Here is a 57,671-nt window from a genome sequence, read left to right as displayed (position 1 = left end):
GATATTCAATATAATAGTTAAAGGTATAAGCGAAATAGGTTCGATAATACCAATAAGGGGCAAGACAAAGTTAGCAAATAAGCCTGTGGCATAAATAAAGGCAATACTCAATGCAACCGCATAAATTAGGCTTTCTACTATGCTTATACTATGAATTTTCATAATCCGCAGAATAAGGATACCTGGGACAAAAGTGAGGAAAATAAAGCCGATAATTTGTCTAAGAATGGAAATATTAAAACCTAACGCCCATAATTCAACGAGTCCTATCATACTAAGCACGACAGCAAATACCAACCGCAATAGCTTTTTAATTTCCCAATCATTAGGAGAAGTTATCAATTTATAAATTACTCCTTTTGAAGTAAATTAAATAACCAATTAAATCTAAATATATACTCAAATTTCTTTAAATTATGTTGAAAAAACCAATCCACATTATCAATCAAAACTACACGCTGCCAACGTTTTCTTCTCTTTCCTTAACGTATCCAAAGACACCATCCTTGTATCCTTGAAATAGTTTTTTTAATGATTCAACATTTTTACTTTGCAACGCCAATATAAAGAAATAAATAAACCTGAAAGAAAAATGACCTAAAAGAAACTGCCACTTTTTAAATCGAGTAAGGTTTTTTTTGCAAAAAAGAAAACCGTTTCGCGCATTAAAGTAAGCTTGAAATGGTGATAATGTATCTTTACCAATAAAACCTCCTGTTGCTGAAACTTTATGGTAAATAATCGACTCAGCTACATATTTGCATTTAAAATTATTATTTATGGCACGATAACAAAAATCTAAATCTTCGTAATAGGCTACATACTCCGGATCTAACATGCCAATTTTGATGAAAACGTCTTTACGGACCATCATAGCGCAACCGGTTACAAATGTAGTTTTCCTACTATAAGTGGATTTATTAAAAATACCTAATATTTTTCGTTGTATTGGACTTGCAGCAAACCATATTATAGAGCCACTACCCGCCCATAGTTCCTTATTCCAATAATTAAGGATTTTCGGTCCAGCGATGTCATATTTCTCGTTTTTAAGTGTATTAACTAACGGCTCCAAAAAACCGGGCTCAACAGTCGTATCATTATTTAAAATTAAAATATATTCAGCATTACTTTCAATCGCTTTCCTAATTCCAATATTATTTCCACCCGCGTAACCCAGGTTGGCGTCGTTAACGATTGTTTTTATATCTGGGTACCTCTCACAAAAGACAGCTACGGAACCATCGTTTGAGCCATTGTCTACAATTATAATTTGTGATTTGACACATCCTGCATTTAATAGAGAATCAACACATTCGCAGGTATCATTTTTACCATTCCAATTCAAGATTATAATTTTAACATTTGGCTTATCATAGTTTTTCATAGTTGCCCCTTCGCTTTCAATCAATACTACCCTAACTTATAACCTACCAGGCAGCCTGCTTGTCTATATAAAGCTGATTTTTATCTTTTTTTCTAGGCCTTTCAGTCATAAATTGCCCTTTAGCAGCTTACACGCTGACGCTTGTCCATTTCTCCGATGATGTGTTCATATTTTTTTACGATAGCTTCCCAGGTAACGCCTGTAAACTGATAGGTCTGAACTCCGTTAACCACCCAACTGTGATAAGCATCCAGAAGGCTGTCACGCAGAGCGTCAACGTCTCCTACCGGAAAGAACCTGACCCCGCCGTACCCATTGAGGCATTCAGTCATCGTATCAAGATCCGCCGTAATAACCGATTTACCCTGGGCCGCCGCAATATTGATGACCCCGCTGCCACAGGTTCTCAGGTAAGGCAATACAACCACATCGGAAGCGGTAAAGTATTTCGGAACATTCTCATCAGGTATAAACTCTGACTTAAAAATGATCCTGTCCCGGTAGGGTGAATTATCCAAAACCGGCATCAGTTCCGTATCGTCCCCCCAGTCTTCTCCGGCAATGACTAAATGCATATTGCTTGCAAGTTCGGGGGGAAGTTTATTAAAAGCCCTGACTAATAAAGATACCCCTTTGTATTGGCGAATCATTCCAAAGTAAAGTATGGTAAAGCCATTCAAGTTCAGATCCTTCCTGGCAATCCCCCGGTCCAATGTTCCATACATATTGTAAGGTCCGTGGGGAACAACATCGATCCTGTCCTCAGTTAACTTATAAGTATTAATAATGGCTTGCCTGGCCTCCTCGGAGTGGGCCGTGTAAGAGTCGCACAGGTTTAGTATTGCTTTTCCCCCTAACCTGGAATAAATCCTAATGGGGAATATCTTTTCCTCAAGGGTATCTACCACTTCATGCATCTCAAGAATTAAGCGAAACTTATTTCCGTTTACCTGCTTACTAATGGCTAAAAGAAACTGCATATGCGCAACAGAAGAAGTCCACCAGTGCATTATCACCACTTCTGGTTTTTGTTTCTGTAGAAAACGGTATGCCCCATACCATGATCCAGGAGAATTCCAATCCATACCGTTATATACTTCTATATCAGGATGAAAATCTATCTGACATTCCTCTTTGCCTACACGTGCTCTCCCGGGGTAAAGGAACAACGGCACCAAGTTACGCAATAAAATAACTGATACTTTATACCCCTGTTCGGCAAATGCATTGGCCATAACAATTGTATAAGCAGAGATTCCACTAAAAAATTTTTTCGAAGATCCGATTATACAAATCCTCATATTTTTATCCTTGCTTTTTTAATATTTGGCGTATCTATTCAAACTTGGCTTTTCTAGTCTCTGAAATAAAAGTGGGAAGTGTCTTAATATAGTTACACAAATCCTATATCCATCTCGAAGGCCGTTTAGTTTAGCTTCGCCCAGCCTATCTCTATATAGGATGTGAATATCCATGATCCGCAGCCCCATCCTGGCAGCTTTTATACAAATCTCCGATTCAATACCAAAACCTTTGGACTCCAGATTCATGACCTCTAGAAAGCTTTTTTTCAAGCCATAGAGACCTGTTAATGGATCATATCCTTTAAACCCATAGATGTATCTGATGCTGTTTCTAAAAATGGCATTGCCAATGCGGTTAAAAGCTGGAATATTCTTTTGGCCCATTTTTCGAGACGCTAAGGCCATATCAAACCACTCCAAAGCATTGGCTATTTCAATGATCCCTTCCGCTGGATAGGTGTTATCTGCATCAATAAAAATCACATTTTCCCCCCTGGCTTCTCTGATGCCGGTTTTCATTGCTTCTCCCTTACCTGAATTCTGAACATGAGAAACCAATCTGCAGGGGAATTTCTCTGCAACTTCTCTCGTCCCATCTGTTGAACCATCATCTACAACGATAACTTCAAAGCTATTGTCAATTAATTTAAAAACATCTTTTAGCACTACTGGAAGTCCTGCTTCTTCGTTATAAGCAGGTATAATGATACTGTGCTTTATTTCTTCCGAGTGACAGCGACTCACAAAACCACTCCTTTAAGGTTAGGGGCATACCTTCCATTGTCTTTCCGATTAAGGAAAGGGAACAATACACCACTTCGGGGACTTGGGACATTCATCCTTAGGAGGTGTGTCCCAAGTCCTTAAAACCGTCTTTATAGTTCCGCTAACCTTTCTAAATTACGCTATAGTACTAGCAGTAGCTCAGTATCTTTTTGAATCCGACCATAAAAAATTTCTCTGCCCAGGGTCCGGCAAAGGCCAGCCTGCCTGCCAGCCAGGACGGGTAGTCTATATCGCCGTATCTGGATATGATACTCCGCCATAAGGGGCGGCTGAAAAAACGGATCAGTATGTCCATTTCCTTATCGGACATAGTCAGGAAAATATTCCTGTGCCCGAGAGCTGTCTGTATCTCGTCAGCCATCTCCCTCTCCCATAACCACTGGTACTCTGAAAGGAACTCCATGGATAGGTTACCTTTGGCGAGCGCTTTAGCTGCCACTTTGGCACAGAGTTTTGCGCCCAACAGACCAAGATACAGTCCCCCCCCTGATATGGGTTTGGTCTGGCAGGCAGCATCCCCCACCAGCAAGGTTCTCTCGCCATAAATTCTGGGAAACTTACCGATAGGAACAACGCCACCCGTGCCGCGGAGAATATTCATACCTTTAAAAATTTCGGGATAGGACTCTACCATTCTATTAAAGTAATATCTGGGATGCTTGTTCCTCCCGCTTACACCGATCCCCACCCTGGCGTGCTTTTCGTCCACCGGTATAACCCAGCCGAACCAGCCCGGTGCGATTTCCCTGCCCAGGAATATGTGCACCATGTCTATTTCCGGGCACTGCAGTTCTACTTCGGCCGCGCACATACGGATCACGTCCTCCGCTGCAGGAGTATTAATCCTGCGGGCAACACGGGAGTTAACCCCGTCAGCCCCGATTAGCAAACAGGTCCTGGCTGTTGACTGTCCACCGCTAGATTTTAGCTTTACGCTGGCCTCATCGGGAAAATATTCACCCACACTGGCTTTAACCCCGGTCAGGATTTCCGCACCGGCACACAGAGCTCTTTCCGACAGCTTACGGTCAAATTCCGCGCGGTCGATCACCATGGCGTACGCCCTTTGGTCTCTGATATAAAGCACTTTCCCACCAGGCGAGTGAACAAAAGCGCCGTGGATTTGGTTGAGAATTAAGGCATCCGGCATGGCTGCGGTTACCAAGGTTCTGGGACTAACAAGGCCTGCACACTGCATGGGCTCGCCAATTTTCCGGTGTTCCTCGGCTACCAGCACCTTATAGCCTTTTTCCGCAATAATTCGGGCTGTCTCACAGCCCGCCGGGCCTCCACCAATCACTATGACGTCATAATTCATACAGACCAGTTCCCTTTCTGCGCCGGTTTTTCCATCGGCTTTTTAAAGGACATTTGAGATTTTAACAAACACAATGGACACAAAAACCATCGACAGCGGGATGATACCGACATTTAAGACCCGGTCCAGTGCGCCAGACAAGGTAAACTCAGGCGCGGATGAATTTTCCGAGGCTGCTCCCGCCAGTTCTTTTACGATAAGGAACGCGATTAAGGTTAGCGTGGCAATCAGTCCGAATCCAGCCAATAAGGACGTGGCAGCCGTGCTCGCGGCAGTCGTGGTTACTGCGGTTACTGTTGAAATCATGTTTTTCCCCCCTTAATTTATAGTGCATCGCTCACCAGGATTCATTTACCACTGAAACATGTAAACCCTGATGGCAACAATTATTACTTGACTAGCAAGTTAACGCTTGTTAATTTAGTGTAAAATGGGTGTTTTTTATGCTTGATTGCTGTTGATACATCATACTTACGTTACAGTTATTAATTTAATTAATTGGAGTTATTGAAGTCCTTCTTTTTTGGTGAAATCCTGTCTGAGAAAATCGGCTATTCCATGCTGGGTCCATGGGCGCTGCCACCGGTTACATGCACTGTTTCCTGGTAAACCCAATCGGTGTCAGGGTTATTTAAATATGCCCGGAGCGTTGTTTTACCCTTGGTCACCCCGGTCAAAGTTTTTGTTGAATCATCAACTGTTGCCACACCGGTATCATCTATTTGCCAGTGTAAAACATATCCGGCCTGGGAAAAGCCCAGAACCGATAGTTTTAATGGCATCGTGTCGCCGGCTTTTAGATTAATGTTGTGGTCCCACTCTTTCCCTTCTTTAAGGAAGTAAGTTTCCGACCGGACGCCTGCTTTCATCAAAGCAATCTCACCGGCATAGCCCGGATCCACTTCGCTGCTGATAAGGTCTTTGGCCTCAATCAGCTTATCGATACTCCATCCCAGAGCGCTGAGTTTGTCCACGAAAATGCCGTATTGGCCGCCGGCAGCTCTCGTCAAAGCATCCCGGGTCCATCCTTCCGCAGCATTACGTATCTGCCCATAGTCTCCGGAAGCAAGGGCAATTAAATTGGCAACGTCATTTGTAATTACATTGGGAATCTCCCCTTTGGCCGCCAGTAAATAATCATACAGGTCGTCGATGGTAAAATCGTTTCCAAACAACGCCGTGACCGTAGACGCATGCTGCTCTCTGAAATTTTCCACATTTTTCCTTAAATCGCCTGGTTTGGTGGAATACTGGACATTTGCAAGATCACAAACAAAATCAATTATTTTATTCTTGGCCTCAGCCTCTCCACCCAACTTGGCTATTACCTGATTAGTCAATAATATGTCAAAAACATCCGGCCATGGGTCGCTGTTAGGGTCCCTGCTCAGCTTGGCAAGCTTTGCCTTAGCCGAAGCCACATCGCTCTCTCCGTCCGGATCAAGGGCCACCTGATCGTAAACCTGTGCCAACTGTTTTGCTGCATCGTTAACGGTATCGGCCCGGGCCTGAGGCAGTGCCAGACTAAAAGTCGCACTGAAAACCATAAGCGTACATAGCATTAACGCAGTTATCCTGCTTCTCAGCAACATTTTTATCTTTTACCTCCTTTTAGCTCCATCTACCAACTCTTGTTATAATTATTTTTTGTTCACCCCCAAAAACTTTTTGTTAACTAATCAATCTTAAGTTAGCAATATTGGAACTAATTGTCTATATTTGTTGTCTAGATGTAGCATTATCGCGTCTAGTTCTTGCAAAATGCCGTCTGGATTCGCAGCGGCAAAAAGAAAAGAAGGGTTCATTTAGAACCCTTCAACTACTCTTTAAAACTTTGCTGTTCGTCAATTCTTCAAGCTCCTTAAATTTTTCAACTGTTATTAAAGGTCTATTTTTTGTATTTTCCATAACTAGTTCATAACTGCTTCTGCCCATCGGAACAAGCTCTTTGACCATCTTTAAATTTACAATGAACCCGCTATGACTTCTAAAGAATGGGTATCCTTCCAATTGTTCTTCAAGAACAGATAGTTTATCATTTGTTTTAATTTTACCGCCGATAAAATAGATCGTGGTTTTGCGACCTTCCTTAGTGATGTAAATGATGTCATCAAGATTCAAATAAACAAATTTACTATTATTTTTAAACAATTGTTTTCTGCCGACATCTTTATCGAGTTTTTTCGAGTAAGTATTTGGCCTGCCAGCAACTTTTCCGGACAAAACCAATCTGATCCTATCCATTGTCTGACGGACCCTGTTCATTTTAAAGGGTTTGACCAGGTAATCAAAAGCATAAACGTCAAAGGCTTCACCTCTGAATTCGCTAAAAGCCGTGGCAAATACAATAATGGTCCAGGGGTTGATATCGAATATTTCCCGGGCCAGTTCAACCCCGTTTTTTCCCGGAAGGTCGATATCCAAAAAAGTCACTTGTGGCAGCAATTCTTTAATTAGCTTTATTGCCTCCAGCCCGTCCCCGGCTTCACCAATGACGTTAACGCCTTCAACTTCTTCAACCACTTTTCTGATCACAAAACGCATGTCCGGATCATCTTCGGCAATCAAGACAGTTATTTCCATACGCAATTTCCCCCCTCCTTTATTCGGATTTCACGGGGGGGGCGGGTTGGTAAAACCAAAAGAAGCAGGCTGGCTTGACACCGATGGTGGCGACAAAAAGAGCCAGCATAACGATGGGTGAAAACATTATTCTTTTAATGCTCAGTTTCATTGACGGGACACCTCCTTTCCTTAAATAATCCTGCTAAAAGGTTGTCTAATAGGAATATTATTTTGTAACCCGGGGGGGAGTAACTAATTGTCTGGATAATGACAGCAACAAGACCCGCAAGGGCAAGGGATGGGTTGACATAATGCATAACAATTATACTGACCCCCAACCATAAGCTAAGATAGATCAGCGAAAGAATTTTAAACATGCTTCTTTCGGATATGCTTGTAAATTTTTTATAAGGCACCTCCCCCGGCACCCAGATCAGAACACAAACAAAAAATAGTAAATATCCGGTCAACAGTGCATATACCAGTAAATCGGTTGATAAATAAGGCCCCAGATATATTCCCAGTTCTCCGGCTCCAAGATAAGTTAAAACCCCCAGGGTAAGGCATCTCCAGTACCCATCGCAGTGGGCTCCGCCGCTTAGAAGGCGGTAGATGGCACCGCAAACCATGGCAAACACTACCTCGGGAAGTATTCCTAAGAAGTGGGCCAGACTGATAAGGATAATCCCTTTAATGAGAGCGGCAAAAATAATTTCCAGGCCAAAGCGTATAGTATCAATCTTAGTAGTATCCAGCGCCAGCTCCCTGGACAGGTAGTTGGCAATTCCTGTGGCCAGTTGGTTTATATTCATTTAATTCCACCTCATTTTTTCAAAGGTATGATAACGGTTAAGGTTGTTATCTCAGCGTCGCTGCTAATCTCAATGTTGCCACGACATTTGGTTACGATATCTTTGACAATTGCCAGACCCAGTCCGGAATGCTCTTTTTTAGTAGTAAAATCTGCTTTGAACATATTTGCTCTGATTTCGGAAGCGATAGGCTTCCCGGTATTGCTTATTATGATTACGAATACTCCTTGTGCACGGGTTATGTTTACTTTAACCCGCCTGCATGCACCGGTGTTATCTTCCACAGCTTCCAGGGCATTATCAATCAGGTTCCCAAGCAAGGAGCTTGCTTCATGAGGAGTTAAAGGCAATTCTTTAAGACTGCATTCCACGGCTATTTCCATTTCTATGTTTCTGGTTTCAGCCAGTCCTATTTTAGTATAGAGAATGGCGCTGATACTAAAATTGTCAGTTTTGATCAATTCACCGGTTTTAGATATATCACCGAACAACCTGCTGATATAATCCCGCGCTCTCTCATATGCGCCGCCTTCAATCAGTCCGTAAATGGTCTGTAGTTGATGGTGAAAATCATGTCTCTGCTTTCTGGATGAGTCAATCAATTGTTTGATTTGTTTTAAGTTTTCCTCCGCTCTTTTGGCCTCATAATCTTTTTCCACGTACTGTCCGATTTTTTTAACGGCGACGGTGGACAGTACCGTTAAAACAATGATGAATACGCCAAAGACCCCGTTAAAGATATTAAAATGCTCTCCCGGAAAAATATTCAACCTGGCAGCCTCAAAAACCATGTTTAAGAGCGCCAGTAAAAGTACGGGCAGGAGAACAACTACAAAGATAACAAGATTATGCCTGTTAACAATGTCGGCCTTCAAATTATTTTTAATTTCTTGTCTTGATAAGCGTCCCAAACGGCTATAATCTTGCGTATAACCAATTAGAGAGATATTAAAAATTTTACAGGCTGCGATAAATATCAGCATGACCAGGGCCTGAGGGAGGAAATATAAAAATCTTACAAATGAATAATTCCAAACCTCGGTCAGTGAAAAACCTTTGATATGCAACATAAACTGTATCGCTACTGTTTCTACCGAGCCGTAAAAGATCAGGCCAAGTAAAGATGCAAGTATTACTATCCTGTATGGCAGGCGGGTAACCAGGCGAATATTTAGAGTGAATAAAATTATGCCAAGGATTGAGTGAAACCCGAAAGGCACCGGCAAGAACCGGATAATATAAGCAAAACCCGCCTGTAAGAACCCAATTATAAGTAAGTCGCGCCACCAGGGCTTAAGTCCCACCAGCAGAAATCCCAGGGTGGCTACCATAATCGCTTCAGGAAACGAAACCATTAGCAGAGATAAGAGAGTCATTGTATCCAAAAAGGTTACCTTCCTTATTTCCTAAACTTTAATTTACTTGAAAAGCAGCCGATTCCTGCCAGCCATGTCCAAATAGTGCATTTTCTTGTTTAAAAGTTACATTTTCTTGTCTATATTTGCATTAAATAAATAAAGCACAAAAAATCCGCTTGCAGCTCGTCGGCAGCGGAATTTTGCTATTATAAAAAAAGCTATCATAGATTTTTTTAGAGACCGCCTGACAGTTCGGTTTGATTATTCCAGGGCTGGAAAACCACAATAGGCTTTTCCGTGATTTGGATCAATAATACTCACTAGTTAAATACGCTAATGTTATTTAGTTTTAAGGGTCGCAGGGAAAAAATTTTTGGAAGGAATATCTTCAACTTATATTTTTATCTCAAAAGATACGGCCAGATAATATATAAACCAATATTCGTTAATCCGTGAGCCAGTGAGACCCCCAAAAGAGATCTAAAAAAGCCAACGATTATGGAAAAAAGCAGCGCAACGGCAAAAACGAAAACAAGGTCCAACGGTGAACGGTGGGTGATGTGCAGCACCCCAAATATAAGGCTGACATAGATAATACTGTACCACTTGCCGAATGTTTCCACAGCCGCACGGTACATAACCCCGCGAAAAATAAATTCTTCCAAAAATCCTGTGCTTACAAGTAAGATCAGAGCTGGAAGCCAGACGTGCTGGAAGGTAAGCTGCGTGACCAGGGGATCGGGTTTTAAAATCAGGTACTCCAGCAAACCCAACGGCACCCCCAAAAAGGCCACCAGCAACTGAAGGGGCAGGTTACCCACTGTCAGCCCAATTTCCCGGGGCTTAAAGCCGGCAAATCTCATCACCGTAGCGGCGGCGGCAAAGAGTGGTAAACTGATGATCAGGTACCAGTACATGAGCGGAATACCGGTCAGGGGCATGGAAAGACTCATGATGCGGATCATTGGAGCCAGGGATAATGACAGATATATCAGGTTTATTGTTTGCTTATAAGCCAGGGATGCATGTGCAAGCAAGGCCACCAGCAAAACCACATGACAGGAGATCCCGTACAGCGGGTCGTAATAGGCTGTAACAATCTCCGCGGCAGTGACGGCGGCCGCATACAACCAGATAAAAAAATGATCTTTACTGGAAGCAGCGCTTTTGATAACGGGATCCCATTTTTTAACAAGCATCTGTATTCTACTCACGGACATCCACCCACAAGTGCAGAGAGCGATAAGGATCGCTCTCTCCATTTTTAAATAGTAAAAACTCGACCTTCATATTTTCATGGGGCTCGTTTGCGCTAAAGCTAACGGTTTCTTCCCTTTTTCCTTCATGGTTTAATTCAAAAGGGCCCAATCGTTTCTTCACATAACCGTTCACCCGCACTTCGGCGGTATAGGAGACCGGGCGGTGTTCGTGATTAACAGTTCCCAGGATAACTTCCTTTTCTTCACCCGTTTTCATATCCCGAGGGTAACCCTCCGCCTTCCCGCCAGGGCCCAAAATGTAGAACTCCGTGAACTTCTCACCAACTTTTGGCGTAGTTGCGACATAATAAAGGCTGCCTACCGCAAATATAATGGTTCCCACCAGCGCCACCGAGAGAATTTTATCCAACCTGGAAAAGCTGCCCCATTTGATCGTTTTTAAGTTTAAAGTAACCATAAAACGTTCTTCAAAGGAAAGTTTATTTCTTCGGTAAACTGTGATAACGGACAGCAGGATGGTTAAAATCAAAAGCGTCAACAGTACGGGGTAAAGCCTTATTCCCCATGGGGTGTAATTCAGCATGAGACCCAAAAGCGGTACCACGGCAATACTTAGGCCAAAGCTCAAAGCAACCCGCTCAATGTCGTCAATATCGCCCCTGGCTGGAAACAGAGCCGCTATTAAGGCATAACCGGGGAAAAACAGAACAAAAGGCAATCCCAAAGCAACCCGCGCAGTTCCGTTTATATCAAAAACAATTAATATCGCTAAAGTAACAGAAAGAAATAGTATGAAAGAAAACTCGTTTTTGATTTCTATCCTCAAAAATTCAACCCCTTTTAAGAAAAGGGGACACATCCCTTTTGGGGATGTCCCCAACACATGAATGTCCCCAACTAAAAATTGAAGCAAAAAGACGGGACAGACATTAAATTAACAATATTAAAGCTAATTGTCCATATTTATTGTGTAAAAACGGTAAATTCGTGTTCAATTAGTACATGATCTTGTCTGGATTTACATTGGTTAAAAATAGAAAACGCCCTCAGTCTAAAACATGAAGGCGTTGATTTCTTGCGCAGTATTTTCTGAACCCACCAACCGCATTTGACAGCTATTCCGCAGTCAAAGCTTTAACCGCATTCAAGCGGCCGCTTCCCAAATAAGCCTGCTCCTTCCCGCGTACCGGTTCAACGCTCTGTTTATAGAGCATTTCCGCTACTTTGCGGGGTCCTATCTTACCATATTTGTCAATAATTAAGGCGGCAACAGCAGCTACTTTTGGCACTGCCATAGACGTACCCACGTTGTAAGCATAACCTCCTTGGTTGTCTGTGCTGAAACAAAACTCGTTTTTATAAAGTTGCTTATCATAGTATTCATCAAGCTTACCATTTTGCTGATACTCAAGTAGCCCGGAGATGTTGCCGCCCGGGGCGGCAATATCAATAAAACCCGGCCCAAAATTAGAGTATAAAGCTAAAGCATCATCAGGTCCTGTTGCGGATACTGTCACTACCCCGGGAATCGTACCGGGCACTTCAAATCCCGCCCCCACAAAACTTAAACCATCGTCACCATATACGGAGTTCAGATAGTCGGTCACCTTCCCTTTCGCTGTCAAATTTATACCTTCGTTACCAGCCGCCAGCACCACTAAACTACCTTTATTTATGGCATATTGGATAGCTCTTTTGTAAGCTGCGAAATCAGCGATATCATTTCCCAATGCAACCTTCTCTCCGGTTAAAGGGTCGGTATAAAAGACTTGTCCTTTTACAGCAAAATCACCCAGACTCATTGAAATAACATCGACCCCATCATTTGCTGCAGCTGTAATAGCGGCAGTAATCCAGGCTGTTTCAGCCAGGGATTCCCCAAATACGCGGTAAGCGCGAATTCCTGTGTCCGGTGCCACACCCAACATCTTTCCATGTGCTGAAATGGCGCCGGCAACATGACTACCATGGCCCGTTTTATCATCAAATGCATCAATACCACCTGTTTCATCTGGTTCCGTATTCCTATATCCACCAGCGGGAACAAAATTCTTTGAGCCCGGCAACAGGTTGGCAAGCAAATCAGGGTGATCACGATCAATGCCACTGTCAATAATCCCTACAACGACGTTATGGGAACCGGTTCCTAATAAGTAACTTGCGCCATTTTCTGTAACACGTTTAATATCCCATTCGAGGTCCCATAAGGAAGATTGGTCAGTATCCAGGGTTAAATTACTTTTCATTCCGTTTTCTTTAACTTTAGGCATGGACCAAGAAACTGAAGGATTAATCAAGCTTACCGATGGCAAGCTCTTTAGTTCCGAAAAGATTTTATAATCGCCGTTTACCTGTGCAAATCCTATTTCAGGAACAGTATAAGTAATTTCCCCTGCACAAGCTGCCAGCTTAGCATTAAAATCATTGGGAATCTTATTTTCATTAAACAGTACAGAATAGCAGCAAGTATTTTCTTGAATACCTGCGCAAGCCATATTAGGTAAAATCATTCCAATTACAAAAGCTACCGATAAAAACAAGGTAATTATTCTTTTCACCAAACAACCTTCTTTCATAGATTTTTTTTTTGCTCATGATAAAGTGTTCTGATAATCTTTTTATCGACCGCACTAATCATTTTCTTTACTCCTGTTAAACTTTTTTATGGATAAAAGTAATCAGCTTTCTTGAAAACTTATACCCATACTATGCCATTAAAAAAACCAGCTTTTCCTTTTAATAAAGGAGAAACTGGCATGCTCGGCAATTTCAGATAAATTAGTGCTTTAAACTGTTTCAAGCAAGAAAAAGCTAGTAGAAAACCTCCCACTTTCCGGTACATAGCATAAAATTTTATCACCCTGTTTGAGTTTACCTGAATTAAACAACTCCTCCAACATTATGTAAATAGAAGCTGCACCCGTATTCCCTTTATAAGGAAGGTTTGTAAACCATTTATCAAACGGTATCTCAAAACCGATCTTTTTAAGTGCTTCATAAACTTTATCTCTAAAATATTGAGACGAATAATGCGGAAGAAAATAATCAATTTCACTTTCTTTTATATTTCGTTTTTTAATTATCTCAAATAAGGGCTTTTCAACAGTATAATACATGATGTTATGATTTAATAACCTGACATCCTGTTGCAATGAGAGCAAAGATTCATGCATGACTTTTTCAATGCTCCCAACCTCTCTCCACCCAATGAACCTTTCATCCTCTTTCTTTCCGCCGCAATACATGCAAACCGGCATTTCCCCGGCATATGATAATATTTCTATCCAATTGATCTTTAAAGAAATACTATCTTTATTCGGCACATTTTCCAACAAGACTGCACCTGCACCATCAGATAACATCCACCTTAAGAAATCTTTCTCAAAAGCAATTACTTTTCTTTTTTCCAACTCTTGTATTTTAGATTCTATTTCTTGATGAAAATTTTTATCTGTCATTATTAATGAGGCAGCTTCAGAGCCGGTTACTACAGCATTCTTTTTTAATCCAGCTAAAATGCTCATATACCCATATTTTAGTGAAGTAACCCCGGACAAACAAATTCCCGCAGTTGCAACTGCCTCAATATTGCTTAATTTAAGCTCTCCTTGAGTCATAAGTGCATGGTTGGGCAATAGCTGGTCGGGAGTACTGGTACCACAAATAAGACATTCTATGTCACTTAATTTAAAACTATTATCCTCTAACGCTTTAACAGCATTTGCAGTAATCTGAGCATTATTGTAAGAAACTGTTTTGGTTTTTTTATCAATTACATAATACCTTGTTTTGATACCATTACTTTTCAAAACAATAGCTCTTGCCCTTGACGGTTTATTACTAATCATTCCCAACACATCTTCCATTTCCTCATTGGAAACAGGTTCATTTGGTAAAAATGCTGCAATTTTATTTATGTATACATTATGCATTCATTTATGCTCCCTTTTTAACTAATCTGTTTTAAACCTTATGGAAATAATAGTACCTTCGGGTCTGGTTTCAATGATGTCCACGGCATTATGTCTGGCGGCTATACTACGAATAACTGCCAGCCCCAAGCCTGTCCCATTATCTTTTGTTGTAAAAAATGGTGTACCAATTTTGCTTAATATCTGGGAGTCGATGCCGCTACCCTCATCTTGAACCGATAAAACCACATCTTCATCATTAAAACATGTTTTAATGGTAAGGCTTTTACCCGGTGACATTGCTTCAAAACCGTTACGAATGAGATTAAGGAGCAGCTGGCGAATTTCATTTTCATCAAGTTGTAGATCAGGGATGTGATCATCAAGTTCTAATTTTAATGTCACTTCTGATTTTAAAGCCTCTGCTTGAATCATGGGATATAAAGTTTTTATAATTTCATTGAGATTTTTTGCAACCTTGCAATTACTCTTGCTCTTAGATATTGATAAGAAACGAGTTATTATATCATTTGCACGATCAAGCTCTTCAATCATAAGATCATAATATTCTTTATATGGATGGCACTCTTTTTTCTCCATAAGTATTTGTAAAAATCCGCGAACTGTTGTCATAGGATTTCTAATTTCGTGAGCTAAACCGGCAGCCATCTGACCAATTATATTGAACCGTTCCAAACGAGCCATTTCTTCTTCAAAGCGCTTTCGCTCACCAACATCACGCATAATAACCTGTATTGCTTTTTTACCCTTGAAAATAAGAGGAGTCCCCGTTGCTTCAACGTCAATTATAGCTCCGTCAACCCGCACCAGTTTTTGACAAAATAATGGAACCGGCATTTGATTATTTAACATAAATTGAATTTTGTTACGAGTTATTTCCCGAGTGGCAGGATGTACATAATCAATTACCCGCTTCCCAATTATTTCATCCTTACTTTTTAATCCTAAAAGTTCAACACCAGCTTTATTAATAAATATAAGCTCACCTTGTTGACTGTGCACCGCAATTACATCTGGCGACAGTTCTACCAGGTGACGATAGCACTCCTCTGCTTCTCGTACTGTTTGCTCCAACTTTTTGTAAGCACTAATATCCATGGCCATAACTGTAATACCAATTATGTTACCGTCATTATCAGCCAGTGGCTCAATGTTGATGTCGAAATATAAAGTTTTGCCTTTACCTTCAACTTCAATCTCTTGCCGTTGACCATTACCGCTATTCAAGACTTGATGCTTAAGTTTATTAAGAGAGGTGCTGTTAAGCAATGAAATAATCTCAGCACCAAATTTGTCCAAAATGCCTTTATATAATAAACCTGAATCAGGATTATATAACCATTTGTAATGCAAGTTTTTATCTTGAGCAAATACTACAATTGGTAATTTTTTTAATATAAAATTAAAACGATCTTCACTTTCCTTTAATGCTTGTTCCGCTTGTTTACGTTTCATCACTTCCTTTTTTAATTGTTCTTTTAACTGCTCTTTGGTCATTGATTCATAGTCCAAATCGGCCCCTCCCAAGAGGAAAAAATATTTATATTATTCATTTTTATGTCAATATTTAAAATCCTTTGGTATATTTTGTTTAATTTTAGAAAAATAAAACTGGCAACTCTGATGGATTGCCAGTTCGGAATTATAATTAATAAAGGCGACACCCGGGATCGCTTTCAGATTGATCAATGTATTGCACCTTATCAATGGCAAGTAAATTTCTTAAAATACATGCTAATTTCTATTGTGTTTTGTTTAGGCATTTGAACTCCCCTTTGCATTAAATTTTAATTCTACTTTTCCACCTTGTCCCAGGATTAAAGCAGCATCAAATTTCTTACCGGCTTTTGACTTAAAGCCCTTAATAAGACCGCTTTCCCCTTTTTGTATCAATTCCTTGGCCTGGTTTTCTGTAATTTTTTTACCGGCAATTTCTTTCCAGATCACAAACTTGCACCCTTCTTTGTAGCCGCTGCAACCGTAACCTTTTTTACCCTCAATCACTGCCCTGCCGCAAAGGGGACATTTGCCCAACGGTTCGCGATTTGTTTGAACCTGGTTGCTGGCTGTTTGGTTGCGGGCCAGTTCAACCATCTCGGTGGCCAGCTTCCTGATCCCGGCCATGAACTCTTCCGGGTTGGCCATGCCTTTCTCTATATCGGCTAGTGTTTTTTCCCACTGGCCGGTAAGTTCCGGATTTTTAATTATATACGGCACCAGGTCTATGAGCGTTTCGCCTTTAGTAGTGGGGATAAGGGTTTTCTTCTGGCGCTCAATGTATGAGCGCTTAATTAGTGTTTCTATGATAGCCGACCGGGTGGCCGGGGTACCCAAACCATGCTTCTTCATAGCAGCTTTTAATTCCTGATCTTCCATCAGCTTGCCGGCGCCTTCCATGACCGCCAGCAAGCTGGCTTCAGTAAAGCGCTTGGGCGGCCTGGTTTCTTTTTCTTTGATTTCCGTATTTGTGATCTGCACTGCTTCGCCCTGGTTAAGGTCGGGTATCATGCTTGCTTCTCCGTATTCACCTGGTTTATTTTCTACGGGCGCGTATACCGCCTTCCATCCCCTGTCCATTTCCACCCGTCCTGTGGTGAGAAATGTCTCGCCGGTAGCTTCAGTTATCACTTTGGTTTGCTTGTATTTTGCCGGAGGATAAAAGATAGCAAGAAACCGGCGTACCACCAGGTCGTAAATTTTGCGTTCATCAGGGGACAGGTTGTCCAAATTCGGCTTGACGTTGGTGGGGATCAACGCGGTATGGTCACTTACCTTGCCGTCATCCACATAACGCTTGCCCGGTACCCCAGCCAGCTTTGCGGCAATAGCATAATGCATGTACTCTTCAACATCGGCCAGTGCCGACAAGCGCTCGGGAATAGTTTTAGCCAGTTCCATTGTTATGTGCCGGCTGTCTGTACGGGGGTAAGTCAGCAGTTTTCTGGTCTCATACAAGGACTGAGCTAAATCTAATGTCCTGGCAGCCGACAGACCGTATTTTTTATTAGCCTCTTTCTGGAGTTCGTTGAGGTTGAAGAGTAGTGGCGGAAGCTCCGCTATGTCTTTTTCCTCCACTTCCAACACGGTGGCCGGCTGGACGTCAACCCGGGCTTGTACCGCCCGGGCTTCCTGCTGGTCTTTGAAACGGTTTTGTTCACCCTTAAACCATCTGCCCACATAAAGCTGTCCGTCGTTTTTTGAAAACTCAGCGTACAGTTCCCAAAATGGTTCCGGTACAAAGTTTTTAATTTCGCGCTCCCGGTTAACGATGAGCGCCAGGGTGGGCGTTTGCACACGACCAATTGAAAGTAAGGTGTTATGCCTTACTGTAAATGAGCGGGTGGCATTGATGCCGATGAGCCAGTCAGCCCGGCTGCGGGCTTCCGCAGCTGCGGCCAGGCGGTTAAATTCAGCACCTGGCCGTAGTTCGTTAAAGCCTTTTAGGACGGCAGCCGGAGTTGTTTCCGAAAGCCAGAGACGCATAAAAGGTTTCCGGCAGCCGGCCAGGCGGTAAATATACCGGAAAATGAGCTCGCCTTCGCGTCCTGCGTCAGTTGCACATATGAGTTGTTCGATATCTGGTCTGTTGATCAGCTGCTTAACGATTTTAAATTGTTTTGCGGTTTTCGGGTTGCGTTTAAGTTTAAATTGAGCCGGTATTATGGGCAGAGTATCCATGGTCCACTTTTTCAGCTGACCATTATAATCTTCGGGCTCAGCCAACTCAACCAGGTGGCCAATGGCCCAGGTTACCACATACTCGTTGTTTTCCAAGTAACCATCTCGGGATGTGAAGTGGCCCAGAACGGTTGCCAAATCCCGGGCCACAGAAGGCTTTTCAGCAATAACTAAATTTTTAATTTGAATCCACCGCCTTTTCTGCTTTTTTTATACTTTGTGCGATCTCTTCTGTCTTGATTAAAATTTCCAGCCATCAACATACCTTTATTTTCTAATTGCTGCTCCTTTTCTAAGTAATAAGATAGCTTAAAACATAACTCTCTAGACGTAACCTCATATTTAAGGCTTCCTATACAAATGTGCAAAGTTTTACGTAAAGGAACGAGAATCTGCGGATAGTCATGAACATGCCGACCACAGCATTCATTGTATATAGAAAAATAAAACGTTTTATTCATAAAATCCTCCTTTGTCTCAGACGTATTTATAAACTTGCCCTTTTTTGAATTAACCTGTCAGTTGGCTGAATAATATCATATCATCTGTGTAAAATTCCTGCCCGGCTATTGATTAAAATTTAAATTCTTTGATCACTTTCCCGGGCGGAGGAGTGTCCCCGTCGGCTTCGGAAAAGGTTAGCAGGTCCTCGTCCGGTGTTTGGCAATCAACTGCTTGATCTTTATCGCCGGTGGGTACTGGCATGGCGGCGGCACTCGCCTGGGTGTCCATCATATCCAGTAAATTTAGTTCCACCGGCTTAATGACCACGTACACCGGTTCGTTGGGATGAAACTGGCGCAGCTCCAGCAGGTCTTCATTAGTCAGCTCAATATCGCCCAAATTCACCCGGATGGACTGGACCCACTTGTTGCCCACTATTTTGTTAACAATTTCATTTTTTTTAATTTGCGCTTTAAAGTCGGCTTGGCGCATTAATTATCCCTCCCGCCGGTCCTCCGACCGGCTGACCCATTCAGCGTAGGGCCGGTCCGGGCCCAGAAAATTAGCTGCGTACTTGATATAGCGCGGCTCGGTGCCGAGCTTTTGACAGTGGGCGGCGTAATTTTGGGCCGAGTGCAGCAGCTTGGCCGCACTCAGGCCTTCTTTCAGCCTGTCCAGCCAGCACCGGTAAGCCCGCTTTTGCTCTGCCTTCCGGGGATAGGCTGCCCAGAACGCTAAAAATTCAGAGTCGTATTCGCCTTTTTTACCGGCCGGTGATCCGGTTCCAGATGCCTTTAAGCTGCCGGCGGCTTTTCCCACAGCCGGCGATGACCTCACACCTTCCCTCCGTATGCCGTACCGTAACGGAGTTATAGCTTGATCTTCTTCCTGCTTTGGGGAATATAAGGGGTTATTATATTCTTTTTTTAATATTTCTTTAAGTTTTCTTTCGGTATCCTCCCGGCCCTTGCCGTTGTTGGCTTCCGGCCGCCGACGGGTTGGTATTTTACCAACTTCCCGGTTGGTGTTTTGCCAACTCTGTGGTTGGTGATTCACCAACTCAGACTGTGCTTTACCGCCCGGATTGCCATCTGTGGTTGGTAAAACACCAACTGCTTGAACCCCGAGGTTGCTGCAAAGGATTTTGTTAAATTTTTCCCTGACGTCATTGCGCAGTGGCAAGGTTTGCCACTGGCCGCAGTCCTGATTCAGGCCAACCCGTTTCCCGTCGGTAAACAGAACCCGGGCCTGCACCAGCAGGTTGAGTTCTCTGGTGATGTCGCTCTTATTGATGCCGGCCACATTGAAGTCACCCTTGCTCAGGACGGCGTATTTCCGGTTGCACCCGCAGCTCAGGCGGATGACCAGGAGAATTATTTTCAACTGCCGCTTGGTAAAGTTGGAGGTCAGAATAACCTCCAGCAGTTCGTTGGATATCCTGGTGAAATGATCAGTCTGAGGCTTGTCCATGCTTTTCACCTGCCGGTAATGGTTTTTGAATTTGGCCGGGGGCGAAAACTCCCGGGCACGGTTTTTTTAAACACCGTTAACTGACCTGTCAGTCAGTTAACAGTGTTAATAGCGTTTGGGTAAATTTTCGTTCGTGCGGGGGTTATAAACTGCCGGCTGTTGATCTTCGCACAGCCCGTAAGACCCCGCCCTCTTAGAGTTTGTTTTGCGATCTGTGAGCGCTGGGCCAAAAAAAAATATCGTCTGTTGCCACGCCAAAGAAACGGGCAATTGCTCTGGCATTTGGTAAGCCGGGCACCCTTTTCCCGATTTCATACATGCCGATGGTGCTGGCCGGGATATTCAGTTGTGCGGCCAATTCCCTTTGCGTTAAAGCAGGTTCGTGCTGCTTCCGCAGTTCTGCTAAAGTCCATTTTGGCTTATTCACTTTATTACCGCCTTTTTCAAAGCGTGAGCGTTAAGATTATTTTAATCACGGTATGCAAGCGTGTCAATATAAAATTTAACAATATGTCACAAACAGTGAGCGGATATTGGCCAAAAAATTATTCGATCACTGTAAGCCCTTGTGTTAATTTAAAACCGGTCGGGGATATCTGGTTTTCTTCCACAGGCAGTGGGGTACCGGCTGTCCGACTGACAAAAAAAGTTAAGTGAGGTGCCATGCGGTTATGGAAGAACTGATGAAACTGATTGCCAACTACGGTTTTCCAATGGTGGTGGCGGGATACCTGTTAGTAAGGTTGGAGCCGCTGATTAAAGAGCTGCAAAAATCCATTACACTGCTGACGCTGGTGGTGGCCAGGCAGTCGGACGTGGATGTGGAACAAATGCGCCAGATTGTGGAAGGCGGCAGCTGATGCCGGCCCCGGGCGATAGCGGCGCGCCGAATTCAAGGTGCTTTTAAATTTCAGATACCCGGCAATAGCAAGTAAGGGAGTGAGACTTTTTGGAAGTATTGCTGGCTGAAGATGAACCTTTGATTCGTATGGATATCAAGAATATGCTGAAGGAAATCGGCTGTAAGGTGGTGGGGGAATGCCGGGTCGGCGGATGCCAGAATAATGGGTTATCTTACCAAGCCGGTCACCAAAAGAGAACTGGAGCCGGGGCTGAAAAATAGAATATTTTAGGCGAAGAGGCTCTGATTAAGCGGAAGAACTATTTTCTTTCGTTTCAGTAAGGACCTTTTTTATTACCTTATTACCAAAATATGGGGGGTGTTGAAATGGCGATTTTTAATTGAGGTTGTCCTGAAAAAAATTTTTAAGTGACTTGTATCTGGCGCTCCGGTGGTTCCCTCCGTGCGCTGCGCAATTTTCCTTGTAGTCCGTGTAGTAATTTGTGCATAACGCTTGCAACAAATAGCATAGTTTAATCTCCCAACTTCAGATTCAATCCTTTATGTAATTTGTAGGAGGGGGAATCTTATAGGTTATTTTTACTTAATTGCATCCTCACCCTTTCTTTTAGTTGCAAAGTTTTTAAGAGTTTTTCTCCAGCTTGTTTTGCGTCTTCCATTGCTTTTTCATCATTCAAGGCTTCTCCTGCTTTAAAAAGATGAAGAGCCTTAACTGTACTGACTACTCTATAACCTAAAGCTTCTAAAGATTTTATCATCGATTCAGCGGTAAATCCCATATCTTCTTCTCTTTCTTGTTCACAAACTGCAATTACAGCAGCATATTTTCCTCCAAGAGCTTCGTTTAGCCCCATCCAAACTGAGCGGTCTTCTTTGTCAAATATTTCAAAGCAGTAACATCTATCTATAAAAGCCTTCATATCTGCAGATATATTGTAAAAATAGGCCGGTGAACCTAAGATAATTGCATCAGACTCTAAAATTTCTGGATATAATTTTTGCATATCATCGTTTATTACACATTTATATGTTTCTTTACAGCCTTCGCATCCATTACAGTCACTAATATTATAGTCATCTAAGAATACTAGTTTAGTTTCAATGTTGTTCATTTTAAAAGGTTTTAAAGCCTCTTGCATTAAGGTGGAAGTGTTTCCTTTTTTTCTACGACTTCCTACAACACCAAGAATTTTCAACTAACTACCCTCCAGCCTATACAATTAATATAAGTATTTTCTACTGCTAATTATAACATTAAATTCTTCATCCTTGTATAATGCAAATTTTTTGCTAATGTTCCCGGCTGGTTGGCTAATTTTAACCTGATAGTTATATTTGACGCTACCATGTTTTAACTACCTGCCTTTCAATTAATTATGACGTAAATATTTATTAAACTTATTTAAGATCTAGTTCTATTTGAAATTCTATTTTTCGCTTAAGTTTGAAATCCTACCTAAAACGGTAGGACAAAAAGTTTAAAAGCATAATTATTTCTACTTTGGCAACAGCCCCGGAAGGAGGGGCATTATAGCCTCTCCTCCCCTTTTTGGCCGCCTTACTTATCAATTTGGGCCCACCAAACAAAGTCTATTCAAGGTTTAATGTAACTCCTTTTCCACAAGCGACCAACCTGCCTCCAATGCTTTTCGGTTTAAATCTTCAGTTCCCTTGGGGATGCGGGAAAGCAGCGCTTCGGTCAAAGCTTCCCGGGAAACAACACCGGTAATTCTTGCAATTACCCCCAGGGCTACCACGTTGGCAACCATTTCTTTTCCAATTTCATCTCTGGCTGTCATGCTTATGGGTAATTTATAGATAACCCCTTCCACGTCGGGCAGGGTATGTACGTAAGTCGTGTCAACAATCATTACTCCATCGCGTTCAAAATCTGTAGCGAACTTGTCACAAGCTTCCTGGCTCATAACCAACAGTACGTCGGGTTTGGATACCTTTGGGTAGTCTATCTCATCATCACCGATGATAACCTCGGACCTGCTGGCCCCCCCGCGCGCTTCCGGACCGTAGGACTGGGATTGGATTGAGTTTCTGCCATCTCTGATAGCGGCATCAGCCATGATGATACCGGCAAGAATCAACCCCTGCCCGCCTGTTCCGCTTAAACGCAATTCATTTCTATCAGCCATTGGCATTACCCCCTTTTCCCGCAATGTTTGCGACAGATCCGGAATTTTGCCCCCTGGCTTTATTAATTACTTCATTATAAAGTTCAGTGTATTCTGGAGCTTCTTTATGAAAAAGCTTGCCGATAACTATTTTGCCGGCTAATTCCTCTGGGGTCATCTTCTCGGCTTTATTTAAGTGAATTGAATTATCTTTCTGCCACATCAGCATATCAGCGGCGCTCTTCATTTTATTCTTTCTACCATAGGCAGTAGGACAGGCCGTCACCGCCTCAACTAAGCTAAACCCTTTGTGGGTTATTCCTTCAGCTATCACCCCTGTCAGCATTGTACTGTGGTAAGTGGTGCTTCTGGCTACAAAGGTTGCTCCCGAAGCACTGGCCAACTCAGCAACGTCAAAATTCGGTTCGACAGTACCGTAAGGCGCAGTGGTAGCCATCTTTTTAACGGGTGTAAGTGGTGAATACTGACCGCCAGTCATTCCGTAAATGCTGTTATTAAACAGTAGTACTGTAATATCAATATTTCTCCGCGCCGCATGAATAAAGTGATTGCCGCCAATAGCAGTACAGTCTCCATCGCCGGTAATAACAATAACATTAAGTTCAGGTTTTGCCAGTTTTATTCCTGTTGCAAAAGCCAAAGCGCGGCCGTGGGTAGTATGCAGGGTATTAAAGTCCAGGTACCCGGCGGCACGAGATGAACAGCCGATCCCTCCAACGATCACAGTGCGATCCTGGTCCAAGTCCAGCTTATCAACCGCACGAAGCAGGCAGCTTAAAACTATTCCATTGCCGCATCCCGGACACCACATGTGGGGAAACATATTAACCCGCAGGTATTTTTCAAGATCCTGCATCATACCTAATACACCTCCCTTAGAGCCGTAAGTATCTCCTCGGGCGTGATCAGTTCTCCGTGCACCCTATTAATACCTATGACCCTGGTTCGTCCGCCGGCTAAGCGTTCAACTTCCAATCTATACTGCCCCAGGTTCATTTCCGGCACAATAATAACATTAGCCCTCTCAGTAAGTGCCTTAACCTTCTGTTCCGGAAAAGGCCATAGCACTGCCGGACGGTATAAACCCGCTTTAATTCCCATTGCGCGGGCTTCCTTTACGGCCTGCGATGCTGATCGAGCAACTGAGCCGTATGCTATAACAACCAGCTCTGCATCTTCCATGTTTTTGCTACTGTCCATGCTAATATCATCTATGTTAAAGGTATTTTTATTGTTTAATCGTTTTATTAAGCCCTCAGCCACCACCGGGTTATTTGTAGGTGCGCCTTTTTCATCATGAACAAGTCCGGTGACATGGTAGCGATAGCCCTGACCAAAATTAGCTAAAGTTGGCACTCCATTTTGATTTGCTCGGTAAGGGAGATAATCTGCGGGATCAACATTAGGCTCAGACCGGTTTACTACTTCAAGTTCAGTTAAAGCCGACAGCACAACTTTCTCCCTTAAATGGCCTATCACTTCATCCATGAGCAAAATGACCGGCACTCTGTATTTTTCAGCAAGATTAACTGACTTAAAAGCCAGATTATAAGCTTCCCTGACCGAAGACGGGCTGAGCACGATAACCGGATGATCCCCGTGGGTACCCCAACGGGATTGCATCACGTCACCCTGGGCAGGCGCAGTCGGCATCCCTGTGCTCGGTCCGCTCCTTTGAACATTCACAACCACGATAGGCACTTCAGCCATAGCTGCAAAGCCCAGGTTCTCCTGCATTAATGAAAAGCCAGGCCCGCTGGTGGCGGTAATAGTTTTAACGCCAGCCAGCGAAGCCCCTATTATTGCAGCAATGCTGGCTATTTCATCTTCCATTTGAATAAATTTTCCACCCATACGGGGCAAGCGCTCAGACATAATTTCTGCGATTTCAGTTGACGGGGTGATAGGATACCCCGCAAAAAAGCGCACCCCGGCAGCCAAAGCTCCCTCTGCAACAGCTTCATTTCCCTGCATTAACTTAGCAATTTCAACTGCCCGGTTCAATGCCAGAACCCCCTTAACCGTGTGTTCATTTTATGTTATGCCCGCGCATGACCCGGGTTTTGATTAATTGTTTGTTCAGCAAAAACTGGTATTTCATTTTTTTCAGAACGATCCAACGAGATCGCCAGGTCGGGACAATGAGATTCACAGCGGCCGCACCCGGTGCATGCCTCAGGGTTAACAACAACAGCTTTACCACGGTTATCAATCAGCAGCACCCTGTTTTGACAGAGGGCGGTACAGATACCGCAACCCTTGCACCATTGACTTTTCACGTATATTCTATTATTATCATAATTTGTAGCTGGTCTTGCCATTACGAACACTCCATTCTATTAACAAATTATTGTATAAGTCCTGTTGCAACATTACTATGAGCAACAACCATGCCACCTAAAAACTTCAGGTATAAAAATTTTGCAATCTCCCCAAAGCCAACGGCAGCAGGCATTACAGCAAAATGTTCCTTTTGGCGGCGAATGGAATGACTACTTTCTCAAGGATTATTACTATCTCATAATGATACAAAAAGCCTGCGCATTAAGATTTAACTCGCAGGCTCTCATTTTGATACACGTATCCAATTTGATATGCACAATAGTCCAGTAATCTCTAGGAAAGTGATGGGATATTACACGATCCATTAGCCTAGATTGCCATTCAGATATCATAGGTAGGATTTTATCGGTGATTTTACTAAAAGGAAGAGGAGTAACCCTAAAGTTACCCCTGATATCCCGGGCAGACCCCCACTAAGCGCTCGGATTGCTCTCCAGCAGAGCCTTATCCTCTTAACATGTAAGAGCCATTTTTTAAAACTCTAGACTACCGCAGGCTCAATAATCAATTCACCTTTAGCAAAACGTTCTACGCTTAACTTTTCAACATCTATAACAGATTTTTCACCCATCATATATTCACTCATCATCTTGCCAATCATAGGTGCTAGCATAAAGCCCTTTCCGCATCCTACTGCTAATAAATACCCGTCATATTCCGGAACTTTTCCCATCACGGGCTGGGCATCGGGAGAAACATCATAATGTCCCGCCCACTGCCTGACCACCCGGATGTCTTTTAATGCGGGAATCTGGAATACTGCTTTTTTTGCCATCTCTTCCATAAAATCCGAAGAATTAATAAAGTTTATCCCTTTTGGTTCATGAGGATGACCATATCCTAAGAGAAATCCTCCATGTCTTACCTGCTGAATATATGAACTATGGTGGAATGACATCACCAGTGGGTCCACCATATGTTCTACGGCTTCGGTAACCATAATCTGGTGCCGTTCCGGTTCAATCGGGTGCTCCATCCCAAGCATCTGCCCGATAAATTTGGCATGGGGACCGGCACAGTTGATCACCGTATTGGTGGCTATTGTGCCTTTATCCGTAACCACTCCTATAATCTGCCTTCCTTTAGTCTCAAATCCTGTTACTGCGGTATAGTTGTTAATTTCAACGCCAAGTTTTTCTGATCCCATAGCAAAGGCATAGGTGGATTTAAATGGGTTGATGTATCCGTCCTCCGGACCGTAATAAGCGGCAACTAAACCTTCCGTATTCAACACAGGTACTAATTCTTTAGCATCTTCTGCGTTTAATTTCTTTGAGGGATATCCCAGACGGTTCTGCAGTGCTAGGTTTTTGTCCAGCATCTTTGCTTGACTTTCATCATAGGTAATCAACAAATAGCCTCTCTGCTCAAATTCGATATCTCCGTAACCGGATTCTTCGCCAATTTGTTTAAACAACTCACAAGCACCCTTGGAAATCAGACAGTTCATTTCGGTGCCCCACATCTGCCTGATCCCGGCGGCACACCTTCCGGTACTTCCATAAGTCACATAAGTTTTTTCTAGCAAAACTATGTTCTTAAAGCCTTTTTTTGCTAAATAATAGGCTGTGGCGCAACCCACAGCACCCCCGCCAATTACCACTACATCTGCACTCTTACGCATCTTTTTCACCACCTATCTTTGCTAGTTCACCCAATTTAATGGGTTTAGCCGGAGCACGATAGGTGGGAACATCCACATCCCCAGGCTTAACTCCTCTAGCTTTGGCAATTTCTTGGGTAATCAGGTTTCTGCAAGTTTTTCCCTGACAGGGACCCATCGTACAGCGGGTGATTCTTTTTATCTCTTCAAAGGTTTGGACACCATCCTTGAGCAGCTCCTGGATTTCCTCTAATGTAATGTCCTCACACCGACATAAATAAGTTTTTCCTTTCTCGCTCATCAGTTTCCCCCCAATCCAATGTTTCTCACTAACATGGCTTGGTCTTTCGGTACTGCGATCGTTATAGCATTAGTTTTGTTTAAGGCCTTTGAACTTTGCACCTTAATAACCTGTGCTTTTCCAATGACTTGGCCTTCCCGATCTAAAGCATCAACAACTTGTCCTACCATAGGCAGGGGGAGAAGTTCATAGGGAATTTTAATCGTTGCTTCATTTTCACTGTAAGTTTCATCTATTATAGAAATAGCCAGCCCTGGGCAGTTGCTGACGCAAACCCCGCAACCTGTACATTTTTCAAAATCTACTTGTGGAGTGTTATTTATATCCTGAAACACTGCTACTGCACCGAATTTACAGGAGGTTTGACATGGGTTGCAGGGTATTTTCTGAAAACATTCAAATACCGCATATGGTCCCCTTTTTCGCCTTTCTTCACTCGGCACAATTTCCTTTAACATTTCCGGTGTTGCTACTCCTGTTTTATCAAACACTTCTTCACCCCCTATCCTGCAAGAATTTGCAGGCCTTGTCTAATTTTTTCTCCTACCGGTCCGGAACGTAGTATCCCGATATCCTCCAGATATTCCTTCCTTAACATGGCATAATTTTGGTCATAACCAAGTGATGCGGCTGCCGACAGACCAGCAATTTTACCTTCAATCATAGCCGCGCTGGCTTCTTCCACTCCTGAGGCATCTCCCGCAACATAAAATCCGGAAACGGTGGTCTCAAGATTTTCATCTCTAACCGGCACATGACCGCCAAGAGGCGAAATATGTTTCATTTCGCATCCTACCTGCCAAAATAATTCTGTTAACGGAGACAGCCCTACAGATAAGCAGATCACATCAACATCAATCCGTTTTTCTGTGCCGGGAATAGGACTCCATTTTTCATCTAACTGACTGATAATTGCCCCTTCAACACATTCGGTACCACATGCTTCTAAAATAGTATGGGAGGTTAAAATTGGTACGCCCATCCGGCGTACTTTACTGGCATGTACTTTAAATCCGCCGATGGTGGGGGCTGCTTCGATAATAGCCTCGACTTTTAAACCGGCCTGCATTAATTGGTAGGATACGATTAACCCAATGTTTCCTGAACCTATCATCAGTACTTTCTGTCCAGGCACTACTCCATGTACATTCATTAGCGTCTGAACCGCTCCGGCTCCATAAACACCGGGTAGATCGTTGTTACCAAAAGCCAGCATTTTTTCTGATGCTCCGGTAGCTACAATAACCTTTTTGCAGGCCATCTTTTCATACTTGTCGCCTTCTTCATAGGCAATAATTTTATCTTCATAAGCTGCCAAAACCGTGGCATCCAAATGCAGCTCGATGTTTTCATTCTTACGGATTTCTTCTTCCAGCATGGCACATATTTGAATCCCACGGGTTCCGGCATGTTCTTTTTCCGATCCAAAAAAACGATGGGTCTGTTTGATCAACTGCCCCCCAAGGATTTTTGAGCTGTCAAATAATGTTACTTTTGCCCCTTGTTTTGCAGCTACTAAAGCTGCGCACATACCTGCAGGACCGCCACCTACAATGGCTATTTCCGCAGTCTTCATCTTTTATCACCTCCGCGTGTATTTTCCTTTGTCTTCCTGTCTATTGACTATCATTCCTTCTTTCAGTTCTTCCACACAAACTCGCACATTTGGTTCTCCATTTACTTCCATATAACAGGAAGAACAGTTGCCAATGGCACAGAAAAATCCTCTGGCCCGATGATCCTTATGACTGTGTCTTAAAACCTTGATCCCGTTGGCATGCAGTGCGGCGGCGATTGGTTCTCCTTCCAGTCCGGTAAGGACTTGACCCTCAAATGTAAATGTTACCTCCCTTTTTTTCGGAAACTCCAAGATGGGGTGTTCAGATATACGCATATCTTTCCCTCCTTTCAAAAGCATTCTTTTAAAATGAATTGTCGAAAATACCAATAAATTGACAATATTTATTGCTTAATTGATGTTACGCAATAACCATGCCAACTTTTCTAAACTATAAAACTCAGTAAAATTAGACATGATTTATATAATTGATTAATGAACCCAGAAACTGCAAATTCAAATTGCACATGTAAAAGATTAAGAATGCAAAATGGGTTGGCATTGTAGCCAACCCTGACATAACGAGATAGTACACAAGTAATGATTTTTTCACTATTTTCCAAATCCACAATTGGGAAAGCAGCATGTAGCGCAGTTTAAACACAACCCACCAATGCCGAGAAGACTTAAATCCTCTGCCGTCAGTTTTTCATCTGCCAGAACCCTGGGCAGTACCAAATCAAAAATTGTTCTCTTTGCATACATGACACAACCCGGAAGTCCTAAAACCGGAATTCCCATTTCGGTATATGCCAGTAAGAACATAGCGCCGGGAAGTACAGGCGCACCGTAAGAAATCAACTCCGTTCCCACACTTTTTATCGCAGTTGGTGTGGTATCGTCCGGATCTACGCTCATTCCGCCGGTACAAACCACTATTTCCGCACCTTTGTCAATAAATTGTTTAATGCAATTGGCAATATTTTGAGGGTCATCATTTACAATTGTCTGTCCTAATACCTCAGTGTCATATTCCCCCAGTTTTTCCCGAATCACCGGCCCAAAAGCATCCTGAATCCTGCCACGATAGACCTCGTTACCTGTAGTTACGATACCTACTCTTTTATGTCTAATCGGCATAATTCTTAGTAAAGGCTTGCTGCCGGCAATCTCTTTTGCTTTTCTCATTTTTTCTTTTTCAATAACCAAAGGGATGATCCGGGTTCCCGCCAATTGGTCACCTTTCTTGACCGGAAAATTTCCATGCCGGGTGGCAATAATCATTTCTCCCAGAGCGTTTATTGCATTTACCTTTTCTTCATCAATTTTAAAAAAACCGTCCGCAGCCGCAAATAGTTCAATTTTTCCCTCTTTGACTGCTGAGGCCTCCATATACTCATTGTTGCAAATTTCGCACAAAATCTCTGCTGCTTCGTTTTCGTGATATTTTGTATCATCTTTTTCCCAGATATAGAGGTATTCTTTACCGATGGACAGTAGTACCGGGATATCTTCTTTTGTGACAATGTGTCCCTTACGAAAAACTGCGTCTTTAACAACGCCTGGAATAATCTGTGTCATATCATGACACAGGACATGACCTTCCGCTTCTGTAGTTTTTATCAGCTTCATACAATTAGGACTCCTTTATGTCATTACTTATCTTCTAATTGCTTTTCCACTTCAGCCATCCGTCCTTTTGCCAAATCCTCCGGTATGAACACCAGGCCGCATTTCGGACATTTAAGCACATTGGTATGAAAGCTGAGGCCTAAATATTCAAAACAGGTTTTTGCCATCTCAAGTTCCACTTTGCATTGATAACAAATGAGTGTTTTCTTTTCTGTCATCCTATTTATGCCTCCTCTATCGTCATCCGATGACTGTAAGCATTGAGTAGCAAAAACCCGCCCTCGGCCTCGCGGTATTCTACCCAATAGGTCATGTAGCCAATCACCAGATGTCCGGTAAAAGAGCTGTTGTCCATATTAACAATTTTCTTGCCGGAGCTTTCACAATACTCAACCACAGTTTGAACTTCGGTTTCCAAAATCATTTCATCATGCAGTTTTTGCTTTAACTCCGGGGAAATATACAGTTTAATTTTATGCGCCATTGGCTCCTTTACGTCCTTTTCATTCCAAAATTCCTCCAGCAGCTTGCGTTTAAGTATGCTTCTGTTGTTTCTGCGTTCTGTAAAGGTAGGGGGGGTACGCCGGAGACCGTTTAGGTTAAATAATACATCAAGAATATGATAGCAATGCTTACCCGCTGCCGAAAAAATGTCTCGGCAATTGACACAATAAGCAATATAGGGATTTTGGTTTTCTGCAATTCTTGCTTTTACTACCTCCCGGGCAAAGGAAGGACCGGCAACCGAAACCTGGCCACCCCAACTGCAGCACCGGGCGTACTTTCCTTCATAGGCAAGTGGTTGAAGACTAAAACCGGCTTGTTTTAACAGTTCCCGTACGGCCTGCTGAAGTTTCGGCTCGTCCCGGCTGGAACAGGGGTCAAAAACTGAAACAATTTCACCTGCAGCATCTTTGGATGGGGTACTTCCCCATTTTAATATCAAGTCATAAAGAAACACGCTTTCAATTTCAGGGAGATATTTTTGGAACATTTGCTTGCAAGCAGGACAGGCAAAGACAGCAGTTGGTTTTCCGAGAGAAATCCATTCCTCTCGCCGCTTAGTCATCACTTTCCCATGAAGTGGCTCATCCCCCGCCCAATCTGCAGGAGCGCCGCAGCATCCCAGGATTAATGCCGTATCGGGATAATGAGCCCGCAAAAAACGGTAACTCTCTGTAACATACCGCGTGTCCGAGGCTCCCAATTGACAGCCGGGGAAAAAAACATATCGGCTTTTTTTACACACTTCAGGAAGCCGGCAAAGTCCCGCCGCTTCCCCGTTGGCATATTCCATATCCCGCAACCAGAAGTCATGAAAAGCCCAGGGCATAGCACCCTTTTGCCGCATGGCCCGGTGACTTTGCAGCAGAAAATCTCCCACGTCAATACCCTGGGGACACACCTCCTTACAAAGTCCGCAATGATTACAGGTAGAGATAAAACGGGTAGCAATGGTACCGTTTCCTGCCAAAGTACCAGGGTTTATAGTAGCCTCTACCTGATCTGCAATTATTTTGGGATATTTTCTATAAATTCTCATTAAATCACATTGTTTTATACATTCATCACAAGTGCATTTCACGCAGCGGTTTGCTTCTTGCAAAGCCTCTTCCCGGGTATAGGAATTCCCGTTTGAAGGTAATACCGGTTGCAGATAGGCAAGACGGTCCGAATGCAAATGCAGGCGCGTACTATGGTTTTCTTCCGGAGCGTTCATACCTTCGGTTTTAATATATCTTTCAATAGCATTCACCACATGGAGTCCATCGGCGATAGCCTGTGTACTGTTCCTTCCCATAAGCGAACCACCTAAAAAAACGCCAGGCTTGATGCTTGCAAAGGCTCCACTTTCATCCCGTTTAAGATTGAAATCAGTCCCACCGGCTCCTGTGGCGACATATATGGCATCAAATTCTAGTTTGTCTAGATTTGTAATTTCCGTATTCAAGCATAGTTTATATTCTTCATACATAAATTGCCTATGAATGTCACTAAGAAAAACCTCAGAGGGGAGAATATTCCACAGGTGTCCACCAAGTCGGTCGGTTTTTTCAAAAACTGTCACTTGATATTTTTTGGCGCTGAGACGCAGGGCACAGGCTAAGCCGCTGATACCGGCACCAATAATAGCTATTTTTTTATTTTTTAGCGGCATGTTATAGCAGTTGGGATTAATTCTATTAGCATAGTCCATGCTGGCCTTTTCCAAAAGCCTCATGGATACCGCTCCGCCCTTTTCCCGTCTGAGACAGACATTTTTACAGGGTTCGTTACACAGTTGAGAGACAATGCCCGGAAATCCCACCGCGTTATGGTAGAGTCTGAAGGCAGCATTAAAGCCACCACGCTGCATTTTTCCCATAAAATCTCTTACATCCAAATAAAAAGGACATACAGTAGTGCAAAAAGCCGGTTCATCTTTCAAACAAGTGGTAATGATCTTTCTTTCTTTTTCCATAAGGGTTTTCTCCAGATTATTGCGCCCGGATTGCGCCAGTAGATCCAATCCGGGCACGAATTATTAACTATGACAAACCTTTGTTAGATAACCTTTGTTAGATTAATAGAATCTTTCGTCCGGGGAGTCACCCAAAGCATTAAACATATCATCACCGCGGAAGGCCACGGGATTAGTCTTTATGTTTTCCAGCTCTTCATATAAATCGGAACCAAGAAAATACTTCTTCGGAGGCTCGATCTTCCCACCTGCGGCCAGAATATCCAGACCAGCCTTTACTTTTTCCGGTTTGGCCGGCATCTCATAGATACGTACCCCGCATGCGTTGTAAATAGCATTTAATACAGCAATATGACCGGAGGACTGGAAGGCTTCAGAAGCTCCGGAGGAACCAAAAGGCCCGTCGTTACGGTAAGTTTCATGTGGAATAAGAATTATTTCATCCGGAATGTCCTTAATATAAGGAACACCGCTGGATGCAATATTTGTGTGCTTCTTCACGTCGCTGTAATCTTCACTGAGCGCAAAACCGATACTGTGGGAAATACCCCCATAAGCCTGGCCGTTAACAGCATCAATATTGCCTATTTTCCCTACGTCATACACGCAGACAAAGCGAAGCACTTTCGTCTTACCGGTTGCGGTATCTACCTCTACCTCTGCCAGGTTCAATACATAGGTATAAGCAGGGGTTGGATCACCTATTCCTGTATTGGGATTTAAGCGGGTAATCCCGGGAGTAGCGGTACACGAATATTTAGCCTCATATCTGGTTTCGATGCCTTCGGTCACCATTTCGTCATAAGTTCTATACGTACCGTCGTCTTTTCGCATGGCATCCATCAGCTTCTCAGCTGCCAACTTAGTAGCGTTGCCGTTCATATAGTGGGAACGGCTGGCAGCGGACATACCGCTGTCGGGACAAATTTTGGAGTCGTTCTGGGCAAGCCTTATGCGCTCAGGAGTTACACCCATGGGCTTCAATGCTTCCAGAGTTACCATCAAAGAGCCGACATCGCCGCCCTGGCCCATTTCCTGCCAGGTATCGTATTTAACAATCATGTTGTCAGGAGCCAGTTCCAGGGTAATGGTACACTGGTCGGTGCCACCTTCGGTAACATTAAAGCCACCCCAGGCAATCCCCACTCCTCTCTTTTTTTCCGGAGTATCAGCAGCTTTAGCTTCGGTAACGGCTTTTTCATAATAAGGACGCATGATATTCATCATTTCTTCCATAGGGTATTCTTTGAAAGGATGGCTGTTGATATTTGTTTGCCCTTCTCTGGCAATATTTCTCCACCTGAACTCAAAGGGATCAATGCCCGCTTTCTCCGCCAGCATGTCCATAAGGGCCTCAGATAAAGTGTAGGCCTGAGGCGAGCCATAGCTGCGGTATGCGGTCCCGAAAGTGTGGTTAGTATTGGCGGCCCGGGTGAGGCCTGCCACATGAGGTAGATAATAAGGGAAGAAAGTGAAGCGCACTTGTTTCTCGATTACGTGGTCGCCGCCCCAGGAATAGGCACCGTGGTCCATACCAAAGTCAAATTCGGCAGCGGTAATTTTGCCGTTTTCATCACAGGCTACTCGTCCATTTGAGTGGCATGGGCAGCGCTTCCCGCTAAAGTGCTGATGCTCTTCGTAAGTGAGAGACAGGGCAACAGGTCCCTTAACTGCAACGGCGGCAGCACCAACCAGACAGAGATCTCCGGCATTGGTAGACCAACCGAAACTGGCTCCGGTGAAGTTTTGCACAATGCGCAGCTTTTCCCGGGGAACGCCGATAGAATTGCCGATCCGGCTGATTGAAGTGTAAAGTCCCTGGGACTTGCAATGAATGGTTAGAAAATCATCTTCGTCAAAATAGGCTTGGACAGTACATCCTTCAATAGAAAGATGCGGTTCCCGGGTAGAATAGAAACTTCCCTCAGCGGAATAGGCGGAATTATCAATGATATCTGCTACTTTTGAAGCATCATCAAGGGCTGCACCTTTTAAAACCGGTTGCTGGCAGAATAGGTTGGGGGTATCGTCATGTACCCGGATGGCATCCGGCATAACGGCATCCAAGTAGTTAAGATATTCAGGAAGCTGCTCAATTTCTACTTTTACTTTGGCGGCTGCAGCACGGGCATGGTCCTGGGTATCGGCAATAGCCAGGGCAACAACATCACCATAACGGAATATTTTATCTTCACAAAGAATTTTACGGCTGGGCAGAGTTACCGTACTGCGTTCATGCAAGTTTGCCTCCGCCATCTGATTTGTTCCACCATTTTCTTTAATATCCTTATAAGTGATAACCTTCACTACACCCGGCATTTTTTCCGCTTCCGAGGTGTCAATCTTGAGAATTTTAGCATGGTGGGCAACCCTGGGCTGGACAATGGCTGCATGTAGGGTTTCGGCAGGCATTTTAAGTTCTATATCATCTCCATAATCGGCAAGACCAGTAACCTTGGCCAGAGCAGAAGGCCGGACCAAAGGTTTCCCGTAACACCCGCCATCTTTGGAAGGCTGGAAGGTAATATCTTCAATCTTAGCCTCTCCCCGGACAACCTTAGCTGCTGCTATCACAGCGTCAACAAGCTGTTTGTAGCCTGTACAACGGCAGACGTTACGATGCTTTTGAAACCAATCCCTTACTTCTTCCCGAGTAGGATTATTGTTTTCTAAAAGCAGGGCATAAGCGGAAACAATAAAACCGGGAGTACAGAAGCCACATTGAATAGCTCCATAGTTCATCCAAGCCACCTGCAAAGGATGTAAATTACCGGGGGTGCCAATACCCTCAAGTGTAATAATTTTACTGTACTCTTCCACGGCCTTAAGTTTCTTTGTACATGAGCGAATGACCTTGCCGTTAAGTATGACTGAGCATGATCCGCATACTCCTGTTCCACAGCCAACCTTGACGCTTGTCAGTCCAATACGGCGCAGCACTTCGGCAAGAGAATCTTTTTCCGGATTACAAACAACCATGCGGTCCGCGCCATTGATGTTTAACCAGATTTTACTGAGCTTCATTAAAAAACCTCCATTATGCAATTATTTTTTCAAAACTATTCCAATTATCTATATACTTGTTTAACTCCTTCTTAATTAAGAGAACCTCGTGCAATTCCCATGCCAAATTTCTTAAGCAATAAAACCCAGTAGAATTCGACATAATTTTTATTATTATTTAAGTAACTTCGAAACTGCAAAATCAAATTGCATATGTAAAAGATTATGAATGCAAAATAGGTTGGCACTGTAGCCAACCCTGACATCACGAGATAGTACACCAGTGTTGAATTAATTCATACTGGATTGAATACTTGATTTTTATATTTTCAAAAAAGTAAAAATACGATAATATCTATTACAAAGCGAAGGAAGGAGAACAATTTTTAAATGAGTAAAAACAAAGGTATTTCAAGTGAACTTATAATTGAAATATTTAATAGCCTTCCTCAAGGAGTTATAATTCTTGACAAAGATTACCATATTATTGATATAAACCAAAAAGCACAGGAATTGCTAGTTACTTCCAAAGTTAGGGCATTAGGGAAGCCATTAAAAGAGTTATGCCAACAGTTTTTTGTTCAGGATAACCTTATACAGGCGATTGTAGATTCACCGAAAGGTGTCAGGGTTAAAATTAGCTTTATTGAATTAAATAAAACAGATGCCCGATTCATGCTTTTTTTAGAACCGGAATCTCAATTTAATATGGATATTTTAACTACTATTATTAATTCAATTGATGATGCCTTTTTAGTTGTAGACGAACAGGGCAGAATAATAGAGTATAATGATGCCCTCCAGCGACTTGATGGTTTATTAAAGGAACAAGTTTTAGGAAAACACTTAACTAGCATTTATAATTTATCAGAAAGCAAAAGTTTTCTTCTTCAGGCGATTAGACAACGCAAACCTATCCTTGACCGTTACCAAAATTACACGACTATTAGCGGTAAAAATTTAAGCATAATGTGCAGTACTTTTCCTTTATTTAAAAACAATAAAGTAATTGGCGCAGTCTCAATTATGAAGGATTACTCTAAAATTAAAGAACTCTCAGATAAAATAGTTGAACTTCAAGGACAATTATTTAATAATAACAGTCATTTAAAAAAGAGTAGCAAAACTACCAAATATTCTTTTGATGATATTATTGGGGCAAGCTACTCCATAAAGCAAACTATAAAATGGGCAAAAAGAGCAGCCAGAAGTAGTTCCCATGTTTTAATCTATGGCAAAACAGGTACAGGAAAGGAACTTTTTGCCCAAAGTATTCATAATGCCAGCCCAAGAGCAAACAATCCATTTATCGCTATAAATTGTGCTGCCATTCCTGAAAATCTATTAGAGGGAATTCTTTTTGGCACAGTCAAAGGTGCCTATACTGGAGCCGTTGATAGACCTGGATTATTTGAGCAAGCCAATAGAGGTACTCTACTTTTAGATGAAATAAATTCAATGAGTATTGGGTTACAGGCAAAAATATTAAGGGTTTTGCAGGAAGGAATGAATAGACGATTAGGTGATATTCATGAAAATCCTGTAGATGTACGCATTATAAGCAACATCAATGTTGAACCCGCTATAGCTATCAAAGAAAAACAACTGCGTGAAGATCTATACTATAGATTGAGTGCTGTCTATCTTGAGATTCCTTTATTAAGTGAAAGAAAGGAAGATATACCCTTATTGACAGATGCTTTTATAAAAAAATACAATAATTTACTATGCAAGAATATTATGCGAATATCTGAAGAAAGCATGAACCTTTTAATAAACTATTCCTGGCCTGGAAATGTGCGTGAATTACAACATGCAATTGAGTCGGCTATGAATTTAATTAAAGATGAAGAGACCGTTCTTCTGCCAAAACATTTCCCTCCTCATATAAAACGTACAACCGATGGTATTTCGGATAATACCATAAATATTACAATTCCATTACAAGATGAACCGCTAGCAGAAACTTTATCAAAACTAGAGCGCGTTGTAATATCACATGTATTGGAGAAAAACAAATGGAATATTTCCCGAACAGCCCGTAAATTAGATATTAAAAGACAAAGCCTTCAATATCGAATCCGTAAATATGATATAAAGTAAAATGCATAAGTAATAATTATTTAACCATTATCGATTAAGATTATTTTTTTTCTTTTTACTGTCCAATTTTTTTACATTGCAATTTATTTTTGCCGTTAAAAGCATTATTTTTTTTGCACTTTTAAGCTCGAATTTTGACGAATCATATATTTAAAAGGAGATGAATGCACCTTGCTTTTTTGGCATAATTATTGCGTTAAAAATATAGACCATTTAGATAATTCTATCTTTTGATTATATTTACAAAGGAGGTGTGAAAATGTTTGAAAAGCTATTGGATATTATATCTGAAGGTATCACAGTGTATGAAGATCAAGGCACCATAATCTGGTGTAACAATGCTGCCACTCGGATCTTAAAACAAGATAAGGAACACCTCTTAGATAAAAACATAAGGGATATTTTTCCACACATTGATTCGCACTCGAAAGGCGATTTGATACATGTAGCCGGAGAAAATAAAGAAATCCTACTCTCTGATTCCTTAAAATTAGCTGAGAAGAATAAATTAGTTAACGTAGTTCTTTTTAGGGAAGAAAAGGTTCCTACACTGACTCACGATAGTTCCCCCTTAAAATTGGACAAGCCTAAGTATATTTTCAGCAATCTTATAGGCAAAAATAAACAGTTTTGTGAAGTTATATCCATTGCCAAAAAAGCTGCGCTTACTTCATCACCAGTCCTTGTTCACGGTGAAACAGGAACAGGGAAAGAATTATTTGCCCAAAGTATCCATAATGCCAGTGAAAGGTTTGATAAGCCTTTTGTCGCTATAAACTGTGCGGCAATTCCTGAAAACCTCCTTGAAGGTATACTCTTTGGAACAGTCAAAGGTGCTTTTACTGAAGCTGTCAATCGCCCCGGTCTTTTTGAACAGGCATCCCAAGGGACAATATTTTTTGACGAGATTAATTCAATGTCCTTAAACCTTCAGGCAAAACTATTAAGAGTAATTCAGGAGAAAACCGTACGGAGGGTAGGTGGGGTTAAAGATATCCCAGTAGATCCGCGTATTATCAGCAGCTTAAATATTGAACCGCTTGAAGCGATGGAAAATGGAATACTTCGCAGCGATCTTTTTTATCGGCTCAGTGTAGTCTATATTTCCATACCTCCATTGCAAGCCAGGAAAGATGATATTCCTCTGCTTACTAAACACTTTATTAAAAAAATAAGTCAAAAATTAAATCGGCCAGTAAAAACGATTTCACCAGAAGTCCTGGAGGTTATTGAAAATTACGAATGGTCTGGCAATATTCGCCAACTTGAACATGCTATTGAATGTGCTATTAATTTCATTGATACGGAATCGGAAATAGCACTTGAACACTTTCCCCAATATTTAAGTTTTGTTTCCAATAGATTACCTGTACCTACTTCTTCTATAGCTAAAAATAAAATTTTAAGAAGAGAGATTGAAGAAATTGAACGCAGTAAAATAATTAGAATTCTCCAGAGACACAAAGGTAACATCTCCCGTACTGCACGTGATTTGGGAGTGAGCAGACAAAGTTTATATTACCGTATGAGAAAATATTCAATAGCTATTAACAAAAAAACTAACGGATACAATAACTAACATAAATGATAGGAGGATGTTAAATTGCAACATTCATTAACATGGACATCATGGTTCTGGGTTTTTGCCCCCATGTCTTCTTTAATGATTATTTCAGTTATTTCTCTATTTACTGAAACCAGAGCTCAGCGAAGAGTCCCCAAATCGACTAATTTTGCGGGGAAGAGGAGAGGACAATATGAGTAAGGCAATAATAATAGATTTCATTTTATACTACTCTGTTTTATTACTAATTGGCTATTTTGCATATCGCAAAACGAAAGGTTTCTCTGATTACATACTTGGGGGAAGACAATTAGGACCTTTTGTTGGCGGACTAAGCACAGGGGCCTCAGATATGAGCGGTTGGTTAATCCTGGGCTTACCGGGGTCTATCTATGCCGCAGGTTTATCCGGAATTTGGCTCGCAAGTGGTTTAGCAATTGGAGCATACTTGAATTGGCAATATGTTGGAAAAAGAATCAATGTATATACGGAAGTTGTTGATGCTTTAACATTTCCTGATTTCCTTGAGAGCCGTTTTCGTGATAACACAAGAATAATTAAAAGTATTACGTCAATTTTTATTCTTATCTTTTTTGCCTTTTATATTTCTTCGGGGCTTGTGGGAGGGGCGCTACTATTTGAACAAACCTTTGGGATTCCATACCAAACCGCCTTATGGGCCGGCTCACTAATTATTATTGTGTATACGTTTATCGGTGGCTTTCTTGCGGCTGCCTGGACAGATTTTTTTCAGGGTCTTTTAATGTTCATCGCTCTAATCAGTGTTCCTATTGTAGCAATCTTCAATTTGGGAGGTTGGAGTGAAACAGTTAATCTAGTAGGTGACATTAATATTAATTTATTAGATGTTTTTTCAGGGACCACCACACTTGGAATTATTTCGCTGCTTGCCTGGGGATTGGGGTATTTTGGTCAGCCACACATAATTGTAAGATTTATGGCGCTTCGTTCATCTAAAGACATTCCTGTGGCAAGAACAGTATATACTTATTGGAACGTCCTGGCAATGTTTGGAGCCGTTTTTGTGGGATTTGCCGGAATTGCTTTTTTTGCCAAAACACCACTTAGCAATCCTGAAACCGTATTTATCCAATTTGCTAAAGTATTATTTAACCCGTGGCTTACAGGTATATTGCTTGTAGCAATTCTTTCAGCGATTATGAGTACTATAAGCGCTCAATTGGTTGTATCGGCAAGTGTTATTTCAGAAGATTTTTATAAAGGTTTTTTAAGAAAAAATGCCGAACAGAAAGAACTGGTCATGGTCTCTCGTTGCGCTGTTCTTGCAGTTTCATTGCTAGCAATCCTATTAGCCTTTAATCCCGAAAGCTCAGTATTAAGCCTGGTTGGCTATGCCTGGGCGGGATTTGGGGCAGCGTTTGGACCGGCAATTTTATTAGCTGTTTTTTGGAAAGGAACTACTAGAAATGGAACTGTTGCCGGCATAATTACAGGAGGAGTAACAGTAATCTTATGGAGCACCTTAACCAAACACGGCATAATACCATTTTACCTCTACGAACTTCTGCCGGGGTTTGTATTTTCATTGTTAGCCAATTATATTATATCGAAAATAGACAAAAGGCCTGGTGACGAGATTATTGATGAATATAAAGCGGTAGAGTCACTTATTGTTAATTCGAGTTCCTAAAATATGCACTTTTAAAAATTGTTTGGTTTATGCAAGATGATTTATTTATAATATAATTTTATGGGATGACTCAATTCTTTTTGGAGTCATCCCATCGCGTGTTGGGGGTCGCCGAAGTTTACTCCCAATCTTAAACAATAAAAGGTTGGTGACAACATGGGCATATTGCAGAAAATTCAACCCTTCGTTCAGAGTGTGGCTGAAGCTATCGCTGCTGCTTTGAAACTGGAAGTAGAAATAGTGGATAATAACTTATTAAGAGTGGCCGGAACCGGAAGGCTGCGGTTGGAATTGGGTTTAAGGCAAAAGCGAGGTTTTGTTAACCGTTACGTGTTAAAAGAGGGCAAGCCGTTTATCATCAGCGATCCCGGTCGGCACTCACTTTGTGAAGCCTGTGAACTGAAAGGGAACTGTTATTATCTGGCCGGACTTTTCTCTCCTATCATAGCCGATGGTGATACTATTGGATTAATTAGTCTGGTAAGCTTTACAGAGGAGCAAAGGAAAGCACTTCTAGCCGATTACGAACAGCTTCAGTCCTTTGTAACCAAAATGGCGGAGTTGTTGGCTGCAAAGGCCAAGCAAGAAGCCATGTTTCAAAATTTGATGATAACTTCCAATAACCTTCGAACGATTATTAATTCGGTCCAAGAAGGTATCGTAGCAGTGGATGCTCAAGGTCTAATCACTCACTTTAATCCTGCAGCTGCCAGAGTTTTTCGGGTCAGCCCGGATGAGGTAATTAATCGCCAAGTAAAAGCTATTTTCCCGAAGTTGCTGATCTGCCAGGTAATCAAGAAAAATCGGCAATTACTGGAACAGGTAGTTACACACAAGCGCGGAAAAACGGAAATTCAATTGCTTAGCAGCGCCTTTCCAATAAGAGTTAACGATCAATTGGTCGGAGCGGTAGAATCCTTCCGGCTGGTTTCCGATATGCAGAGAGTAGCTTCCCGTTTTGCACTGCCGGATATTAATACTAGGTTTGATGAAATCCTGGGGACTAGTGTCCAAATCAAACAGTTAAAAGATAAAGCTCAAAAAGTCGCGGCCAACGATTCCACGGTGTTAATTGAAGGAGAAAGCGGTACAGGCAAAGAGCTTTTTGCCCAAGCCATCCATACAGCCAGTCCGCGTGCCTCCAAACCATTTGTGGCTATAAACTGCAGTGCCATTCCTGACGCTTTGCTGGAAAGTGAACTGTTTGGCTATGAAGAAGGCGCCTTTACCGGAGCCAAGCATGGGGGAAAACTGGGGAAGTTCGAATTGGCTCAGGGTGGCACAATCTTCCTTGATGAAATAGCTGAAATGCCTCTTTATTTGCAAGCTAAACTTTTACGTGTACTGCAGGAAAAAAAAATAGAAAGGGTCGGCGGAATCAAGGAGGTAAGTTTGGATATCCGAGTTATTGCAGCCACCAACAAAAACCTGGATCTAATGGTTACCCGGGGCGAGTTTAGGGAAGACCTGTATTACCGGTTAAATGTAATACCCTTAACTTTACCACCTCTTCGTGAAAGGACGGGGGATATACCACTTTTACTGGACTTCTTTTTAAAAAAATTTAACTTCTTAATGAATAAAGAGTATCGAGGCTTTACTCCTGAAGCCATGAAATTATTATTATCTTATCCCTGGACCGGCAATATCAGAGAATTACAAAATGCCGTAGAGTATGCTTGCAACCTGGAAACAGGTGAATTAATCTCCCTGGAAAGTCTCCCTTACAGAATAAAGCGATTTCAACCTGGCAAAATGGAACTGGATGTCCTGGGAGTACGGCTAAATGAAAAAATTAAAGAGATTGAGCGACAAATACTGGTTGAAGCGCTGGAATCCTATAAGTCAAATAATAAATCCAACAGTACCCCAAGCCAGGTCAAGGAGGAAATAGCTAAAGCCTTGGGTATTAGTAGGGCTACCATTTACAGGAAGCTAAAAGAGTATGGATTGGAATGCTTTTAATAATGCCCAAAAATGTCTCGTTATTGTTTGGATTAATACTACAGCGCAATTTAAAGTTGGGGAAGCCATGGGGACGGCTCGAACGCCCCCGTAGCACAATCAAAGGGCCTGTTGAACCGTCCCCGTGGCGTAGCCATTAATAAGCAGTATCTAAGCTGATCCCGGCTTTTCTGACAGGTCAAAAGCCCATGTGCAGAAGCGCTGCTCTCCGGCTGGGCACAGGCCAAATTCTGCGCCTGCATCCATAATGGCATGCACCATGCTATCAGCATACCCCCGTGAACAAGCTAGAAGCAATCCACCGTTGAATCCGCGACTTCTTTCCATAATGACCACCTGGCACGGGACATGCGAAAACGGCCCCTGTAATAAAAAAGGCGTCTGTTTTTTGGGATCCATCAAATCAAGTGCAGTCAATTTTTCCGCAATGGCCAAGGCATTGAGGCCGAATAGCGCCAATAATACCAGGGATTCGGTCACATCGGTGTACCCCGGCTCATCAGGTAATTCAGGCGCATCGGCCAGCAGGTGCCAGATGGTGGACTGGGTTGGATTCATGCGATTGATCAGTACGCCTTTTTGAAAAGCGCAGTCGCCAGGCAAGGCCGGAATAACCAGCCCTAGCGGTTTTAGTTTGGCCAGATTCTTATCTTGCAGGTCCCATTTAGCCTTATGAGTCAAATCCACCAGAAAGGAGCTCTGGCCTTCATTGCTATACTTCAATACTACAGGCCAGTTGTTCCGCATTTCGATCTTTTGGGCGTCAGCCTTAAATTGAACAGGCGACCGTCTTTGTATCTCAGTCATGGTCATCACCTCACATTTTCATCCGTTTGCCTTGGGGGTCATAGAACGGCATAGGCACGACCCGGGCATATAGTCGTTTACCGTTGCAATCATCCTCAAAAATTTCAAGACGGGTACCCTCAGCAGCCAGCCCCGTTTCCACCAGGGCCATACCCACTGATTCATTGAGGGTAAAGCTCTTGCGAGCAGTGCAGACATAACCACGGATGCGATCGTCCACGATTAGTGAGCCATCTCTAGGTGCGCGCTGGGGATCTTCCATTTTGATGCCTACTAACCGGAAACGGTCCGGATCATTTTCTGCCTGGCGCAAAGCCACGGCTCCAACCGTCTTGGCGTCCGGTTTGTTACGATCCCACAGGAAGCCTAATCCCAAATCGAGCAGGTTGGTGCGTTGTTCTGATTCCTGTCCCAGGATGACATGGCCTTTTTCCATGCGCAGGACATTCTGTGCTTCTACTCCAAATACTCTGATGCCAAATTCCCGGCCCGCCTCCTCCATTATTTCCCACAAAGCCGGCATATATGAAGCAGGGGCATGGAGCTCATAGGATAGTTCGCCGACGAATCCCAATCGCATGGCACGTACAGGAATCGTTTTCCGGATAGTAAACTCGCGATAACCGCCAAAAGGAAACGCATTATTGGATAGATCTGTATCAGCCATCTTTTCAAGCACCTTACGCGCATTTGGCCCGGAAATGTTAACCACCCCCATGGCGTCGGTAAGATTAACCAGATGAAAATCCCAGCCGTCGTATCGGGTATGATAGCGGATCCATTCTACGGTCTCACCGGCACGTGCTGTTGAAGCGGTAAAATAATAATCATTTTCAGCCAGTTTGACCACCACACCATCGTCAATCACGCATCCGTCATCGTTACACATAGCCGAGTATTTAATCTTCCCAGCTACCATTTTGGCCATGTTACTCACATAGACGCGCTGCAGGGCTTTAAGAGCATCCGGTCCGTGAATACGGAATTTGCCCAGTGTCGAGCCATCTAGCAAACCGACATTGTTGCGCACATTAAGGATTTCCTCGCGACAGCTGAAGTCTTCTGAAAAGTATCGGGCACGGCGCCAAACGCCCATACGCCGAAAAACACCACCGGCTTTTATCTGCTGTTCGTGTAGCGGGGTCCGCTTGTACATGTCGTGATTGGTCCCGGCATAAGTGGCGATGAAGATAGGCACCAATGGCGCTCGAACTGTCGTTGGAACAGGCTTCGAGTCAGTGAGACCCTGATATTCGGACACGAACAGGGGCAGGTTGTGACCTGGAATACCGCTCTGGCCTGGGCCGGTACCGGTCGAGGTAAAGCGTTTTATCAATTCGGGCACATCAAACCCCATCTTAATAGCCTGCTTAATATTTTTAAGAGTACTATCTTCGTCAAAACAGATAAAGCTCTTACGACCCTTGACCGGAGCGCTCACCAACTTAGTGCCGGACTGGGGTCCTGGTAACGCACTGAGTTGCTTTTTAACTTTTGAAACAGCCTTGGCGGTATCGACACCGCAATCGGCTGCCGCATAAAGCCCGGCCAGTCTTCCGGAAGCCTCGATGGCAAGGGTATGCTCCAAGCCGGTCATGCGTCCGGCCATATGGGTTTTTTCCGGGAGGTTAAACGGCAAAAAGTAACCCGTGTGCATGTCATATTGCAGCTTGGCCTGAGCCAGCGTCAAGGGACCGGTAACTGGTGTGAAGCCAGCAGAAGCAACCAGCAGGTCGCACATAAACTGGCGTTTTTCACTACCGTCAACGGTACCGAGAGTGACTTTTTTCACCTGTTTAGTTCCGTGGGCCTCACACGCCACCCATCCCCGCAGGACCGGAATTTTGCGATTGTTCAGTTCCAATAATAGTTGGGGGTCTTGCCCGTCTTTACGGATATCAGCCACGCAGGCAATTTTTACTCCCAGGTCGAACAAATCTACTGCGGCTTCCAGCCCCAGATCATGTCCAATACTAAATACCGCCTGGTTGCCGGGCAACAGTCCGTAAGTACGTGCCAGCCTATGGGCACACCCGACCTGCATAATACCGGGACGCTCGTTGTTATCGAATATCAAGGGCCTTTCAATGCAGCCCGTAGCCACTACCATGCTTTCGGCACGGATTTCAATATAGCGCTGATTAAAGCTGTCGGATTCACCGCCCACCTGAAAGGCTGTGATCAGATTGTTATTGTACACACCTACCACCGCAGCTTGTTTAAACACACGAATATTAGCTGTGGTCTCCACCTGCTCTGCCAGCTGGCGTGCCCGTTGATAAAGCGCCTTTTCTTGATCATAGGCTCTCACCCGGTAATCAAAGCAACCACCCAGCCAGGGCCGGGCTTCCAGCAATACCACCCGCAAACCGCCCTCAGCCGCTGCCAGGGCAGCCATCATTCCGGCCGCACCGCCACCGATCACACAAACATCAGCCTGAGGAAAAATTTCAGCATAGCGCCCTTCCATTTTAAAGTCCGGTGAAATTTCCCCTAATCCTGCTGCCTTGCGTACTTGTTTCATAGCGATGGGCCATATCCAGGCCGGCTTATGCATGGTACGATAATAGAAGCCAGCCGGCATCAGCCAATCCAATTTATCCATAAAGCCCATCCAGTCAGACTCAGCCGAACCTTTGACATTCTGATCCTTAACCTTCATCCCGTTTATTAGCAGAGTATTTTCAGTACGTACATTTGGAATGCCATCCACTTGCATGCAAGTGTTACTGCTTTCACCATCCAAGCTATATAACCCCCGGGGGCGGTGATACTTCAAGCTACGTGCAAAGATCCGAACGCCGTTGGCATACAAGGCTGTTGCAACTGTATCCCCGGCCACGCCATAATATGTTTTGCCTTTATACTGCAAAGACCTGTTTTGTGAAATATCGACCCGCAATGTTGGGAGTTGGGTAAGTCTGTTCATGATTTAGCCTCCGGTCCCTTCACTTCAAGGTTTGTCAGTGTGTTACGATAAATAGTAAACCATGCACCACATCCGCTCTTGTGAAACCACCACTCTTTTTGAATACCAGCCACACAATTGTTCATGTGAACGTAATTGCACCAGTTTTGAGGGGTCAATCCTTTTTCCGCGGGTCGTGGCCCCTTGTCTTCACCGCCATACCTGAATTCATAGCCATTACGTTTGCCGCAATTGGGGCAAGTAATAGTCAGTGCCATAACTGTACCTCCCTTTCAAGTAGTCAGAATTCAGAATGCCCCATGTATGTGATTCCAGTAATTACTAACCTCTTACGCTTCTGGCATACCAGTAAGTCATCAAAGGTCAGGGGACACACCTTCTTATATCACCTAGAATCCTTATGTTCTAACACCTTGTTATGTTACCTAAATTCATTACTGTTCAATGTTTTCACGAAGGAATGTCCCCAACGTATGTTTTCGTCGGTTCTCTCATTCTTACTCCTGACTCCTGAATTCTGGTTTTTTAATTGTCAGCAGAGTAACTGACCAGAGCTGCAGTTTCGCCCATTAATTTATGTTTTTCAAAGCGACGCCAATTAAATGGCTTGAGCATATCCGGACACTCACCACTGGCTATAAATTTGGCCATGTAGCGACCTGTTGCAGTACAGGATTTAAAGCCAAAGTATCCCCAGCCGCAATCCATATAAAAACCGCCGATTGGATCATTGCCGTCCATGATGGGTGCCATATCCGCCGTCATGTCAGCCAGTCCAGCCCAGTGCCGCATAAACTTAACGCCTCGCAGGAAAGGCAGAAAATCTGATAAAGCCTCGGCCTGGTGCTTGATGTAATGCGCCGTGGTCAGGGTCGTGTAGTTGGGCCAGGGGTCCATGTGCGCACCGGTGGCGATTTCACCCTTGAGGGTCTGGTTGGCATAAGCGTGATACATGCCGGATGAAACCACATGATTAAGAACCGGTTTGAGCGGCTGGGTGACCATGGCCTGGATGGTCAGCACGCTAATGGGCAGCCGGATGCCGAGCATTTTGTTGATAATCCCAGCTGAATAGCCGCCCGCCGATACCAGCACCCGCGGGGTATGGATCCGGCCGCGGCTGGTATCCACCCCTGTGATTTTGCCGTTTTTCGTGTGGATCGCCTTGGCTTCGGTTTGCTGATGGATATGTACCCCATACCGGGCCGCGCCTTTGGCCAGGCCCCATACCACCGCATCGTGCCGGACCACACCGCCGGGCGGGTGGAACATAGCCCCGTGAATCGGATAAGTGATGTCCGGTGAGATGTTGATCGCCGGTTCCAGTTCCTTAACCTGCTTGGCGTCCAATAGATGGCTCTCGACCCCGTGAAATTGGGCCGTACAGACGTTCATGCGAGCCGCTTTCATGGCCGCTTCACTGTGCATCAAATTCAAATTGCCGCAGTTGTTGAACATCAAGTTATAGTCCAGCTCTTTGGTGAGAATTGGCCATAAATCCAAAGCCTCTTTATATAAAGGTACATTCTCCTGTGTTCTCTGGTTGGCGCGAACGATAGCAGTATTACGACCGGCAGCGCCAAAGCCGATGAAGCGCTTTTCAAGTATAGCAATGTTATTCATGCCGTGTTCCTTGGCCAGGAAATACGCAGTAGCCAAACCGTGCAATCCACCACCGATAATTACAGCATCGTAGTTAGACTTAAGCTGAGGTTTTCCCCCCCACATGGGCTTAATTTTACCAAACATTGTGTTCACCTACCTTTAAAGTTGTTTGCACTAGAGCACCTTCCCGAATGGGATGCGCATAACCCACTTTACATTTAACAATCATCTAATCGAGCAAAAAATGTGCCAGTTAGACATTTTTCTATTTCTACCCTTATTGTCCGCCTCGCAAGGCCAACCGAAACAGCTGCCAACCCTTATATACTATTGTCAACCCCAAAGCCTCAGGTTAAAATTCTTATTAGATTGCTATGATAACTAGTTAGAACTTGACGTTCATTGCTAGTATCAATAATGATATTCATCTCATAATTGAGAATAGGTTTTTTGTTCTTAAACATGAGATTAATAAAAAGCAGGCAGTCTCAGAGGTGAGATTACCTGCTTTTTGATCGTTCTCGGTAAAGAATTAGCAAAAGAAACTACCTAATGAATGCAATTAGTAACAATTGAATGGAGACATTTTGGTGTCCATGCCTTTCTCCCGGACATAAGCCCTGTCCTTTTCTTGCAATCGGAAGCCGGCCCGGAAAGAGGAGGTTCGCAGTTTGTTCAGCGCCTCATCGTTTGTCTGCAAGCCGATCCCCTCCGATCAGCCAGCTAGGATTCCGTCACCGTTATTTGGAATCCCGGCCTCATTTTGCTTTCAGCGTCCGCAGGTACGCTTTTGCTTTGTCGCCGATCCGGTAGCTCTCAAGCGCTTTCTGGATCGCTTTGTTGTGCGTCCACGTCTCCAAACGCTGTTCCTGAATGTACGGCAAAGCCGCTTCGTACTGTTTGGCCAATGCCGTCGCAAAATACCAGGCGATCATCATGTTGACATAGTATTCGTCCGACCGGATACCCGCCACAAGCTCAAGCATTTCCGGCCGGAAATCATCATCGAGATAGAAGCTCATCAGCATTCCGATCCCGAAGCGCACCGTATAGGTCCGGTCGGATAACAGCCAGACGTTGATTTTTTCGTAGAGCTTGGGCAGATGCTTTTTAAATATCTTCGGTGAAATCAGATCACAGGTTGCCCAGTTGTCTACGTACGGCAAAAACTCGTCAATGGCGGCAACGGCGGCATCATAATCCCTGATCGTTTCAATCAGGAAGCCGTGCAGGTTATTTTCTTCATAATACGCGTGCGGCAGGATTTGGAGAAACTCCGAAACCTCCGGCGTTTTGGAAAACTCCCGGGCGAGCTTGCGCAGATCCGGCGTGCGGACGCCGATCACGGTTTCCGGATTCACCGTCGGCATGAGTTTACACGCAAACTCTTTGTATTTCAGATCCCGCAGCTCGAATAGCCGGCGCCGGACCTCTTCTTCTATGCCGCTCATATCTTTTTTCCTTTCGCTCATTCTTGGTACTTCATGGGTATGTATCGTATACCATTCTTTGTTTGTTCCGCATCGGTATCTGTAAATCCTAATTTATGATAAATCTCTCTGGCATAAGGAGAGGAATGGACAGTGATGATTTCTGAGGCGCTGTTTCTTAAAACCGCTTCAAATAATTTTCGCCCGATTCCTTGCCTGTGATATCTCCTGTCCACAAAAAATAACGCAATATGGCTGCTCTCATTTCTTGTCGCTATTACGCCACTAAGACTTCCCTTTTCATAAGCGCCATCCATTTCAAGGTTATTGATTTGATTCTCATCATTGATAAAATCCCGAAAGGTATTGACGCCTTCTTCCACATAATCGGGCGCTTCAAATTTTAAAAATACATCCCATACAAGGCGCATGGCATCCGCTTTTTCAGCTTGTATCAGTTTTTTTATTTCCATTTATTTTATCGACACTCCTGACACCATGGGTTTTTACAAAAATGTTTTAACCTGCTTTTTGGGGGCCTGTTCTTTAAACTCCCAGTATAGCTCATTTTTTACGTAAGCATGACTTAACATAATCAACCGGTACATCCATACGAGCGGCTGTTTCTTCAAGCGAAAGTCCGGTGTCTATAAATCTCTTCACAACCATCGTCACGTTTTCTCCGGCTTCAATCATGTGCTTATCCGGATCATAGAAACGAACTACATGCTGACCCCACGAATGCTCAAAGAGCGGATGAACACATTCGATAACTTATATCGCTGTTTCATCTAGAAATGTTAAGTATGTACTCATATCCCTGTTGTTTAATTACTACATTCCATCCTTTATTCTCACATAATCTAGTTACATTTTCTTTGGCAGCTGGATTATCCACTATAACTTCTATGGAACCACTTGGGAGCTGGTCAATGACTTTTTTTGTTAGTAAAATTGGTTCAGGGCAAAGCAAACCCCTGGCATCAACTATTTTGCTCAACTTTGACACCTCCGTTTATAGAAAACTGTTTACTGCCCAAAAATCCAAGGCCCAGAACCAGAACTAAACCGAATACGACAGCCCACTGGCCTTCCACAGGAACACCAGTCGGGCTGGCAGCAAGGCCAAAATTATGGGCAAAAGCTGCACCCGCGATTAAACCCAAAATTGAAATAACACAATCAGTATTTCCCTCACTTGCAGCTATTAACTGCCTTAATGGACATCCACCAAGCAGTGTCACTGCTGTTCCAGCTAGAGCCATCCCTAAAAAGTTCCATAATCCGTCATTATGAGCAATCGGCTGACCCGTAAAACCAGGGTTAAACATTCCAGTAAACAAGTTAACAGCAAAAGCGAAAACAAGCATGGTCAAGAACCCAATTAGCAGATGTACATCTTTAAATAGAATAAAATCCCTAATACCGCCAATCATACAAAATCGCGACCGCTGGGCTAAAATACCCACAGCAATTCCTGCCCCCAAGGCAAGTAAAATTGGTGCGTGCATCGACCCAGGCCCTTCCTGACTTGCAAAAAATACTGGTACACCGAATACCACTAATACGGTTATTATAATGGTTATTAACGGAAATATTTGACCATTAAGACTGTGCTGAATACTTGCCCTCCCAAGGGAAAAACCCTGGTTTAAGAAATAAATACCCACTGCTATGCCTGCTACCAGGCCCACAATGCCAACGGCTGCATTAAGGTCGCCGCCAGCTAATCTTAATACTGCACGGACCGGGCAACCCAGAAATACAAGCATACCAATCATGCCTACAAAAGCCAGTAAAAATCTGACTAAAGGGCTGGAGCCACCTACCGATTTGTATTCTTTGGTAAGCAAAGCTGCACAAAATGCACCAATTACCATGCCTAAAATCTCGGGGCGTATGTACTGTACGGGTGCTGCTTTATGAAAACCTAGTCCCCCACTGATATCACGTAAAAAACAAGCAATGCAATAACCCATATTAGGCGGGTTCCCATATTGAACAAGTAATACCGCTAGTACGCCAATAACCCCCCCTGTTACCCCTACCAAAATCCTTTTCTTTCCCATTTATCTACCTCCTGGAATTTTTTGGAGGGGAAAAATCCGAATCTAACCGGACTCCCACTTGGATCACAAGCAGGCCAACGGGTTTGCAGCCCGTGGGAGGCACCCTACCCCGTTTTCCCCGGCTTTAGTATTCTATATTATTCCATAGACATCCTTTATTTTTGCTATTCAATTATTTTATTGCTGACTAATATTATTTCTAATTTTTTTATGAACTAAAAACAAATATTAATTACAACTCCTCCTAATAACCAAAGAGTATAAAGTTTTCTAACGAGTTTTTTTATATACATAAAACGGTGTGCGTAGACCGTGCCATTCACCCTTTCCTGGAAAATAAAAGCCGCTAAACCAATTGGATTTTGGCTTATTGGCTTATACTGTCTTAGTTAATTGATTATAAACCCAACAAACATACATTTTGCCGCTAAAATGTACTGTCGACTTTTTTGATTGGGTTACTAACTGTCAGCCATCCATCATTTACCCATTCTTTAAGAAGTTCACGAGCCATACTGGTAGATAGTCCCAATGTAGCGACTACATCAGAAGATGTAATATAATTAGCACTTAAAAAAAGCCCTACCACTACTCTTGCCCTACGATCAAGCTTACTCAACCAGGCTGGTTCTTCCTGTTCCTTTTTAAGGAGTTGCAATGTCTCGTTCTTTGCTTCAGCAAAAACATATGCTAAGGTATTTCCTTCAATAAATGTGGAGAAATGGCTTGATCGCACACGAATGCGATGCCTAACTTCCAGTTATTAGCCTTAATTTTCGTTATGTCGCTACATGGTTGAATTATGCAGTTTTACCTTTATAAGACATAGATAATTCGCATATATTTCCTATGTCTTAACCTTTTAATGAAGTGTTAAGACATAAATAGAATGCTAAAAAGTCTGGTTTTTCCAAAAAGAAAACCAGACTTTTAGAGTTGTTTAAGATGTTTTTATTTTTAAAAATTAGAAGTTAAAGACTACACTCCAGTCAAAATCTCCAGATTCTTCTACGCTTTTAGGCCAATTAGAACACCATTCTGGCACTGATGGATTTTCTACTCGATCAAAGCTAGGCGTATAGGGTTTAATATCCAATATGGGGGTTCCGTTCTCAGCATCGATATAGGCTAAACCAATGATGCCGTTTTGAAAATCGATATAAGTGACATAGCTACAGGTTAGTGCAATAGGGTTTGGGCGCTCTGGTGAACGTGTTGCAAAAGTCCCTAACATATCTGGGGAATTATTATAAGGTCTTTTCTCAATAAGTTTTGAGCGAGAGTCAGAGTTATCACATTGATCAAACCACCAGATAACATTAATATAAGTGAAATCCTTAAGATTTGTAAGAGCAGGGATATATTCTTTATCCAATGCCAATCGCATTCCCTTATCATCTACATGAATCTTACCAATTGAGTTTATGGTAAATTGTTCCATAAATAAAACTCCTTTTTGTTCTATTTACGGCGCCGTTAAATTTAGTATACCAATGTGTTTTTATACTACAAGCCCTATTTGAGAGATAATTTTGAAAAGGTAATACTTGCCCAACTTCAAGCATCAATAATCCGGCGGCTGTTCTGCGCCCCGTAAACCATATAATTATATACCTTGTGCCACACACCGTCTTTAACGGGCGGGCTACATAGTATCCTCTCCACCCCGGTAACGATATCATCAATATAGGTGAAATCCCGGTACATAACACCGTAGTTAAATACTTTAATGGGCTCTCCCTTCATGATCTTCTGGCTAAATGAGAAATAAGCCATATCGGGGTGGTCATTATTTGAATTCCTGGTACATTTCCTCAGTCATTGTTTTTGTATCGTGGCACGGCTTGCAAAGCGGCTGCCAGTTGCCCTCGTCGCAGAACAGTACCTGTTCTCCCCGGTAGGGAACAATGTGGTCGACGAGCGGTGCAGCAGCGCGTGTTCTTCACAGTATTTTCATTTTGCTGATATAGTCGATGAAATAACAGTGAAAAAATACCTGGTTAATTCTTCCGGTGACTGTGCCATATCATTATGCATCCACCATTTTATGGTTTCAACAAAACTACCAGCCATATGATTAACAACATAATCTTTAGGGATTCCATCCAAGCTATCGGTTGTGATAAATCCAGTAAACAACTGTTCCAAATACGTTTTGATTACGCTTAAAAACAACTCTCCACTTTCACACGAGAGAATTCCTTTAATATCCCTTTTGCTATCTCTTAAGTGATATAAAATGTGCGTGATTTTAGCTTTCAGGTCGTTACTGGTATAGGAAAAATCATGAGTGCTCTCAGAAATCAGGTCTTCGGAGAAGATGTGGTCAAATATATCACTGCATAATGCCTTCAATAAATCGTCTTTGGTTTCAAAGTGGGAATAAAAGGTGCTTCGGCCAATATTGGCTTCATCAATGATATCCTGCACCGTAATTTTAGAATATCGCTTATGTGCCAAAAGTGAACTGAAAGCACTAAAAATTGATTCCCTCGTTTTTTGTATTCTTCTATCCATATCCAAACCTCATTTCCGTACAATGATAATATTTAGTTCGGTATCTTACATTTCGTTTCTTTTGATTATTGTTGCCTGATATAAAAACAGTATAATAAATATCGAACAATATATTCAATATATTATAAATTGTACTTTATTTTTTGTAAAAAATCAAAGGAGGAATGGAGTATGAATAAATCTATGGACTTTCTGGCCGGATTAAAGATGACCATAGTTTCAGGTGTTTTCTTAGCGGCCAGTTTAATTTTAATGCTAACCGGAACGGAACCGCCTGTTGACCCAGCTTGGATTACGGTTGTGATTTCCGGCTTACCACTTTTATACCTAGCAATTACAAGATTGGGTTTTCAGAAATGGATTTCATCCGCCCTGCTAATTTCTATGGCTATGGTTGCTTCAATTGCAATTGATGAGCTCTTTGCAGCAGGCGAAGTTGCTTTTATTATGGCGCTAGGTGCTATTCTAGAAGACATGACCGTGGCTCGTGCCAAAAAAGGTATCAGTAAATTGATTTCACTTGTACCACAGCAAGGCAGAAAATTGATTCACACTGCCGACGGTGTTCGTGAAGAGATTGTCCCTGCCGAAAAGATATCAAAAGATGATCTCCTTCGTGTTCTTCCAGGTGAAACAATTCCTGTTGACAGCATCATTATCTATGGTAATACCTCTGTTGATCAATCAATTATGACTGGTGAATCTCTGCCTGTAGATAAAAAAGAAAACGACAGCGTTTTCTGCGGAACGATGAATTGCTATGGATCGATTGACATCCGCGCTACCCAAGTAGGTAAGGACTCGTCTCTGCAAAAAATGATTGATATGGTTAAGGAAGCAGAAAACAAGAAAGCGCCTATGCAGAAAACCGTTGATAAATGGGCAACATGGCTTGTACCTATTGCTCTTCTGATTGCAATAGCTGCATATATCATCACAAATGACATTGTCAGAGCAGTCACTGTATTGGTCGTGTTCTGTCCCTGTGCATTGGCCCTTGCAACACCAACCTCGATTATGGCAGCCATCGGTCAAGCCACTAAACACGGCGTACTGATTAAGTCCGGTGAAGCCTTGGAACGTATGGGAAATGTAGACTGCATTGCCTTTGATAAAACAGGTACTCTAACCTATGGAAATCTGAAAGTATCGGATATTATTCCTCTGGATGAAACTATTAGTAATGTTGAATTACTCTCAAAGGCTGCATCCGTTGAAAAACGATCTGAACACCCTCTTGGAAAAGCAACCGTCCAGTATGCTGAAGATAATGGATTCGTTATTACCGAAGTCGAAGATTTTCAAATGATACCTGGAAAAGGCGTGACGGCAGCACTGTCCGGCAAAACAGTGATTTGCGGCAACGCTCTCTATATAAAGGAAAACTCGATTGCCGAAACCGATAAAATGCAGAATATCTTAGCCAATTTAAGAAACCAAGGTAAGGCATCTATCATCGTGGCTGAAAATGGTAAAGCAATCGGCATCATAGCTCTTTCTGATACCATTCGCCCAACTGCAAAAAATGTTGTTGCGAAACTTGGTGCTATAGATACCGATGTTGTTCTCCTTACAGGTGACAATCATCTAACAGCGAAATATATGGCAGAGCAGGTTGGTATCAAGAATATCCGTGCAGATCTGCTGCCGGCACAAAAGGTTTCAAGCATTGAGGACTTACAAAAGGAAAACAAGAGCGTCTGCATGATCGGGGACGGCGTGAATGACGCTCCTGCTCTAAAAATGGCGAATGTCAGTGTTGCAATGGGCAGTATGGGAAGCGATATTGCCATAGAAGCCGCCGACATTGCCTTAATGAGTGACAACATAGATAAAATACCGTATCTTAAACGATTGTCAAACTCCACTCTCCGTACAATCAAAGTCAACATAACTGTATCCATGGGTATCAATGCCGCAGCCATTGTTCTTTCGGTTTTGGGTCTACTGAACCCCATTACAGGCGCTTTGGTGCATAATGCCGGATCGGTGTTGGTAGTTTTAAATGCAGCTCTTCTTTACGATAGAAATTTTGATCAATAAAAGAAATTACCCCTTATTACTCAATTTAGTTTGCAACATTAATTCATATTGCTTAATTAAAAAATGCGAAACAATAATTCCTGCTTCATTAATGGCTTCTGTATCTAGATAATGATTAGCACTTATATCAAATAGGATATTAGCAGAACCCTTGAATTCATCATCACTCAACCAGAGCTTAATCGTTAAGGGAAATCTAGGGAAAAGGTGTATTTTAGCACAGACGTCGGCACTTTCTTCAATGGAAGCATCCAGTATAAGACATGCCGCTTTTATTTGCTCTACTGGTTCCTGTGAGAAATTTTTTACTAGGGGATCAATACTTTTACGCAAAAAAGCTGCATAATTAACATATCCATTTTCTAACTCGCGGTATGAGATTAATTTATTTATAATGGGAGTATTATCTGCTCGGGAAAGATAGTGGAGAATAAGCCATCTCCATGCGGCGTCCCCCGTTAAATAGACACACAAAACATAAGTATTACTTCATTTTTCATAGAATATCTTGATCTTTTGACAAATCACCAAAAGGTTGTAGAACTTTCACTGCCGTCCTTGACTCCATGTGCTAATTTAAAGGTACCCGACCGACGGATATACGCCAAAAAATAATTGTCTGCGGTCGGGGTTTTTTAGCCTAGCACATGAAGTCAAGAATCTCCGCTTCGCTCCGACCGCAAGCGGCGGCTACTTGTTGTGGCATTGTGACTATAGAGAAATTCCCCTTCCCTCTGGAGACCGCCATATTTTAATTATTTAAGAAGCCCTTGCGGCAGAGTA

The 57,671-nt window shown here is 42.9% G+C and carries 56 protein-coding genes and 3 pseudogenes (1 of these 59 running past the window's edge); 7 read left to right on the top strand and 52 right to left on the bottom strand.

Annotated features, from left to right (window positions below; genetic code table 11):
- The 21 genes from BM056_RS05040 to BM056_RS04935 all read right to left on the bottom strand — a co-directional run.
- Nucleotides 1-342 carry the beginning of a DUF2206 domain-containing protein gene (locus tag BM056_RS05040; protein ID WP_092469369.1) on the bottom strand. Its footprint begins 1,938 nt before the window's first position, so only the first 342 of its 2,280 coding nucleotides appear in the window; the start codon lies at nt 340-342; its stop codon lies off the left edge, out of view.
- 109 nt (nt 343-451) lie between these two features.
- Complete coding sequence (locus BM056_RS05035; protein ID WP_131820726.1) at nt 452-1,411, bottom strand: glycosyltransferase family 2 protein; 960 nt, start codon at nt 1,409-1,411, stop codon at nt 452-454.
- Nucleotides 1,412-1,506: 95 nt separating this feature from the next.
- On the bottom strand, nt 1,507-2,688 hold the full coding sequence (locus BM056_RS05030; protein WP_092469366.1) for a glycosyltransferase family 4 protein: 1,182 nt from the start codon (nt 2,686-2,688) through the stop codon (nt 1,507-1,509).
- Between the two features lie 18 nt (nt 2,689-2,706).
- On the bottom strand, nt 2,707-3,435 hold the full coding sequence (locus BM056_RS05025) for a glycosyltransferase family 2 protein (RefSeq protein ID WP_092469365.1): 729 nt from the start codon (nt 3,433-3,435) through the stop codon (nt 2,707-2,709).
- A 169-nt stretch (nt 3,436-3,604) separates the two neighbouring features.
- Nucleotides 3,605-4,795: a geranylgeranyl reductase family protein gene (locus tag BM056_RS05020; protein ID WP_092469363.1), complete on the bottom strand. Its 1,191-nt coding sequence runs from the start codon at nt 4,793-4,795 to the stop codon at nt 3,605-3,607.
- Nucleotides 4,796-4,837: 42 nt separating this feature from the next.
- On the bottom strand, nt 4,838-5,101 hold the full coding sequence (locus BM056_RS05015; RefSeq protein WP_092469362.1) for a hypothetical protein: 264 nt from the start codon (nt 5,099-5,101) through the stop codon (nt 4,838-4,840).
- Between the two features lie 245 nt (nt 5,102-5,346).
- Complete coding sequence (locus BM056_RS05010) at nt 5,347-6,387, bottom strand: Ig-like domain-containing protein (RefSeq protein WP_092469360.1); 1,041 nt, start codon at nt 6,385-6,387, stop codon at nt 5,347-5,349.
- 223 nt (nt 6,388-6,610) lie between these two features.
- On the bottom strand, nt 6,611-7,378 hold the full coding sequence (locus tag BM056_RS05005; protein WP_092469921.1) for a LytR/AlgR family response regulator transcription factor: 768 nt from the start codon (nt 7,376-7,378) through the stop codon (nt 6,611-6,613).
- Nucleotides 7,379-7,397: 19 nt separating this feature from the next.
- Nucleotides 7,398-7,529, bottom strand: a complete 132-nt coding sequence (locus BM056_RS05000) for a cyclic lactone autoinducer peptide (protein ID WP_092469358.1) — start codon at nt 7,527-7,529, stop codon at nt 7,398-7,400.
- The gene (locus BM056_RS04995; RefSeq protein ID WP_092469356.1) at nt 7,513-8,172 is read right to left on the bottom strand and encodes an accessory gene regulator ArgB-like protein; all 660 of its coding nucleotides are present in this window, start codon (nt 8,170-8,172) and stop codon (nt 7,513-7,515) included. Before BM056_RS04995 ends, BM056_RS05000 begins: the two co-directional genes overlap by 17 nt.
- A gap of 11 nt (nt 8,173-8,183) precedes the next feature.
- Nucleotides 8,184-9,548, bottom strand: a complete 1,365-nt coding sequence (locus BM056_RS04990; RefSeq protein ID WP_238456331.1) for an ATP-binding protein — start codon at nt 9,546-9,548, stop codon at nt 8,184-8,186.
- Between the two features lie 383 nt (nt 9,549-9,931).
- Nucleotides 9,932-10,750: a CPBP family intramembrane glutamic endopeptidase gene (locus BM056_RS04985; RefSeq protein WP_238456316.1), complete on the bottom strand. Its 819-nt coding sequence runs from the start codon at nt 10,748-10,750 to the stop codon at nt 9,932-9,934.
- On the bottom strand, nt 10,737-11,576 hold the full coding sequence (locus BM056_RS04980) for a DUF1616 domain-containing protein (protein ID WP_092469350.1): 840 nt from the start codon (nt 11,574-11,576) through the stop codon (nt 10,737-10,739). Before BM056_RS04980 ends, BM056_RS04985 begins: the two co-directional genes overlap by 14 nt.
- A gap of 289 nt (nt 11,577-11,865) precedes the next feature.
- Entirely contained in the window at nt 11,866-13,308 is a 1,443-nt protein-coding gene (locus tag BM056_RS04975; RefSeq protein WP_092469348.1) for a S8 family serine peptidase, read from the bottom strand.
- A gap of 228 nt (nt 13,309-13,536) precedes the next feature.
- Nucleotides 13,537-14,682 carry a beta-ketoacyl-ACP synthase III gene (locus tag BM056_RS04970; RefSeq protein WP_092469346.1) on the bottom strand — a complete coding sequence of 382 codons (1,146 nt, stop codon included), beginning with the start codon at nt 14,680-14,682 and terminating at the stop codon, nt 13,537-13,539.
- 21 nt (nt 14,683-14,703) lie between these two features.
- Nucleotides 14,704-16,194 (bottom strand): PAS domain S-box protein, encoded by a 1,491-nt coding sequence (locus BM056_RS04965; protein WP_092469344.1) that lies wholly within the window; start codon nt 16,192-16,194, stop codon nt 14,704-14,706.
- A 243-nt stretch (nt 16,195-16,437) separates the two neighbouring features.
- Nucleotides 16,438-18,498 (bottom strand): DNA topoisomerase III, encoded by a 2,061-nt coding sequence (locus tag BM056_RS04955; protein WP_238456315.1) that lies wholly within the window; start codon nt 18,496-18,498, stop codon nt 16,438-16,440.
- 32 nt (nt 18,499-18,530) lie between these two features.
- Nucleotides 18,531-18,821 carry a hypothetical protein gene (locus BM056_RS04950; RefSeq protein WP_092469338.1) on the bottom strand — a complete coding sequence of 97 codons (291 nt, stop codon included), beginning with the start codon at nt 18,819-18,821 and terminating at the stop codon, nt 18,531-18,533.
- Between the two features lie 112 nt (nt 18,822-18,933).
- Nucleotides 18,934-19,296, bottom strand: coding sequence for a hypothetical protein (locus BM056_RS04945; protein WP_092469336.1), 363 nt, complete (start codon nt 19,294-19,296; stop codon nt 18,934-18,936).
- 3 nt (nt 19,297-19,299) lie between these two features.
- Nucleotides 19,300-20,274: a replication protein gene (locus BM056_RS04940; RefSeq protein WP_092469334.1), complete on the bottom strand. Its 975-nt coding sequence runs from the start codon at nt 20,272-20,274 to the stop codon at nt 19,300-19,302.
- A gap of 193 nt (nt 20,275-20,467) precedes the next feature.
- Nucleotides 20,468-20,701: a helix-turn-helix transcriptional regulator gene (locus tag BM056_RS04935; protein ID WP_114319273.1), complete on the bottom strand. Its 234-nt coding sequence runs from the start codon at nt 20,699-20,701 to the stop codon at nt 20,468-20,470.
- A 244-nt stretch (nt 20,702-20,945) separates the two neighbouring features.
- Between BM056_RS04935 and BM056_RS04930 the strand changes: the two genes are divergently transcribed.
- Nucleotides 20,946-21,134, top strand: coding sequence for a YvrJ family protein (locus tag BM056_RS04930; RefSeq protein WP_092469332.1), 189 nt, complete (start codon nt 20,946-20,948; stop codon nt 21,132-21,134).
- Nucleotides 21,135-21,223: 89 nt separating this feature from the next.
- The gene (locus tag BM056_RS26070; RefSeq protein WP_165613386.1) at nt 21,224-21,397 is read left to right on the top strand and encodes a response regulator; all 174 of its coding nucleotides are present in this window, start codon (nt 21,224-21,226) and stop codon (nt 21,395-21,397) included.
- 305 nt (nt 21,398-21,702) lie between these two features.
- Here BM056_RS26070 and BM056_RS04925 read toward each other — a convergent pair whose 3' ends face one another.
- From BM056_RS04925 to BM056_RS04860, 15 genes and pseudogenes are all read right to left on the bottom strand, one after another.
- Nucleotides 21,703-22,332 carry a flavodoxin family protein gene (locus BM056_RS04925; protein ID WP_092469331.1) on the bottom strand — a complete coding sequence of 210 codons (630 nt, stop codon included), beginning with the start codon at nt 22,330-22,332 and terminating at the stop codon, nt 21,703-21,705.
- Between the two features lie 405 nt (nt 22,333-22,737).
- Complete coding sequence (locus BM056_RS04920; RefSeq protein WP_092469330.1) at nt 22,738-23,283, bottom strand: 2-oxoacid:acceptor oxidoreductase family protein; 546 nt, start codon at nt 23,281-23,283, stop codon at nt 22,738-22,740.
- A complete protein-coding gene (locus tag BM056_RS04915; RefSeq protein ID WP_092469328.1) occupies nt 23,276-24,142 on the bottom strand; it encodes a 2-oxoacid:ferredoxin oxidoreductase subunit beta in 867 nt (288 codons plus the stop codon). The genes BM056_RS04920 and BM056_RS04915 overlap by 8 nt, the downstream gene beginning before the upstream one ends.
- Nucleotides 24,143-24,144: 2 nt before the next feature.
- Nucleotides 24,145-25,287 (bottom strand): 2-oxoacid:acceptor oxidoreductase subunit alpha, encoded by a 1,143-nt coding sequence (locus tag BM056_RS04910; RefSeq protein ID WP_238456314.1) that lies wholly within the window; start codon nt 25,285-25,287, stop codon nt 24,145-24,147.
- 35 nt (nt 25,288-25,322) lie between these two features.
- Nucleotides 25,323-25,604: a 4Fe-4S dicluster domain-containing protein gene (locus BM056_RS04905; RefSeq protein WP_092469326.1), complete on the bottom strand. Its 282-nt coding sequence runs from the start codon at nt 25,602-25,604 to the stop codon at nt 25,323-25,325.
- A 293-nt stretch (nt 25,605-25,897) separates the two neighbouring features.
- Nucleotides 25,898-26,033 (bottom strand): annotated as a pseudogene (locus tag BM056_RS27760) (IS256 family transposase); the annotation flags it as partial.
- 74 nt (nt 26,034-26,107) lie between these two features.
- Nucleotides 26,108-27,250 (bottom strand): NAD(P)/FAD-dependent oxidoreductase, encoded by a 1,143-nt coding sequence (locus tag BM056_RS04900; RefSeq protein WP_092469324.1) that lies wholly within the window; start codon nt 27,248-27,250, stop codon nt 26,108-26,110.
- Nucleotides 27,243-27,530, bottom strand: coding sequence for a (2Fe-2S)-binding protein (locus BM056_RS04895; protein WP_092469323.1), 288 nt, complete (start codon nt 27,528-27,530; stop codon nt 27,243-27,245). Before BM056_RS04895 ends, BM056_RS04900 begins: the two co-directional genes overlap by 8 nt.
- Nucleotides 27,530-28,021 carry a 4Fe-4S binding protein gene (locus BM056_RS04890; protein WP_092469321.1) on the bottom strand — a complete coding sequence of 164 codons (492 nt, stop codon included), beginning with the start codon at nt 28,019-28,021 and terminating at the stop codon, nt 27,530-27,532. The genes BM056_RS04895 and BM056_RS04890 overlap by 1 nt, the downstream gene beginning before the upstream one ends.
- A gap of 11 nt (nt 28,022-28,032) precedes the next feature.
- The gene (locus BM056_RS04885; RefSeq protein ID WP_092469319.1) at nt 28,033-29,106 is read right to left on the bottom strand and encodes an NAD(P)/FAD-dependent oxidoreductase; all 1,074 of its coding nucleotides are present in this window, start codon (nt 29,104-29,106) and stop codon (nt 28,033-28,035) included.
- 6 nt (nt 29,107-29,112) lie between these two features.
- The gene (locus tag BM056_RS04880; protein ID WP_092469317.1) at nt 29,113-29,424 is read right to left on the bottom strand and encodes a (2Fe-2S)-binding protein; all 312 of its coding nucleotides are present in this window, start codon (nt 29,422-29,424) and stop codon (nt 29,113-29,115) included.
- 276 nt (nt 29,425-29,700) lie between these two features.
- Nucleotides 29,701-30,720 carry a molybdopterin-binding protein gene (locus BM056_RS04875; protein WP_092469315.1) on the bottom strand — a complete coding sequence of 340 codons (1,020 nt, stop codon included), beginning with the start codon at nt 30,718-30,720 and terminating at the stop codon, nt 29,701-29,703.
- Between the two features lie 23 nt (nt 30,721-30,743).
- Entirely contained in the window at nt 30,744-30,938 is a 195-nt protein-coding gene (locus tag BM056_RS04870; RefSeq protein WP_092469313.1) for a DVU_1557 family redox protein, read from the bottom strand.
- A gap of 5 nt (nt 30,939-30,943) precedes the next feature.
- Nucleotides 30,944-33,181: a pyridine nucleotide-disulfide oxidoreductase/dicluster-binding protein gene (locus tag BM056_RS04865; RefSeq protein ID WP_092469311.1), complete on the bottom strand. Its 2,238-nt coding sequence runs from the start codon at nt 33,179-33,181 to the stop codon at nt 30,944-30,946.
- 102 nt (nt 33,182-33,283) lie between these two features.
- Nucleotides 33,284-36,205 (bottom strand): molybdopterin-dependent oxidoreductase, encoded by a 2,922-nt coding sequence (locus tag BM056_RS04860; protein WP_092469309.1) that lies wholly within the window; start codon nt 36,203-36,205, stop codon nt 33,284-33,286.
- Between the two features lie 369 nt (nt 36,206-36,574).
- On the opposite strand from BM056_RS04860, the gene BM056_RS04855 reads away from it, so the two are divergent.
- The 4 genes from BM056_RS04855 to BM056_RS04840 all read left to right on the top strand — a co-directional run bounded on the left by BM056_RS04855 (nt 36,575) and on the right by BM056_RS04840 (nt 43,488).
- A complete protein-coding gene (locus BM056_RS04855; RefSeq protein WP_092469307.1) occupies nt 36,575-38,287 on the top strand; it encodes a sigma 54-interacting transcriptional regulator in 1,713 nt (570 codons plus the stop codon).
- 259 nt (nt 38,288-38,546) lie between these two features.
- A complete protein-coding gene (locus BM056_RS04850; RefSeq protein ID WP_092469305.1) occupies nt 38,547-39,866 on the top strand; it encodes a sigma-54 interaction domain-containing protein in 1,320 nt (439 codons plus the stop codon).
- A 178-nt stretch (nt 39,867-40,044) separates the two neighbouring features.
- Nucleotides 40,045-41,523 (top strand): sodium/proline symporter PutP, encoded by a 1,479-nt coding sequence (putP, locus tag BM056_RS04845; RefSeq protein ID WP_092469303.1) that lies wholly within the window; start codon nt 40,045-40,047, stop codon nt 41,521-41,523.
- 156 nt (nt 41,524-41,679) lie between these two features.
- The gene (locus BM056_RS04840) at nt 41,680-43,488 is read left to right on the top strand and encodes a sigma-54-dependent Fis family transcriptional regulator (RefSeq protein ID WP_092469301.1); all 1,809 of its coding nucleotides are present in this window, start codon (nt 41,680-41,682) and stop codon (nt 43,486-43,488) included.
- A gap of 150 nt (nt 43,489-43,638) precedes the next feature.
- Here BM056_RS04840 and BM056_RS04835 read toward each other — a convergent pair whose 3' ends face one another.
- The 15 genes and pseudogenes from BM056_RS04835 to BM056_RS04770 form a co-directional block, all read right to left on the bottom strand.
- Nucleotides 43,639-44,295 carry an aminomethyltransferase family protein gene (locus tag BM056_RS04835; RefSeq protein ID WP_092469299.1) on the bottom strand — a complete coding sequence of 219 codons (657 nt, stop codon included), beginning with the start codon at nt 44,293-44,295 and terminating at the stop codon, nt 43,639-43,641.
- 10 nt (nt 44,296-44,305) lie between these two features.
- Nucleotides 44,306-47,224 (bottom strand): 2Fe-2S iron-sulfur cluster-binding protein, encoded by a 2,919-nt coding sequence (locus BM056_RS04830; RefSeq protein WP_092469297.1) that lies wholly within the window; start codon nt 47,222-47,224, stop codon nt 44,306-44,308.
- On the bottom strand, nt 47,221-47,481 hold the full coding sequence (locus tag BM056_RS04825) for a sarcosine oxidase subunit delta (protein ID WP_092469295.1): 261 nt from the start codon (nt 47,479-47,481) through the stop codon (nt 47,221-47,223). The genes BM056_RS04830 and BM056_RS04825 overlap by 4 nt, the downstream gene beginning before the upstream one ends.
- Before the next feature lie 268 nt (nt 47,482-47,749).
- On the bottom strand, nt 47,750-48,973 hold the full coding sequence (locus tag BM056_RS04820; RefSeq protein ID WP_092469293.1) for an NAD(P)/FAD-dependent oxidoreductase: 1,224 nt from the start codon (nt 48,971-48,973) through the stop codon (nt 47,750-47,752).
- Between the two features lie 418 nt (nt 48,974-49,391).
- On the bottom strand, nt 49,392-49,529 hold the full coding sequence (locus BM056_RS25565; protein WP_114319272.1) for a DUF4186 family protein: 138 nt from the start codon (nt 49,527-49,529) through the stop codon (nt 49,392-49,394).
- Between the two features lie 58 nt (nt 49,530-49,587).
- Complete coding sequence (locus BM056_RS04815; RefSeq protein WP_092469915.1) at nt 49,588-50,280, bottom strand: DNA alkylation repair protein; 693 nt, start codon at nt 50,278-50,280, stop codon at nt 49,588-49,590.
- A 17-nt stretch (nt 50,281-50,297) separates the two neighbouring features.
- Nucleotides 50,298-50,732, bottom strand: coding sequence for a GNAT family N-acetyltransferase (locus BM056_RS04810; RefSeq protein ID WP_092469291.1), 435 nt, complete (start codon nt 50,730-50,732; stop codon nt 50,298-50,300).
- Nucleotides 50,733-50,823: 91 nt separating this feature from the next.
- A pseudogene (locus BM056_RS04805) lies at nt 50,824-51,030 on the bottom strand (VOC family protein); the annotation flags it as partial.
- 16 nt (nt 51,031-51,046) lie between these two features.
- The gene (locus BM056_RS04800) at nt 51,047-51,268 is read right to left on the bottom strand and encodes a sulfurtransferase TusA family protein (protein ID WP_337833488.1); all 222 of its coding nucleotides are present in this window, start codon (nt 51,266-51,268) and stop codon (nt 51,047-51,049) included.
- A complete protein-coding gene (gene yedE, locus BM056_RS04795; protein ID WP_092469287.1) occupies nt 51,243-52,328 on the bottom strand; it encodes a YedE family putative selenium transporter in 1,086 nt (361 codons plus the stop codon). The genes BM056_RS04800 and yedE overlap by 26 nt, the downstream gene beginning before the upstream one ends.
- Before the next feature lie 427 nt (nt 52,329-52,755).
- Nucleotides 52,756-53,064 carry a hypothetical protein gene (locus tag BM056_RS04790; RefSeq protein ID WP_092469285.1) on the bottom strand — a complete coding sequence of 103 codons (309 nt, stop codon included), beginning with the start codon at nt 53,062-53,064 and terminating at the stop codon, nt 52,756-52,758.
- 228 nt (nt 53,065-53,292) lie between these two features.
- On the bottom strand, nt 53,293-53,769 hold the full coding sequence (locus tag BM056_RS04785) for an SAM-dependent methyltransferase (RefSeq protein ID WP_092469283.1): 477 nt from the start codon (nt 53,767-53,769) through the stop codon (nt 53,293-53,295).
- Between the two features lie 164 nt (nt 53,770-53,933).
- Nucleotides 53,934-54,110 (bottom strand): annotated as a pseudogene (locus BM056_RS04780) (NAD-dependent epimerase/dehydratase family protein); the annotation flags it as partial.
- 7 nt (nt 54,111-54,117) lie between these two features.
- Nucleotides 54,118-54,237 carry an HNH endonuclease gene (locus BM056_RS04775; protein ID WP_092469912.1) on the bottom strand — a complete coding sequence of 40 codons (120 nt, stop codon included), beginning with the start codon at nt 54,235-54,237 and terminating at the stop codon, nt 54,118-54,120.
- 44 nt (nt 54,238-54,281) lie between these two features.
- Nucleotides 54,282-54,845, bottom strand: coding sequence for a TetR/AcrR family transcriptional regulator (locus tag BM056_RS04770; RefSeq protein WP_092469280.1), 564 nt, complete (start codon nt 54,843-54,845; stop codon nt 54,282-54,284).
- 171 nt (nt 54,846-55,016) lie between these two features.
- Here BM056_RS04770 and BM056_RS04765 point away from each other — a divergent pair, with 171 nt between their 5' ends.
- Entirely contained in the window at nt 55,017-56,888 is a 1,872-nt protein-coding gene (locus BM056_RS04765) for a heavy metal translocating P-type ATPase (RefSeq protein ID WP_092469278.1), read from the top strand.
- Nucleotides 56,889-56,894: 6 nt separating this feature from the next.
- Here the strand turns inward: BM056_RS04765 and BM056_RS04760 are convergent, their stop codons facing one another.
- Nucleotides 56,895-57,362 (bottom strand): DUF3786 domain-containing protein, encoded by a 468-nt coding sequence (locus BM056_RS04760; protein ID WP_238456313.1) that lies wholly within the window; start codon nt 57,360-57,362, stop codon nt 56,895-56,897.
- Nucleotides 57,363-57,671: the final 309 nt, after the last annotated feature.

Origin of the sequence: Desulfotruncus arcticus DSM 17038 (assembly GCF_900113335.1) — a bacterium.
Lineage (GTDB): Bacteria > Bacillota > Desulfotomaculia > Desulfotomaculales > Desulfallaceae > Desulfotruncus > Desulfotruncus arcticus.
Note: the sequence above shows the minus strand (reverse complement) of the source record. Positions and strands in the feature narration are given on the sequence as shown.

Bases quoted from the DNA above. Each gene is read 5' to 3' on its own strand.
- BM056_RS05030 (WP_092469366.1), bottom strand. From the start codon at position 2,688: ATGAGGATTTGTATAATCGGATCTTCGAAAAAATTTTTTAGTGGAATC.
- BM056_RS05020 (WP_092469363.1), bottom strand. From the start codon at position 4,795: ATGAATTATGACGTCATAGTGATTGGTGGAGGCCCGGCGGGCTGTGAG.
- BM056_RS05015 (WP_092469362.1), bottom strand. From the start codon at position 5,101: ATGATTTCAACAGTAACCGCAGTAACCACGACTGCCGCGAGCACGGCT.
- BM056_RS05010 (WP_092469360.1), bottom strand. From the start codon at position 6,387: ATGTTGCTGAGAAGCAGGATAACTGCGTTAATGCTATGTACGCTTATG.
- BM056_RS05005 (WP_092469921.1), bottom strand. From the start codon at position 7,378: ATGGAAATAACTGTCTTGATTGCCGAAGATGATCCGGACATGCGTTTT.
- BM056_RS05000 (WP_092469358.1), bottom strand. From the start codon at position 7,529: ATGAAACTGAGCATTAAAAGAATAATGTTTTCACCCATCGTTATGCTG.
- BM056_RS04995 (WP_092469356.1), bottom strand. From the start codon at position 8,172: ATGAATATAAACCAACTGGCCACAGGAATTGCCAACTACCTGTCCAGG.
- BM056_RS04990 (WP_238456331.1), bottom strand. From the start codon at position 9,548: ATGACTCTCTTATCTCTGCTAATGGTTTCGTTTCCTGAAGCGATTATG.
- BM056_RS04985 (WP_238456316.1), bottom strand. From the start codon at position 10,750: ATGTCCGTGAGTAGAATACAGATGCTTGTTAAAAAATGGGATCCCGTT.
- BM056_RS04970 (WP_092469346.1), bottom strand. From the start codon at position 14,682: ATGCATAATGTATACATAAATAAAATTGCAGCATTTTTACCAAATGAA.
- BM056_RS04950 (WP_092469338.1), bottom strand. From the start codon at position 18,821: ATGAATAAAACGTTTTATTTTTCTATATACAATGAATGCTGTGGTCGG.
- BM056_RS04945 (WP_092469336.1), bottom strand. From the start codon at position 19,296: ATGCGCCAAGCCGACTTTAAAGCGCAAATTAAAAAAAATGAAATTGTT.
- BM056_RS04940 (WP_092469334.1), bottom strand. From the start codon at position 20,274: ATGGACAAGCCTCAGACTGATCATTTCACCAGGATATCCAACGAACTG.
- BM056_RS04930 (WP_092469332.1), top strand. From the start codon at position 20,946: ATGGAAGAACTGATGAAACTGATTGCCAACTACGGTTTTCCAATGGTG.
- BM056_RS04920 (WP_092469330.1), bottom strand. From the start codon at position 23,283: ATGGCTGATAGAAATGAATTGCGTTTAAGCGGAACAGGCGGGCAGGGG.
- BM056_RS04915 (WP_092469328.1), bottom strand. From the start codon at position 24,142: ATGATGCAGGATCTTGAAAAATACCTGCGGGTTAATATGTTTCCCCAC.
- BM056_RS04905 (WP_092469326.1), bottom strand. From the start codon at position 25,604: ATGGCAAGACCAGCTACAAATTATGATAATAATAGAATATACGTGAAA.
- BM056_RS04900 (WP_092469324.1), bottom strand. From the start codon at position 27,250: ATGCGTAAGAGTGCAGATGTAGTGGTAATTGGCGGGGGTGCTGTGGGT.
- BM056_RS04895 (WP_092469323.1), bottom strand. From the start codon at position 27,530: ATGAGCGAGAAAGGAAAAACTTATTTATGTCGGTGTGAGGACATTACA.
- BM056_RS04885 (WP_092469319.1), bottom strand. From the start codon at position 29,106: ATGAAGACTGCGGAAATAGCCATTGTAGGTGGCGGTCCTGCAGGTATG.
- BM056_RS04880 (WP_092469317.1), bottom strand. From the start codon at position 29,424: ATGCGTATATCTGAACACCCCATCTTGGAGTTTCCGAAAAAAAGGGAG.
- BM056_RS04875 (WP_092469315.1), bottom strand. From the start codon at position 30,720: ATGAAGCTGATAAAAACTACAGAAGCGGAAGGTCATGTCCTGTGTCAT.
- BM056_RS04870 (WP_092469313.1), bottom strand. From the start codon at position 30,938: ATGACAGAAAAGAAAACACTCATTTGTTATCAATGCAAAGTGGAACTT.
- BM056_RS04865 (WP_092469311.1), bottom strand. From the start codon at position 33,181: ATGGAAAAAGAAAGAAAGATCATTACCACTTGTTTGAAAGATGAACCG.
- BM056_RS04860 (WP_092469309.1), bottom strand. From the start codon at position 36,205: ATGAAGCTCAGTAAAATCTGGTTAAACATCAATGGCGCGGACCGCATG.
- BM056_RS04855 (WP_092469307.1), top strand. From the start codon at position 36,575: ATGAGTAAAAACAAAGGTATTTCAAGTGAACTTATAATTGAAATATTT.
- BM056_RS04850 (WP_092469305.1), top strand. From the start codon at position 38,547: ATGTTTGAAAAGCTATTGGATATTATATCTGAAGGTATCACAGTGTAT.
- putP (WP_092469303.1), top strand. From the start codon at position 40,045: ATGAGTAAGGCAATAATAATAGATTTCATTTTATACTACTCTGTTTTA.
- BM056_RS04840 (WP_092469301.1), top strand. From the start codon at position 41,680: ATGGGCATATTGCAGAAAATTCAACCCTTCGTTCAGAGTGTGGCTGAA.
- BM056_RS04835 (WP_092469299.1), bottom strand. From the start codon at position 44,295: ATGACTGAGATACAAAGACGGTCGCCTGTTCAATTTAAGGCTGACGCC.
- BM056_RS04830 (WP_092469297.1), bottom strand. From the start codon at position 47,224: ATGAACAGACTTACCCAACTCCCAACATTGCGGGTCGATATTTCACAA.
- BM056_RS04825 (WP_092469295.1), bottom strand. From the start codon at position 47,481: ATGGCACTGACTATTACTTGCCCCAATTGCGGCAAACGTAATGGCTAT.
- BM056_RS04820 (WP_092469293.1), bottom strand. From the start codon at position 48,973: ATGTTTGGTAAAATTAAGCCCATGTGGGGGGGAAAACCTCAGCTTAAG.
- BM056_RS04815 (WP_092469915.1), bottom strand. From the start codon at position 50,280: ATGAGCGGCATAGAAGAAGAGGTCCGGCGCCGGCTATTCGAGCTGCGG.
- BM056_RS04810 (WP_092469291.1), bottom strand. From the start codon at position 50,732: ATGGAAATAAAAAAACTGATACAAGCTGAAAAAGCGGATGCCATGCGC.
- yedE (WP_092469287.1), bottom strand. From the start codon at position 52,328: ATGGGAAAGAAAAGGATTTTGGTAGGGGTAACAGGGGGGGTTATTGGC.
- BM056_RS04785 (WP_092469283.1), bottom strand. From the start codon at position 53,769: ATGGAACAATTTACCATAAACTCAATTGGTAAGATTCATGTAGATGAT.
- BM056_RS04770 (WP_092469280.1), bottom strand. From the start codon at position 54,845: ATGGATAGAAGAATACAAAAAACGAGGGAATCAATTTTTAGTGCTTTC.
- BM056_RS04765 (WP_092469278.1), top strand. From the start codon at position 55,017: ATGAATAAATCTATGGACTTTCTGGCCGGATTAAAGATGACCATAGTT.